The 55,617-nt window shown below is 71.9% G+C and carries 53 protein-coding genes and 1 riboswitch (2 of these 54 running past the window's edge); of the genes, 23 read left to right on the top strand and 30 right to left on the bottom strand.

Features of this window, described 5'->3' with window-relative positions:
- Window positions 1–978: the 3' portion of a DEAD/DEAH box helicase gene (locus R9Z33_RS24145; protein ID WP_318649134.1), read on the top strand. Its footprint begins 741 nt before the window's first position; only the last 978 of its 1,719 coding nucleotides appear in the window; its start codon lies beyond the left edge, outside the window; it ends in the stop codon at window positions 976–978.
- Window positions 979–1,058: 80 nt separating this feature from the next.
- Complete coding sequence (locus R9Z33_RS24150; RefSeq protein ID WP_318649135.1) at window positions 1,059–2,672, top strand: mechanosensitive ion channel family protein; 1,614 nt, start codon at window positions 1,059–1,061, stop codon at window positions 2,670–2,672.
- A 75-nt stretch (window positions 2,673–2,747) separates the two neighbouring features.
- Here R9Z33_RS24150 and R9Z33_RS24155 read toward each other — a convergent pair whose 3' ends face one another.
- Entirely contained in the window at window positions 2,748–3,539 is a 792-nt protein-coding gene (locus R9Z33_RS24155; RefSeq protein ID WP_318649136.1) for an aldolase, read from the bottom strand.
- A 125-nt stretch (window positions 3,540–3,664) separates the two neighbouring features.
- Between R9Z33_RS24155 and R9Z33_RS24160 the strand changes: the two genes are divergently transcribed.
- Window positions 3,665–4,900 carry a Zn-dependent hydrolase gene (locus R9Z33_RS24160; RefSeq protein WP_318649137.1) on the top strand — a complete coding sequence of 412 codons (1,236 nt, stop codon included), beginning with the start codon at window positions 3,665–3,667 and terminating at the stop codon, window positions 4,898–4,900.
- Between the two features lie 9 nt (window positions 4,901–4,909).
- Here the strand turns inward: R9Z33_RS24160 and R9Z33_RS24165 are convergent, their stop codons facing one another.
- From R9Z33_RS24165 to fsa, 5 genes are all read right to left on the bottom strand, one after another.
- Entirely contained in the window at window positions 4,910–5,437 is a 528-nt protein-coding gene (locus tag R9Z33_RS24165) for a hypothetical protein (RefSeq protein ID WP_318649138.1), read from the bottom strand.
- Window positions 5,434–5,901: a nuclear transport factor 2 family protein gene (locus tag R9Z33_RS24170; protein WP_318649139.1), complete on the bottom strand. Its 468-nt coding sequence runs from the start codon at window positions 5,899–5,901 to the stop codon at window positions 5,434–5,436. Before R9Z33_RS24170 ends, R9Z33_RS24165 begins: the two co-directional genes overlap by 4 nt.
- A gap of 52 nt (window positions 5,902–5,953) precedes the next feature.
- Complete coding sequence (locus R9Z33_RS24175; RefSeq protein ID WP_318649140.1) at window positions 5,954–6,877, bottom strand: tyrosine recombinase XerC; 924 nt, start codon at window positions 6,875–6,877, stop codon at window positions 5,954–5,956.
- Window positions 6,874–7,407, bottom strand: a complete 534-nt coding sequence (locus tag R9Z33_RS24180) for a hypothetical protein (RefSeq protein WP_318649141.1) — start codon at window positions 7,405–7,407, stop codon at window positions 6,874–6,876. Before R9Z33_RS24180 ends, R9Z33_RS24175 begins: the two co-directional genes overlap by 4 nt.
- Before the next feature lie 126 nt (window positions 7,408–7,533).
- Window positions 7,534–8,187, bottom strand: coding sequence for a fructose-6-phosphate aldolase (gene fsa, locus R9Z33_RS24185; RefSeq protein ID WP_318649142.1), 654 nt, complete (start codon window positions 8,185–8,187; stop codon window positions 7,534–7,536).
- Window positions 8,188–8,265: 78 nt separating this feature from the next.
- Between fsa and R9Z33_RS24190 the strand changes: the two genes are divergently transcribed.
- Complete coding sequence (locus R9Z33_RS24190) at window positions 8,266–10,482, top strand: primosomal protein N' (RefSeq protein ID WP_318649143.1); 2,217 nt, start codon at window positions 8,266–8,268, stop codon at window positions 10,480–10,482.
- Between the two features lie 9 nt (window positions 10,483–10,491).
- Here the strand turns inward: R9Z33_RS24190 and R9Z33_RS24195 are convergent, their stop codons facing one another.
- The 5 genes from R9Z33_RS24195 to R9Z33_RS24215 all read right to left on the bottom strand — a co-directional run bounded on the left by R9Z33_RS24195 (window position 10,492) and on the right by R9Z33_RS24215 (window position 16,692).
- A complete protein-coding gene (locus R9Z33_RS24195) occupies window positions 10,492–12,471 on the bottom strand; it encodes a TonB-dependent receptor plug domain-containing protein (protein WP_318649144.1) in 1,980 nt (659 codons plus the stop codon).
- A 122-nt stretch (window positions 12,472–12,593) separates the two neighbouring features.
- Window positions 12,594–12,802: riboswitch (cobalamin riboswitch) on the bottom strand.
- Window positions 12,803–12,811: 9 nt separating this feature from the next.
- Complete coding sequence (locus R9Z33_RS24200) at window positions 12,812–13,450, bottom strand: exopolysaccharide biosynthesis protein (RefSeq protein ID WP_318649145.1); 639 nt, start codon at window positions 13,448–13,450, stop codon at window positions 12,812–12,814.
- Window positions 13,451–13,584: 134 nt separating this feature from the next.
- Complete coding sequence (locus R9Z33_RS24205; RefSeq protein ID WP_318649146.1) at window positions 13,585–14,379, bottom strand: enoyl-CoA hydratase; 795 nt, start codon at window positions 14,377–14,379, stop codon at window positions 13,585–13,587.
- Window positions 14,380–14,384: 5 nt separating this feature from the next.
- Entirely contained in the window at window positions 14,385–15,596 is a 1,212-nt protein-coding gene (locus tag R9Z33_RS24210; protein WP_318649147.1) for a CaiB/BaiF CoA transferase family protein, read from the bottom strand.
- Between the two features lie 22 nt (window positions 15,597–15,618).
- Window positions 15,619–16,692, bottom strand: coding sequence for an AbrB family transcriptional regulator (locus R9Z33_RS24215; RefSeq protein WP_318649148.1), 1,074 nt, complete (start codon window positions 16,690–16,692; stop codon window positions 15,619–15,621).
- A 121-nt stretch (window positions 16,693–16,813) separates the two neighbouring features.
- Between R9Z33_RS24215 and R9Z33_RS24220 the strand changes: the two genes are divergently transcribed.
- Window positions 16,814–17,065 (top strand): hypothetical protein, encoded by a 252-nt coding sequence (locus R9Z33_RS24220; protein WP_318649149.1) that lies wholly within the window; start codon window positions 16,814–16,816, stop codon window positions 17,063–17,065.
- Between the two features lie 7 nt (window positions 17,066–17,072).
- Here the strand turns inward: R9Z33_RS24220 and R9Z33_RS24225 are convergent, their stop codons facing one another.
- The 5 genes from R9Z33_RS24225 to flgE form a co-directional block, all read right to left on the bottom strand.
- Window positions 17,073–17,828 carry a DUF1217 domain-containing protein gene (locus R9Z33_RS24225; protein ID WP_318649150.1) on the bottom strand — a complete coding sequence of 252 codons (756 nt, stop codon included), beginning with the start codon at window positions 17,826–17,828 and terminating at the stop codon, window positions 17,073–17,075.
- Window positions 17,821–18,261 carry a flagellar biosynthesis repressor FlbT gene (locus R9Z33_RS24230; protein WP_318649151.1) on the bottom strand — a complete coding sequence of 147 codons (441 nt, stop codon included), beginning with the start codon at window positions 18,259–18,261 and terminating at the stop codon, window positions 17,821–17,823. The genes R9Z33_RS24225 and R9Z33_RS24230 overlap by 8 nt, the downstream gene beginning before the upstream one ends.
- Before the next feature lie 183 nt (window positions 18,262–18,444).
- Complete coding sequence (locus R9Z33_RS24235) at window positions 18,445–19,521, bottom strand: flagellin (RefSeq protein WP_318649152.1); 1,077 nt, start codon at window positions 19,519–19,521, stop codon at window positions 18,445–18,447.
- 19 nt (window positions 19,522–19,540) lie between these two features.
- Complete coding sequence (locus tag R9Z33_RS24240) at window positions 19,541–21,076, bottom strand: flagellar hook-associated protein FlgK (RefSeq protein WP_318649153.1); 1,536 nt, start codon at window positions 21,074–21,076, stop codon at window positions 19,541–19,543.
- A 77-nt stretch (window positions 21,077–21,153) separates the two neighbouring features.
- Window positions 21,154–22,431, bottom strand: a complete 1,278-nt coding sequence (flgE, locus tag R9Z33_RS24245; RefSeq protein WP_318649154.1) for a flagellar hook protein FlgE — start codon at window positions 22,429–22,431, stop codon at window positions 21,154–21,156.
- A 252-nt stretch (window positions 22,432–22,683) separates the two neighbouring features.
- On the opposite strand from flgE, the gene R9Z33_RS24250 reads away from it, so the two are divergent.
- The 10 genes from R9Z33_RS24250 to R9Z33_RS24295 all read left to right on the top strand — a co-directional run bounded on the left by R9Z33_RS24250 (window position 22,684) and on the right by R9Z33_RS24295 (window position 34,054).
- On the top strand, window positions 22,684–24,288 hold the full coding sequence (locus R9Z33_RS24250) for a flagellar hook-length control protein FliK (RefSeq protein WP_318649155.1): 1,605 nt from the start codon (window positions 22,684–22,686) through the stop codon (window positions 24,286–24,288).
- Between the two features lie 18 nt (window positions 24,289–24,306).
- Entirely contained in the window at window positions 24,307–24,972 is a 666-nt protein-coding gene (locus R9Z33_RS24255) for a flagellar hook assembly protein FlgD (protein WP_318649156.1), read from the top strand.
- A gap of 133 nt (window positions 24,973–25,105) precedes the next feature.
- The gene (gene fliF / locus R9Z33_RS24260) at window positions 25,106–26,782 is read left to right on the top strand and encodes a flagellar basal-body MS-ring/collar protein FliF (RefSeq protein WP_318649157.1); all 1,677 of its coding nucleotides are present in this window, start codon (window positions 25,106–25,108) and stop codon (window positions 26,780–26,782) included.
- Window positions 26,779–27,783: a flagellar motor switch protein FliG gene (fliG, locus tag R9Z33_RS24265; protein WP_318649158.1), complete on the top strand. Its 1,005-nt coding sequence runs from the start codon at window positions 26,779–26,781 to the stop codon at window positions 27,781–27,783. The genes fliF and fliG overlap by 4 nt, the downstream gene beginning before the upstream one ends.
- Before the next feature lie 24 nt (window positions 27,784–27,807).
- Window positions 27,808–28,134, top strand: coding sequence for a flagellar motor switch protein FliN (gene fliN / locus R9Z33_RS24270; RefSeq protein ID WP_318649159.1), 327 nt, complete (start codon window positions 27,808–27,810; stop codon window positions 28,132–28,134).
- Window positions 28,131–29,501: a sigma-54 dependent transcriptional regulator gene (locus tag R9Z33_RS24275; RefSeq protein ID WP_318649160.1), complete on the top strand. Its 1,371-nt coding sequence runs from the start codon at window positions 28,131–28,133 to the stop codon at window positions 29,499–29,501. Before fliN ends, R9Z33_RS24275 begins: the two co-directional genes overlap by 4 nt.
- The gene (flhA, locus tag R9Z33_RS24280; RefSeq protein ID WP_318649161.1) at window positions 29,498–31,558 is read left to right on the top strand and encodes a flagellar biosynthesis protein FlhA; all 2,061 of its coding nucleotides are present in this window, start codon (window positions 29,498–29,500) and stop codon (window positions 31,556–31,558) included. The genes R9Z33_RS24275 and flhA overlap by 4 nt, the downstream gene beginning before the upstream one ends.
- A 3-nt stretch (window positions 31,559–31,561) precedes the next feature.
- A complete protein-coding gene (locus R9Z33_RS24285) occupies window positions 31,562–32,443 on the top strand; it encodes a flagellar biosynthesis protein FlhF (protein ID WP_318649162.1) in 882 nt (293 codons plus the stop codon).
- Entirely contained in the window at window positions 32,440–33,180 is a 741-nt protein-coding gene (locus R9Z33_RS24290) for a nucleotide-binding protein (protein ID WP_318649163.1), read from the top strand. Before R9Z33_RS24285 ends, R9Z33_RS24290 begins: the two co-directional genes overlap by 4 nt.
- A gap of 19 nt (window positions 33,181–33,199) precedes the next feature.
- A complete protein-coding gene (locus R9Z33_RS24295; protein WP_318649164.1) occupies window positions 33,200–34,054 on the top strand; it encodes a methyltransferase domain-containing protein in 855 nt (284 codons plus the stop codon).
- A gap of 49 nt (window positions 34,055–34,103) precedes the next feature.
- Here the strand turns inward: R9Z33_RS24295 and R9Z33_RS24300 are convergent, their stop codons facing one another.
- Together R9Z33_RS24300 and R9Z33_RS24305 are read right to left on the bottom strand one after the other, a co-directional pair.
- Window positions 34,104–34,532 (bottom strand): SufE family protein, encoded by a 429-nt coding sequence (locus tag R9Z33_RS24300; protein ID WP_318649165.1) that lies wholly within the window; start codon window positions 34,530–34,532, stop codon window positions 34,104–34,106.
- Window positions 34,529–35,332 carry a CarD family transcriptional regulator gene (locus R9Z33_RS24305; protein ID WP_318649166.1) on the bottom strand — a complete coding sequence of 268 codons (804 nt, stop codon included), beginning with the start codon at window positions 35,330–35,332 and terminating at the stop codon, window positions 34,529–34,531. The genes R9Z33_RS24300 and R9Z33_RS24305 overlap by 4 nt, the downstream gene beginning before the upstream one ends.
- A gap of 16 nt (window positions 35,333–35,348) precedes the next feature.
- Here R9Z33_RS24305 and R9Z33_RS24310 point away from each other — a divergent pair, with 16 nt between their 5' ends.
- On the top strand, window positions 35,349–35,834 hold the full coding sequence (locus tag R9Z33_RS24310) for a hypothetical protein (RefSeq protein WP_318649167.1): 486 nt from the start codon (window positions 35,349–35,351) through the stop codon (window positions 35,832–35,834).
- A gap of 99 nt (window positions 35,835–35,933) precedes the next feature.
- Here R9Z33_RS24310 and fdxA read toward each other — a convergent pair whose 3' ends face one another.
- The 3 genes from fdxA to R9Z33_RS24325 form a co-directional block, all read right to left on the bottom strand.
- Complete coding sequence (gene fdxA / locus R9Z33_RS24315; RefSeq protein WP_318651698.1) at window positions 35,934–36,266, bottom strand: ferredoxin FdxA; 333 nt, start codon at window positions 36,264–36,266, stop codon at window positions 35,934–35,936.
- A gap of 75 nt (window positions 36,267–36,341) precedes the next feature.
- Window positions 36,342–36,620 carry an RNA-binding S4 domain-containing protein gene (locus R9Z33_RS24320; protein WP_318649168.1) on the bottom strand — a complete coding sequence of 93 codons (279 nt, stop codon included), beginning with the start codon at window positions 36,618–36,620 and terminating at the stop codon, window positions 36,342–36,344.
- 3 nt (window positions 36,621–36,623) lie between these two features.
- The gene (locus tag R9Z33_RS24325; protein ID WP_318649169.1) at window positions 36,624–39,554 is read right to left on the bottom strand and encodes a helicase-related protein; all 2,931 of its coding nucleotides are present in this window, start codon (window positions 39,552–39,554) and stop codon (window positions 36,624–36,626) included.
- Between the two features lie 125 nt (window positions 39,555–39,679).
- Here R9Z33_RS24325 and R9Z33_RS24330 point away from each other — a divergent pair, with 125 nt between their 5' ends.
- A complete protein-coding gene (locus tag R9Z33_RS24330; protein WP_318649170.1) occupies window positions 39,680–40,864 on the top strand; it encodes an MFS transporter in 1,185 nt (394 codons plus the stop codon).
- On the opposite strand, the gene lpxK is transcribed toward R9Z33_RS24330, so the two are convergent.
- The 5 genes from lpxK to R9Z33_RS24355 all read right to left on the bottom strand — a co-directional run bounded on the left by lpxK (window position 40,782) and on the right by R9Z33_RS24355 (window position 45,579).
- The gene (lpxK, locus tag R9Z33_RS24335; RefSeq protein WP_318651699.1) at window positions 40,782–41,771 is read right to left on the bottom strand and encodes a tetraacyldisaccharide 4'-kinase; all 990 of its coding nucleotides are present in this window, start codon (window positions 41,769–41,771) and stop codon (window positions 40,782–40,784) included. The genes R9Z33_RS24330 and lpxK overlap by 83 nt on opposite strands.
- A gap of 21 nt (window positions 41,772–41,792) precedes the next feature.
- Window positions 41,793–43,049, bottom strand: a complete 1,257-nt coding sequence (locus R9Z33_RS24340; RefSeq protein WP_318649171.1) for a 3-deoxy-D-manno-octulosonic acid transferase — start codon at window positions 43,047–43,049, stop codon at window positions 41,793–41,795.
- A complete protein-coding gene (locus R9Z33_RS24345; protein ID WP_318649172.1) occupies window positions 43,046–43,729 on the bottom strand; it encodes a lysophospholipid acyltransferase family protein in 684 nt (227 codons plus the stop codon). Before R9Z33_RS24345 ends, R9Z33_RS24340 begins: the two co-directional genes overlap by 4 nt.
- A 66-nt stretch (window positions 43,730–43,795) precedes the next feature.
- The gene (locus R9Z33_RS24350; protein ID WP_318649173.1) at window positions 43,796–44,788 is read right to left on the bottom strand and encodes a glycosyltransferase family 4 protein; all 993 of its coding nucleotides are present in this window, start codon (window positions 44,786–44,788) and stop codon (window positions 43,796–43,798) included.
- A complete protein-coding gene (locus R9Z33_RS24355) occupies window positions 44,788–45,579 on the bottom strand; it encodes a UDP-2,3-diacylglucosamine diphosphatase (RefSeq protein WP_318649174.1) in 792 nt (263 codons plus the stop codon). The genes R9Z33_RS24350 and R9Z33_RS24355 overlap by 1 nt, the downstream gene beginning before the upstream one ends.
- Before the next feature lie 203 nt (window positions 45,580–45,782).
- Here R9Z33_RS24355 and R9Z33_RS24360 point away from each other — a divergent pair, with 203 nt between their 5' ends.
- A complete protein-coding gene (locus tag R9Z33_RS24360) occupies window positions 45,783–46,457 on the top strand; it encodes an RraA family protein (protein ID WP_318649175.1) in 675 nt (224 codons plus the stop codon).
- Between the two features lie 67 nt (window positions 46,458–46,524).
- Here R9Z33_RS24360 and yddG read toward each other — a convergent pair whose 3' ends face one another.
- The 3 genes from yddG to R9Z33_RS24375 are packed head-to-tail and all read right to left on the bottom strand — an operon-like array spanning window position 46,525 to window position 48,376.
- Window positions 46,525–47,361: an aromatic amino acid exporter YddG gene (gene yddG, locus R9Z33_RS24365; RefSeq protein WP_318649176.1), complete on the bottom strand. Its 837-nt coding sequence runs from the start codon at window positions 47,359–47,361 to the stop codon at window positions 46,525–46,527.
- Entirely contained in the window at window positions 47,358–47,744 is a 387-nt protein-coding gene (locus R9Z33_RS24370) for a carboxymuconolactone decarboxylase family protein (RefSeq protein ID WP_318649177.1), read from the bottom strand. The genes yddG and R9Z33_RS24370 overlap by 4 nt, the downstream gene beginning before the upstream one ends.
- Window positions 47,741–48,376: a YciI family protein gene (locus R9Z33_RS24375; RefSeq protein ID WP_318649178.1), complete on the bottom strand. Its 636-nt coding sequence runs from the start codon at window positions 48,374–48,376 to the stop codon at window positions 47,741–47,743. Before R9Z33_RS24375 ends, R9Z33_RS24370 begins: the two co-directional genes overlap by 4 nt.
- 150 nt (window positions 48,377–48,526) lie before the next feature.
- On the opposite strand from R9Z33_RS24375, the gene R9Z33_RS24380 reads away from it, so the two are divergent.
- Window positions 48,527–48,826, top strand: a complete 300-nt coding sequence (locus R9Z33_RS24380; protein WP_318649179.1) for an AzlD family protein — start codon at window positions 48,527–48,529, stop codon at window positions 48,824–48,826.
- Here R9Z33_RS24380 and R9Z33_RS24385 read toward each other — a convergent pair.
- Complete coding sequence (locus R9Z33_RS24385) at window positions 48,801–51,119, bottom strand: mechanosensitive ion channel domain-containing protein (RefSeq protein ID WP_318649180.1); 2,319 nt, start codon at window positions 51,117–51,119, stop codon at window positions 48,801–48,803. The genes R9Z33_RS24380 and R9Z33_RS24385 overlap by 26 nt on opposite strands.
- Window positions 51,120–51,195: 76 nt before the next feature.
- Between R9Z33_RS24385 and R9Z33_RS24390 the strand changes: the two genes are divergently transcribed.
- From R9Z33_RS24390 to R9Z33_RS24405, 4 genes are all read left to right on the top strand, one after another.
- The gene (locus tag R9Z33_RS24390; RefSeq protein WP_318649181.1) at window positions 51,196–52,401 is read left to right on the top strand and encodes an MFS transporter; all 1,206 of its coding nucleotides are present in this window, start codon (window positions 51,196–51,198) and stop codon (window positions 52,399–52,401) included.
- 7 nt (window positions 52,402–52,408) lie between these two features.
- Entirely contained in the window at window positions 52,409–52,600 is a 192-nt protein-coding gene (locus tag R9Z33_RS24395; RefSeq protein ID WP_318649182.1) for a twin transmembrane helix small protein, read from the top strand.
- Between the two features lie 106 nt (window positions 52,601–52,706).
- A complete protein-coding gene (locus R9Z33_RS24400; protein WP_318649183.1) occupies window positions 52,707–54,272 on the top strand; it encodes an ABC transporter substrate-binding protein in 1,566 nt (521 codons plus the stop codon).
- 5 nt (window positions 54,273–54,277) lie between these two features.
- Window positions 54,278–55,617, top strand: partial view of a GMC family oxidoreductase gene (locus tag R9Z33_RS24405; protein ID WP_318649184.1) — the 5' portion only. The gene runs 235 nt beyond the window's last position; only the first 1,340 of its 1,575 coding nucleotides appear in the window; its start codon is at window positions 54,278–54,280; the stop codon falls past the right edge of the window.

Below are 55,617 nucleotides of genomic sequence, written 5' to 3' on the forward strand. Positions count from 1 at the left end.
CGCTTCCTCGATCCGCGCACCGCCATCGTCTTCTGCACCACGCGCGCCGCGGTCGCCCGGCTGCATGGCAACCTCGTCGAGCGCGGCTTCTCCGCCGTCGCCCTCTCGGGCGAGCTCTCCCAGGCCGAGCGCACCCGCGCCATGCAGGGCCTGCGCGACGGCCGCGCCCGCGTCTGCGTCGCAACCGATGTGGCCGCGCGCGGGCTTGATCTGCCCGACCTGGCGCTGGTCATCCATGCCGACCTGCCCAATGACCCGGAGACGCTGCTGCACCGCTCGGGCCGCACCGGCCGCGCGGGCAAGAAGGGCATTTCCGCGCTGATCGTGCCGCACAACCGCCGCCGCATCGCGGAACGGCTGCTGATGGCGGCCAAGCTCCAGGCCGCCTGGTCCGGCGCGCCGACGGCCGACGAGATCCACGCCAAGGATGGCGAGCGCATCCTCGCCAGCGGCATCGAGATGCTGGAGGCCGAGCCCGACGAGATGGACCTGGAACTCGGCCGCCGCCTGCTGGAGGGCCGCTCGGCCGAGGCGATCGCCGCCGCCCTGGTCAAGCAGCTCCGCGCGCCGCTGCCCGCACCCGAGGAACTCGCCGCCGCCCAGGCCCGCCCCGCGCCCCAGCCCCGCACCATGCCGGCGCCGACCGAGGTGGGCGAGGGCGTGTGGTTCCGCATGAATGTGGGCCGCAGCAACGACGCCGATCCGCGCTGGATCCTGCCCTTCCTCTGTCATCGCGGCCATGTGACGCGCGAGGAGATCGGCCGCATCCGCATCATGGACCGCGAGACGCGCTTCGAGGTGGCGCCCTATGCCGCCGCGCGCTTCGCCCATGCCGCCGCCAAGCCCGGCCGTGATGACGCGCATATCCGCGTGGAGCCGGCCGATGCGCCGATGGAAGGCCCGGCGCGCCGCGGCCCGCCCTATCCCGGCCCGAAGCGCCCCTATGCGGGCAAGCGCCCCGCGCCGCGGCGGGACTGACCACCCTCGACTCCCGCCGGAGAAGGGGGGGAGAATGGAGCCGGGCCCCGCGCCCCACGAAGCCGCCCAGGGAGAAGAACATGCTGCACAGGTGGGTCTTCCTGCTGCTCGCCTGGCTGCTGCCGAGCCTGCCCGCGGGCGCCGCGCTGCTGGCCGAGCTCGACACCTCCAGCCCCCAGGCCACCGTCGCCGCCTTCCGCGGCGAGGTGAAGCGGGTGGAGGCGCTGTTCCTCGCCTATCGCGCGGCCCCCAGCCGGGCCTCGGAAGTCGCGCTCACCACCGCCCTCTCCCGCGCGGGCCGCGAGCTGTTCGACCTGCGCGACGCCCCGCCGGTGACGCGCCTCAAGCACGGCGCCATGTCCTTCGGCCTGCTGGCCGACATCCTGAACCGCCTACCCGAGCTCGACCCCGCCACGCCGCCGGTGGACCCGCAGTCGACGCGCTGGGCGATCCCGGGCACGGAAATCCGGCTGGTCCGGCTCACCGAGGGGTCGAACGCACGGAGCTGGGTCTTCTCAGGCGAGACCATGGGCCGCCTGCCGGAATTCCGTGCCGCCGTCGCCAACCTGCCGCCGCTCCGCCCGGTCGCCATCGACGACTGGGCCGAGGCGCAGCGCAGCTTCGCCGGGCCCCTGCTGGCGGGGCTGCCGATTGCCAGCCTCCCCGGACCCCTGCATTGGGACCTGCTGGGCTCCCCCGCCTGGAAGGTGCTGTTGACCTTCCTGGTGCTGCTGACGGCGGTGCTGCTGGGGCTGCTCTGGCTGCGCGTCGTCCTGCGCGTCACCAAGGGCACCGTGGCGTGGCGGCGGCACCTGGGGATGCTCACGGTCGCCTTCGTCTTCGTGGTGCTGCTCGAGCTCGCCTATCGCTTCATCACCTGGAACATCGTGCTGGTGGGCGGGCTGTCCGACACGGGACTGCTCGTCACCAATTTCGCCATCTACCTCGCGGCGGCGCTGGCGGCCTGGTCGGCCTGCTGGCTGGTGGCGGAGGCGATCATCGCCGCGCCGAGCTTCCCCGCGCGCGTCTATGACGCGAACCTGCTGCGGCTGCTGGCGCGAGTCTGCTCGCTGCTCGCGGCGGCGACGATCATCGTGCTCGGCGCCAATGAGGCGGGCGTGCCCGCGCTCGGCCTGCTGGCCGGCGTCAGCATCGGCGGCCTGGCGCTGGCGCTCGCCGCCCAGGCCACGGTGGAGAACCTGCTGGGCGGCATCTCGATCTTCGCCGACCGCCCCTTCCGCGTGGGCGACACGATCGCCTTCGGCACGGCGCGCGGCGTGGTGGTCTCGATCGGGCCGCGCTCCAGCCAGATCCGTGCGCCGGATGGCTCGCTCACCAGCATCCCCAATGCCGACCTGGCGAAGGTGCATGTGACCAACCTCTCCGCGCGCGACCGCTGGATCTTCCAGCATGCGCTGCCCGTCCCGCGCGAGATGCCGGCCACGCGGATCGCGGCGCTGGTCGAGGAGATCCGGCGCCGCGTGGCGGCCGAACCGCTGGTGGAGCAGGGGCCGGGCTGGCCGCGCGTGCACGTGGCCGAGATCGGCAAGGCGAACATCGCCATCCAGATCTCGGCGCAGATCCTGACGGCGGATGAGGCGCGCTTCCTCGCCACGCAGCAGGCGCTGATCCTCGACGCGCTGCGCGCGGTGGAGGATGCCCAGCGCGATGGCACGCCGGCGCCCGCAGGCTAACTGCGCACCAAAGAGGCCTCCGCACGCGGCGGGGCCAAGCCGCCGGAGGCGGCGCCCAGCGCCTGAGGGCGCAGATCAGTCCGCGAAGTCGGGCTGCTCCTTCATGAGCTGCCGCTTGATGCTCTCCAGGTGCAGGCGCGCGCTTTCGCGATCGCCCTCGCGCATCTGGGCGTAGGTGGCGCGCGCCACCGCCTCGGGCACCGGCTTCAGTACACGGCCCGTCGTCATAGCGAGGCGCTGCACCTCGGCCGCGCGCTCCAGGTAGTAGAGGTCGTCCCAGGCCTCGGCCACGCTCGGGCCCACCACCATGACGCCGTGGTTCTTCATGAAGACGATGTCGGCATCGCCCAGCGCCGCCGCGATGCGGTCGCCCTCGCGCTCATCCAGCGCGAGGCCGTTGTAGTCCTCGTCCACCAGGGTGCGGCCATAGAATTTGAGCGCCGTCTGCCCGGCCCAGACCAGGGGCGGCCCCTCCAGCATGGCGAGCGCGGTCGCATTGGGCATGTGGGTGTGGAAGGCCGCCTTGGCGCGCGGATGCTTCAGGTGCAGGCGCGCGTGGATGTAGAAGGCCGTCGCCTCCGGCACGCCCTGGCCGGCCACCACCCGCCCCTCGAAGTCGCAGATAACGAGGCTGGAGGCCGTGACTTCCGCGAAGGCGTAGCCATAGGGGTTCACCAGCATCAGATCGTCACGCCCGGGCACGACGAGCGAGAAGTGGTTGCAGATGCCCTCCTGCAAGCCGAGCTTCGCCGCCATGCGGAAGCATGCGGCGAGATCGATGCGCGCCTGGCGCACCTCGGGGCGGTCGAGGTCGGAATTGCGCAGCAGCGCGGGCGAGGCGGGGGCGGTGTCGAGTGCATGGGCCATGACCCCATCAGTTGCAGGAGCGCGCGCGCATATCAAGGGTTGGCGGGCGCGCCTCGCGCGTGAAGCTGCCGCCATGTTCCGGGCGGCGGGTTCCAGCGGGTCCGGCGCGCGGATAACCTGTGGGCATGAGCACGAACCAGAAGATCAACGGTCCCCGCCTGTGGGACGCCCTCATGGCCATGGCCGAGATCGGCGCCACGCCGAAGGGCGGCGTGAAGCGCCTCACCCTCACCGAGGTGGACAAGGCCGGCCGCCAGCGCTTCACCCAATGGTGCGAAGAACTTGGCCTGACGATGCGCGTGGACGCCATGGGCAACATGTTCGCCCGCCGCGAGGGGCGCGACCCCCAGCGCCTCCCGGTGCTGCTGGGCAGCCACCTCGACAGCCAGCCGACCGGCGGCAAGTTCGACGGCGCCCTGGGCGTGATCGCCGGGCTCGAGGTCATGCGCTCCCTGCACGACCTCAACATCACCACCGAGGCGCCGATCGAGCTGGTGAACTGGACGGATGAGGAAGGCAGCCGCTTCGGCCATTCACTCATGGGCAGTGGCGTCTGGGCCGGCATATTCGGGCTGGAGGAGGCCTATGGCTTCACCGACCTGGACGGCGTGAATGTCAGCCAGGCGCTGGACTCCATCGGCTACAAGGGCCCGCACCCCGCCGCCCCCTTCCCGGCCGACGCCTATTTCGAGCTGCATATCGAGCAGGGCCCCATCCTGGAGCAGGAGGGCAAGCCCATCGGCATCGTCACCGGCGCGCAGGCGCAGGTCTGGTATGACGCCGTGATCACCGGCCAGGACGCGCATGCCGGCACCACGCCGCCTTCCGCCCGGCGCGATGCGCTGGTGGCCGCGGCGCGCGTGATCGCCCTGGTGGATGAGATGATGCGCGCGCGCGGCGAGGCGGGGCGCGGCACGGTGGGCCAGCTCCAGGTCCTGCCCAACAGCCGCAACGTGGTGCCGGGCGAGGTGCGCTTCAGCGTCGAGTTCCGCCACCCTGATGATGCCGAGCTGGCGCGGCTGATGGCGGAATTCCCGCAGGCGGCGGAAGCCGCCGTGGCCGGCAGCGGCTGCCGGCTGGAGGTGACCAAGCTCTTCGACATGCCGGCCCAGCCCTTCGACCCGGCCTGCGTGGATCTGGTGCGCCAGGCCGCGGCCCGGCTGGGCTATCCGGCACGCGAGATCACCTCGGGCGCGGCGCATGACGCGGTCTATGTCGCGCGCCGCGTGCCGACCGCCATGATCTTCACCCCCTGCAAGGACGGCCTGAGCCACAATGAGGCGGAAAGCATCCTGCCCGAGGAAGCCGAAGCCGGCTGCCAGGTGCTGTTCGAGGCGGTGGTGGCGCGCGCCAACCGCTGAGGCGGAAGGCTAGGCCGCGCGGCTGAGGAAGATCCGCTTGAGCTCGCCCTTGCCCAGGACCTCGCCCAGCACGCGCAGGGCGAAATAGGGGAGCAGGATCACCCAGAGCAGCAACGCGTAGGCGAATTTCTCCCGCAGCGATCCATCGGCCATGTCGCGGATGGCGTCCGCCGCGGCACGGCCATGCAACAGGCCGACCACGGCCTCCTCGATCATGCTGAAGGCGACCAGCAGCGCCATGAAGAGCGAGGCGCGGTAGACCACGTTGATGAAGAGGCGCCGGCCGCGCAGCCGCTCGCCCAGTCGCGCCGCGTGGCCCAGCACCATGAACTTCGCCATCACCAGCGCCTTGAAGAAGGCGAAGCCATAGGCGCCGAAGGCGATCCCCTCCGCCCGCAGCACCGCATCCCGGTAGAAGATGACGGTGGCGAAGGCGACATAGAGATAGGCGAAGATCGTCCCGTATTCCTCCAGCTCATGGAGGAGGCGGGCCTTCAGGCCCTTGGGATGCCCCCCCGGAGGCACGGCGGTGCTCACGCGCCTTCAGGCACGCGCGTCGCCTGGCTGGCGGCGAGCATCCAGGCACCGTCCACCCGGGCCATCACCTGCAGCCAGCGCACCTGCACCACGCGGTTCTCGCTGATGCTGCGGATCGGGCTGCGGCCGGCGATGACCGCCGCATCGGCGTTCAACACGCGGATCGAAAGCTCCTCGACATTCGCCAGCTCGATCACCGGCTCGCCCGCCAGGATGGCGACGAGGCGCGCATCGCGGCCATCCATCTTCCCGGTGGTGTGGGTGTGGGTGAAGGAGGGCGCGAACATGTCGCGCAGCTTCACCACGTTCCGCTCGCGCGCGGCCGCCTGCAGGCCGACGCGGAAGGCCATGACCTGCTGCTCGATATGGCCCGCGCGCTCCGCCGTCAGGTCGTGATGCGGGTGGGCCAGTGCGACGGAGGCCGGGAAAGCCAGGACGAGGGCGAGAAGCGCGCGGCGATGCATGGGGAGGCCTTCGGTGTGCGATGCAAAGTTTGAACGCGACCGGGGGCGCGGGTCAATCGCTGCGCGGATGCGCCATGCGCCAGGTGGCGAGCAGCCCTTCCGCATCCACCGCGACATAGCGCTGCGTGGTGGAGAGGCTGGCATGGCCGAGCAGTTCCTGGATGGCGCGGAGATCGGCGCCGCCGGCCAGCAGGTGGGTGGCGAAGGAATGGCGCAGCGCATGCGGCGTCGCGTGCTCAGGCAGGCCGGCCAGGCGGCGGTAGTCGCGCAGCGTGCGTTGCGCGACCGCGGGGTCGAGCCGCTTGCCGCGCGCACCGAGAAACAGCGGCTCATCGGGCAGCGCGCCGCCGCGATGCGCCATCCATCCGGCCATGGCCTGGCGCACCACTGGCAGCACGGGCACGAGGCGCGTCTTGCCGCCCTTGCCCAGGATGCGCAGCGCGGCATCGCTGCCCGGCAGTGGCGCATCGGCGATATTGAGGCCGAGCGCCTCGCTGATGCGAAGCCCGCAGCCATAGAGCAGCGTGAACAGCGCCACGTCCCGCGCCGCCTGGAACTCCGGCCGCTCGGGGTGGTGCACATCGCCGATCTCGGTGCCGGCGGCGCGCGCATCGGCGCGGTTGAGCGCACGGGGGACGGGCTGCACGCGCTTCGGTCCGCGCATGGCCCCGATGGCGAGCGGCGCGATGCCATGCCGCCGCGCGAGGAAGCGCAGGAAGCTGCGGATGGCGGCCAATTGCCGCGCGCGCGTGGCATTGCCCGCCCCCTCCTTGGCGCGCAGCGCGAGGAAGGCGCGCAGATCCGCGGGGGTGAGGGCGCCGAGCGCGGCGAGGTCGGGTTCCGCGCCATGGTGCTGCGTCAGGAAACCCAGGAATTCGGCAACGTCCCGCCCATAGGCTTCCAGCGTATGCGGGCTGGCGCGGCGCTCGGTGGCGAGCCAGGCGAGAAATTCGGCGCGGGCGGAATCCCCGGTCATCGCGCCAGCGCGGTGGCCAGGGCGCGGGCCAGGAAGGCCAGCGATTCCGGCTCGTTCGGCAGGTCCGCCGGCTCGCGCGCGCCCAGCGCCAGCGTGGCTTCGCCGACGCGCAGCAGCGCCTCGCGCCGGATCAGGGCGGCGGCTTCGCCATGCAGCGCGGCGCTCGCCACCGTCACGTCGCGCAGCACCAAGGCCGGGCCGGGCACGAGGGGGACGAGGCGCGCGGAATCGATCCCGAGCCGGGCGGGCCATTCATGGCGCAGGCAATCCTCGGCATCGGGGTTGGCGAGCAGTGCCAGCACCGCCTCGGCCACCTTTGCCGCGAAGGCGCCGCGCGTGCGGCCCGCTTCCAGCAAGCCCCGCCATTCCTGCCGCCCGGCCTGGATCATCGCCGCCATATGGTCCGCCACCACCTCGCCATGGATACGGCGGGGTGGGGTCAGAATGGCATAGAGCTGCGGCCGCTCGGCGAGGAAATCCGGGTTGGCGAGGAGGAAGGCCTCCACGGCGGCGGGGTCAGGCGGCTTCAAGGCAACACCGAACGCAACGAAGAGAACAAGAGGCACCCTCCGAGAATGCGAGGCGAATAGCCGAGCCGGATCGCTTCAGCGATCCGAAGCCAAGGCGGCGGAGCCGCCGCCCGGCGTCTGAGGGCATCACAAAATAGATTGCCCCGTCTTCGCCCAGTCGGCCAGGAACGCCTCCAGGCCGCGATCGGTCAGCGGATGCTTCATCAGGCCGCGGATCACCGCCGGCGGCATGGTGCCGACATGCGCGCCGAGCTTCGCCGATTGCAGCACATGCACCGGGTGGCGGATCGAGGCGACCAGCACCTCCGTCTTGAAGGCGTAGTTCTTGTAGATCTGCACCACATCGGCGATCAGCCCCATGCCGTCCTGGCCGATATCGTCCAGCCGGCCGACGAAGGGCGAGATGAAGGTCGCCCCCGCCTTGGCCGCCAGCAGCGCCTGGTTGGCGGAGAAGCAGAGCGTGACATTGACCGGCGTGCCCTCCTCCGAGAGCACCTTGCAGGTGCGCAGGCCGGCTTCGGTCAGCGGCACCTTCACGCAGACATTGGACGCGATGCCGCGGAGGTAGCGGCCTTCCTTCAGCATCGTCTCATGGTCCGTCGCCGTCACCTCGGCCGAGACGGGGCCGTCGGTCAGGGCGCAGATCTCGGCGATGACCTCGCTCATCTTGCGGCCGGATTTGGCGATCAGGCTGGGATTGGTGGTGACGCCGTCCAGGAAGCCCGTACCCACAAGGGAACGGATTTCGGCGACATCGGCGGTGTCCACAAAGAACTTCATGCTGGGGGTATCCTGGCTGGCGGCGAATCGGAGGCGGGGGATTGACCATCGGCCGCCCCGTCGCGAAGGGAATAGCCCATGGCGACACCATCCCGAAAGGCCAACACGGGAGAGGAAGGCACGGGGGGCGCAGGCCAGCGCGTCAGCGTCCTGCTGCCGCTGCCGCTGGAGGGCGCCTATGACTACCGCCTGCCGCCGGGGCTGGTGGCGGGGCCAGGCAGCTTCGTCGAGGTGCCGCTGGGCGGCCGTGTGAGCCTTGGCGTCATCTGGGACGCGGCGCCCGACGCGGCGCATGTGGCCGAGCGGCGGCTGCGCGAGGTGATCGCGGTGAAGCCCGCACCGCCCATGCGGCCCGCCCTGCGCCAATTGGTGGAGTGGATCGCCGCCTATACCCTCTCACCCCCTGGGGCCGTGCTCCGCATGGCCATGAGCGCGCCCGCAGCGCTCGAGGCACCGGCCCAGGCCTCCGGCTGGCGACGCGTGAGGGGAGCGGAGGCGCGCATCACGCCCGACCGCGCCCGCGCGCTGGCCGCGCTCGGCGAGGAGACGCTGCCAGGGACGGAGATCGCGCGGCTGGCCGGGGTCTCGCTCGGCGTGGTGCGCGGCCTCGCCTCGGTCGGGCTGATCGAGCCGGCCCTGATGCCCCGCGCGGCCGCCTTCCCACGCCCCCGGCCTGATTTCGCGCCCCCCGTGCTGCGGCCCGAGCAGGAAGAGGCGGCGGCGGCACTGCGGGAGGCGGTGGCCGCCCGCCGCTTCGGCGTGACGCTGCTGCAGGGCGTCACCGGCTCCGGCAAGACGGAGGTCTATCTGGACGCGGTCGCCGAGACGCTGCGCCAGGGCCGCCAGGCGCTGGTCCTGCTGCCCGAGATCGCGCTCTCCACCCAATGGCTCGCGCGGTTCGAGCGACGCTTCGGCGCTCCCCCCGCGCTCTGGCATTCCGAACTCTCCTCGCGCACGCGGCGCGTCACCTGGCGGGCGGTGGCGGAGGGGGACGCGCCGGTGCTGGTCGGCGCGCGCTCGGCGCTGTTCCTGCCCTTCCCCGATCTCGGCCTGATCGTGGTGGATGAGGAGCACGAGACCGCCTTCAAGCAGGAAGAGGGCGTGATCTACCACGCGCGCGACATGGCCGTGGTGCGCGCCCGGCTGGAAGCCGCCACCTGCGTGCTGGTCAGCGCTACGCCGAGCCTGGAGAGCGTGGCCAATGCCGAGGCCGGGCGCTACCGGCGGCTGGGCTTGCCGGTGCGCCATGGCGGCGCGGCCATGGCCGAGGTCAGCGCGGTGGACCTGCGCCAGCACCCGCCCGAACGCGGGCGCTTCCTCTCGCCACCCCTGGTGGCGGCGGTGACGGAGACGCTGGCGCGGGGCGAGCAGGCGATGCTCTTCCTGAACCGGCGCGGCTATGCGCCGCTGACGCTCTGCCGCGCCTGCGGGCACCGCATGCAATGCCCGAACTGCACCGCCTGGCTGGTCGAGCACCGCGCGCAGCGCCGCCTGCTCTGCCACCATTGCGGCCATACGGCGCCGACACCCGCCGCCTGCCCCGAATGCGGCGCGGAACATTCGCTGGTGCCCATCGGCCCCGGCGTGGAGCGCATCCAGGAGGAGGTGGCCGAGCTCTTCCCCGAAGCGCGACGCCTGGTGATGGCGAGCGATACCATCCCCGGCCCCGCCGCCGCCGCCGAGGCCGCGCGGCAGATCGAGGATCGCGAGGTGGACCTCATCATCGGCACGCAGATCGTCGCCAAGGGATGGCACTTCCCACATCTCACGCTGGTCGGCGTGGTGGATGCCGATCTCGGCCTGGGCGGCGGCGACCTGCGTGCGGGCGAGCGCACCATGCAGCTGCTGCACCAGGTGGCGGGGCGTGCCGGGCGCGAGGACAAGCCCGGGCGCGTCATGCTGCAGAGCTTCTCGCCCGAGCATCCGGTGATGCAAGCGCTGATCCGCGATGACTTCCCGGGCTTCCTGAAGGCCGAGGCGGCGCAGCGCGAGCCCGGCCATTGGCCGCCTTATGGGCGGCTCGCCGCACTCATCATCAGCTCGGAGGATGCGCGCGCAGCGGAGCGTGGCGCGCGCGAATTGGGCCTGGCGGCGCCGGTGGGCGATGGCTTGCAGGTGCTGGGCCCCGCACCCGCGCCGCTCGCGCTGTTGCGCGGCCGCTACCGCCACCGCCTGCTGCTGAAGGCGGCGCGCGGCGTGAAGGTGCAGCCGGTGCTGGTGGATTGGCTCGCGCGGGTTCAGCTCCCGCGCGAAGTCCGGGTCCAGGTGGATGTGGACCCGGTTGGGTTTCTTTAGGTCAAACCCTCAAAACACAAACCGCGATCCGATGATCACGCTGCGCCCCGGCGTCTGGAAGCCGTTCACCGGCTCCCACTTGCTGTCCGTCAGGTTGCGGCCCTCCAGATAGACATTCACCTGCGGCAACACCGGATAGGTCGCCGTCAGATTGAACAGCGTGCCGGACTTGTTGTAGCGCATCGCGTTCACGCTCGCCCCGGAGTCCAGGTAGGTGGCGAAGGGCCCCTCGGGCGAGCGGCCGGTGAACAGCACCTGCGGCGTGATGACGAGGCCCGGCAAGGGCTCCACCCGCGCGGAGACGGTGACGATGCTCTCCGGCCGGCGCGGCAGGGGCTGGCCGGTCTGGCCGTCCGTTGCATCGGTGATGGTCCAGGATACGTCGGTGGTCAGCCAGGGGGCCGGGCGCAGTGCCCAGTTCAGCTCCACGCCCTTGATGTTGGCGCTCGCCACGTTCACCAGCGTGTTGAAGCCCGCATTGAAGTTGATCAGGTTCGTCACGCGCTGCTGGAAGAAGGTGAAGCCCACCGTCGAGAAGCGCGCCTGGTTGAACGCCGCGAAATCCATCTCCGCGCCGAATTCGTAGCCGATGCTCGTTTCCGGCTGCAGGTTCGGGTTGCCGCGGAAGGTATTGCCGATGACGCCGAAGCGCTGGTTCAGCGACGGCGCGTTGAAGGCGGTGCCGCCCGAGGCACGGATGCGCACGCTGGTCTCGGGCACCGCCAGCACCGCGCCCACGCGCCAGCTCGTATAGCCCGTGTAGTCGGAGACGTTGTCGTAGCGAACGCCGCCCGTGACATCGAGGGCATTCCAGAAGCGGTACTGCATGGCGACATGCCCGGCCGTGCTGTCCTGCTGCGCATTGGTGACGGAACGGAAGGGCACGTTGCCGGCGAAGCTCGTCACATCCTCATGCGCGTAGTTCACGCCGAAGGTGATGGCGCCATCGGTCGCGGGACCGAAGCCGGGCAGGCGCACGACATTGCCCCAGTCCACGCTCTGCCGCGTGCCGCGATAGTAATCCTGCGTCGTGGCGCTGCTGAGGATGTCCGGCAGGTTGGAGTAGGTGCGCCGGTCCTGCGTGACGGCGAGGCGCAGGCCAGTGGTGAGCCGCCCGTCGAAGAGGTTGGATTCGCCGCGGATCTGGCCCACCCAGCGGCGGTCATCGCCCGTGTAGTTCGGGTCGTCGCGCGGCACGCTGTCGATGCCGCTGCGGTTCTCCCGCCAGCGCAGCTGGCCCTCGACGCGGGTGCCCGGCATGAAGGTGTAGCCCAGCCGCGCCGTGGCATTGGTGCTGTTGAAGCCATCCGTCTCGCCCAGCGTGCGCCAGAAGCGCGAGGCGGTGGCGTTCGACGCCCGGGTGGAGATGTTGTTCAGGCTCGCGAGATAGTCGAACTGGCCCACGGTGCCGGCGATGCCGCCACCGAGCCGCAGCGTGCTGCTCGAGCCATAGGCCACCTCGCCATAGGGCATCACCTGGCGATCCGCCGGGGCGCGGCGGGTGACCAGGTTGATCACGCCGCCCACCGCGGCACTGCCGTAGAGCGAGGAGGCGGGGCCGCGCAGCACCTCGATGCGCTCGATGTCGAAGAGCGTCTCATTGCCGAAGTTGAAGGCGCCATTCGCGTCGGAGGGGTCGTTCACCGGCACGCCGTCCATGAGGACGAGGGTGGAGCGGCTGGAATTGCCGCGGATGAAGACGCTGGCCTGCTGCCCCGGCCCGCCCGACTGCGCGACGCGCAGGCCCGGCACGGTGGCCAGCGCCTCGGCCAGGTTGGCGAAGCCGTTCTCCTCGATCGCCCTGCGGTCGATCACCGTGATGGAGGCGGGCACGCGGGCCAGCGGCGTGGGAACGCCGGTGGCGGTGACGATGGTGTCCGGCACCGCGATCAGATCCTGCTCGGGCGAGGAGCGGGGCGGGGAATTCTGGGCAAGGCCAGGCGTTGCCGACGCCAGGATGGCGGCGGTGGTGAGCAGGATACGGCGCATGGGAATCCCCCGTGTTGCGCGTGACGACATGCCGGACAGGACATGCGCCCCGCCCGACGGCTGGCGTCGAGCTCGCAAACGGAACAGGTCCGTGGCACCGGTGCACCCCGCCCGGCACGCGCGAGAACAACTCTGCGAAGGCCGGTCTCCTGGCTCGCGGGTCACCGCCCTGGTCCGCCTTCTCACCCCCCGGCAGGGAAGCAATGGCATCTGGACCGGGGCTCACCGCCTACAGTTGCGGGGGCAGCCGCGGATTGACCGGCATGGAGACCGGCGCGTCACGCGTTCCCGTTTCAACCCTCATCGGGTCACCTTCACATGGCACGGAGTCTAGACCGCCTCAGACGATCCAGCCAAGGGCCTGGATGCCCACCCAGACCAGGGCGCCGATCACGAAGGTGGCGAAAAGGCAGCCCAGCAGCGTGACCAGCGCGCCGATGCCGATGACGCGATTATCCGCCTCGACCACGCCCAGCGCCATGATGATGGTGCCGAAGGCGGGCGGGCCATTGGTGCCCGGGCCGGGCAGGATGAGCATCACGGCGGAATAGACCGTGAGCCAGCCCACGATCCTGTCGCCGAAGGGGCTGGTGAAGAAGCCGGGGCGCGGCTTCACATATTGCTCGACGCGCTTGATCCAGGAGGAGCTGGAAGCGCCGGAGAGGCGCAGCAGGTCCTCCCGCTTGATGGACTGGCGCGCGATGAAGCGCGGCAGCTTCGGCACGCGCCGGCCCATGCCCATCTGCACGCCCAGGATCAGCATCGGAATGCCGAAGACGGAGGCCATGCCCGGCAGCAGCGAGGGCAGGCAGAGCAGCAGGATCAAGAGGCCGAAGGCGCGGTCGCCGAAGGCCTCGGCCATTTCGCCGAGCGTGATGCGCGCCCCGGGAAACTGGGCCGCGACCTCCGTGACGATCCGCGAAATCGGCGCGAGATGCTCATCATGCTGATCAGGTGCAGGTTGCGCCGTGCCGTCCAAAACGCTGTCCTTGTGACTTTCCCCTCCGCGGGGTCCGCAGATGAACGGGAACTTAACGAGATATTGCGCGGAGACCAGTGAAAATTTCGTGGGCGACCTCATCCCGCTGGACGAAGCCGCCCTTTTTGAGGCGATCAGGCCCCGGTGAAGACCGGCTTGCGCTTCTCCATGAAGGCGCGCCGGCCTTCGCGGTAGTCGGCGCTGTCGAAGCAGGCATCCTGGTTGGCGGCGATGGCGGCCATGTCGCGATCCGCCGGGTCCGCCAGCACGGCGCGCACCGTGCGCTTGTTGGCGCGCAGCGAGAGCGGCGCGTTCACCGCGATGGTGGCGGTGATCTTCGCGACCTCGGCATCCAGCGATTCCGCAGGGTGCAGCTTGTTGATGAGGCCCATGCGCTCGGCCTCGGCCGCATCCAGCCGGCCGCCGGTCATCAGGATGAAATGGGCATGGGCCGGGCCCACCAGGTTGACCAGGTTGGTCACCATGTCGAAGCCATAGGCGATGCCGAGCTTGGCGGCGGGGATGCCGAACTCGCTGCCCGTGCCCGCGATCCGCATGTCGCAGGACATGGCGATGCCAAGGCCGCCGCCCATGCAGAAGCCCTGGATCTTGGCGATCACCGGCTTGTCGAAATTCGCCAGCCGCTCACGCCCATGGCTCGTCTTGGCATTGTACTGCCGCTGCGCATCGGCGTCCGAGCGGTTCTTCTCGAACTGGCTGATATCGGCGCCCGAGACGAAGGCCTTGCCGCCCGCGCCTTCGAGCACGACGCAGCGCACGGCGGCATCGGCCTCGAAGATGTCGAGCGCCTCGGCCATGCCGTCCCACATCGCGATGCTCATCGCGTTGCGCTTCTCGGGCTGGTTGAAGACGATCGTTCCTACGCCGGCCTCGATGCGGGCCAGGATCTTGCCATCAGCGAACTGCATCTCACTCACTCTCCCAAAACCTTCTTCGCGCGCAATGCGGCGATCTCCTCGGTGGTCAGCCCGGCTTCCGCCAGGATCTCGTCGGCATGCTCGCCGAGCGCCGGCACGCCACGGCGGATCCCGGGGGTGTGCCCTTCGATGTTGATCGGCGTGCGCACCACGCCGGCCTTGCCGAGCTTGGCATGCGGCACGTCCCACACCATGCCCAGGTGCTGCACCTGCGGGTCCTCGAAGACCTCGCGGATGTTGTTGATCGGCCCGCAGGGGATGCCGACCTCCTCCAGCAGCTCGATCCAGTAGGCGCTGGGCTTCTGGCGCGTTACCTCGCTGACCGCGGCGTTCAGCGCGGCGCGGTCGGCCGTGCGGCCCTCCGCCGTCTGCCATTCGGGCTTGGCGAGCCAGTCCTCACGCCCCGCCGCCTTGCAGAAGACGGCCCAGAGCTTGGGCGAGGAGGCGGCGATGTTGATCGGCTTGTCGGCGCTCGGGAAGACGCCCATCGGCGTGTTCACCGGGTGGTCATTGCCCGCCTGGCCCGCGATCTCGCCCTTCTGCAGCCAGCGCGTGGCCTGGAAGTCGAGCATGAAGACCTGCGCCTCCAGCAACGAGGTATGGACCCAGCGGCCCTTGCCGGTCTTCTCGCGCTCGTAGAGCGCCATCATCACGCCCATCGCCAGCAGGTTGCCCGCCGTCAGGTCATCGATGGGGATGCCGACGCGCATCGGCCCGCGCCCCGGCTCACCGGTGATGGACATGAGGCCGCCCAAGCCCTGCGCGATCTGGTCCACGCCGCCGCGCGTGGAATAGGGCCCGGTCTGCCCGAAGCCCGAGATGCTCGCGTAGACGAGGCGCGGGTTGATCTTCGACAGCGTCTCGTAGTCGATCTTCAGCCGGTGCTTCACCTGCATGCGCATGTTCTCGACCACGACATCCGCGGTGGCGGCGAGGCGCAGGAAGGCCGCATGGCCCTCGGGGCTCTTGAGGTCGATGGCGAGGCCGCGCTTGTTGCGGTGCAGGTTCACGGAATCGAAGCCGTCCCGCGCGCCGCCGAAACCGTCATTATTGCCCGGCGGCTCGATGCGGATGATGTCGGCGCCCCAATCGGCCAGATGCCGCACGCAGGTGGGCCCGGCACGGGCCAAGGTGAGGTCGAGCACGCGCAGCCCGTTCAGGGGCAGGGTGGTCGCGGCTTTCGCGGCGGCGGCGCTGTCGTCAGGCATGGATGTTTCTCCCGCGGGCAAACTACGCGCTGCCGTGTGGCCTGAACAGGCCAAGGGCGACAAGCCCGCGATAGATCGGGCCCAGCAGGAAATTGCACAGCAGCGTGCGCGTCAGGTGGAAGGCCAGCACCAGCGGCACCGCCACGCCCAGCGCCTTCGCCGTCACGCCCATTTCCGGCATGCCGCCGGGCGCCATGCCGAGCATGACGGCGGAGGGCGGCAGCCCCATCGCCCAGGCCAGCCCCGCGCCGAACACCGTGCAGAACAGGCAGAGCAGCAGCGAGGAGACCAGCGCCGCGCGCATCAGCCGCCGCGCACCGAGCAGGAAGTCCTTCGTCATCTTCTGGCCGAGCCCCGCCCCCATCCCCACCTGCGCCGCATCGATCAGCACGCCAGGCACGGCGGAAGGGAGTTGCCCAAAGGCGGCCGCCGTGATGGCGAGGAAGCACGGCCCGATCATCCAGGGATTGGCGATGCCGGTGCGCCGCAGCAGCAGCGCCGCCACTGAACCCACCGCCAGCATCCCCGCAAGGCCCCAGCCGTCGAAGGCGAGGCGCGGCGCGACGAAGGCGCTGTAGTCGCCATGCGGCGCGATGGCCGAAAGCAGGGGCGGCATGACCAGCACCACCACCAGCACGCGCAGCGTCTGCGCCAGCGTGACGGGGGCAAGCGGCGCGCCCTCGCGCTGGGCCAGCACCGCCATGACGATGACGCCGCCCGGTATCGTCGCGAAATAGGCGGTGCGCGCATCCGTCCCCGCCATCCGCGTGAAGATCGGCATGGTGGCGATGCCGGCGAAGATGGAGAGGAAGCCCGCGATCAGGATGGCCGGCGCTGCGCCCAGCAGCGCGGCCAGCACGGGGCCCGAGAAGGTCTGCCCGAAGGCGAGGCCGATCACGATCAGCGCCGCCGGGCGGGCTGCGGGATGCACGGCCGGCGCCAAGCCTGCGGGCCGGAACCAGGCCACCGCCGCCGTGCCGAACATCGCGCCGATCATCCAGGCCAGCGGCACCTGCAGCAGCGCGAAGACGAAGCCGCCCGCCACGGCGGCCGCCAGCGTCAGGAGATGCGCAGCAAGAGGGGGAGGAAGGGTCACGCGACACGGAGAATCGGCGCTTGGCGCCCGCGCGTCAAACCCAGGGCCGGGCGCCTTCACGCTTGGTTAACCGCCGGCGTGATTTCTGGGACGGAGCGCCAACCTTGCTGAGTCCCCACCCATGAAGCCCATCGGCACCTACCTCCCGAGCGGCCTGCCCGCCGCGCCCCCCGCAAGCCAGAGCCCCGCCGCGCCCGCACCTCCCCCCGCGCCGCCGATCGGCCCGAACCCGCGCCTGCGGCTCGACCCCGCGCTCGGCATCGTGGTGATGGAATTCCTCGACGGGGCCGGCAAAGTGGCCCGCAGCGCGCCCAGTGCGGCGCAGCTCGAAGCCTATCGCAACGCGCAGCGCGGCTTCGGCGTGAAGCCCTGAGGCGGCGTCAGACGGTGAACCCACGCGGCGGGAAGCCGAAGCGGGCCAGGATATCCGCCCCGCTGTTGGCGGCTTCCGTGCGGGCGCGGTTCATCAGGTAGCGCTCCGCCAGGCGCTGCACCTCCTTCGGGTCCTCCAGCTTCGTGATGTCGAGCCGCGCCCGCACCGCGCGCGCCTGCGTCTCAACGGACTGGATGGCGATCTCCTGCGGCAGGCCCAGCGCGCCGGTCACGACCCGGCGGATGATGGGGTCGCCCAGCACGGCGAAGATATTGTTGTCCACCGCCGTCGCGCGTTCGCGGAACAGCACGGCATCCCCCAGGCCCGGCTGCTCCTTCTCCAGGTTCTGGTTCCACTGCGCGCGGCGCAGCCCCTCGGCCAGGCTCGCCTGGAGCTGCGGGTCGCGCAGCGCGGCGATGCCACGGCGCCCGAGATCCAGCGTCTCGGCCGCGGATTTCCAGCGCCGGTCGCCCAGGGTGTTGGCGAGGCTCTTTTCGTCCCGGAGGTCGGAGAGCAGGACGCGCGTGGCGAGCCCGGGCTGGCCGGCGCCCTCGGGAATGCCGAGCGCGGTGGCCAGCACCTGCAGCACGCGCGGGTCACGCAGCGCGGCGCGCACATCCGGCGCGCGGTCCACGGCGCGCTTGAACTGCTCCATGGCCCGCTTCTGCTGCGGTTCGGTGGCGATGCGGCCGAGCGCGCGCTCCTCCTCGCCCGGCTTCAGCACCCGGCGGAAGGCCGCGACGGCAGCCGCCGCGTCAGCCATGGGCGCCCTCGGCCAACTCGCGCCGCGGGGCGGGCAGCGGTGCGAGGCCCAGCACCTCTTCCTCATGGCGCATCACCCGGCGCGCGATCTTCAGCGCCAGGTAGCAGTCGTCCTCCTCGGCGGCTTCCAGCGCACGCGCCAGCATCTCACGCACGAGGACGGAGGTGGTGGCCTCCTTGAACTCCTCGATCAGCGCGCGGGCGGCATCGAGGCCGGGCCCGCGCTCCTCCTCGGTGCCGATATAGGCGGTCTGCAGCGCGAAATAGATGCGGCGCGCGGGCGTATTGGCGCCCTCGGGCGCCATGATCTGCTTGCCGAAGAGGAAGCGCGCCTTGGCTGCCAGCTCGATCCGCGTGCGATTGCGGAACCGGATCGGTGCGCCGTTGACCACCATCAGGTCTCCCTGGCGGAGTTCCAACACGAGCGTGGACATGTTTTTTCCCTTCAAGTCGCTCCGGCCGGAAATCCACGCCGCCCTCCGGTGAGGGAGGGGCGGGCGCGGCCGGCACGGGCCCTCATGGCTCCTTGCCGTTCCGCCGTTGCCAGGGGCCACCCGGCAAGGGCCCACTCTGCGGCGGGCCGGGTTAATGCCGGTTGAAGATGGCCGCATGAAGCGTCAGCGCAGGAAATTCGCGAGAGTGAGTTCGCGCATCGAGCCGAGGGCGCGGTAGCTCGCCTCCAGCGCATTGCGCGTCGCCTGCAGCCGCACCAGCACATCGGCCACGTCCACCTCCTCGATGTCGGACAACTGTCGGGACAGCGCGGTGGAGAGGTCGTCATGCCGGCGCTGCGTCGCCTCCATCCGCGCCTCGACCGTGCCCAGCGCGCCCGCCTCCTCCCCCAGCGCCAGCTCGGCCGAGGACAGGCCATCACGCAGGCTGCCCATGAAGGCGTCGAAGGCGGGGCGGTCGCTCATCTGCTCGGGCGCCAGCGCGGCGAGGCTCATCAGGTTGCGCATCAGGTCGCGCGCCCAGCTGCCGGTCGTCTCGCCGCGGCTGACGGCATCCGCGTTGCGCCCGGCGATGATGCCGTAGCCGATCATCTGCCCATCCGCGGCCGGCACGCCGCGCCGCGCCTCCTGCGCCTCGGGCGGCAGCAGCGCGTCGGCGGCGAGCCGGTCCGAGAAGGGCGTGACGCCGGGCGCGTTGCTCTGCGCGATGGCGCGCGTGGCCGCGATGGTCGCGGCCGTGCCCTGCAGCGGCAGGGCCGCCACCTCGGCCGCGATGTCCTGCGCCATCTGGCCGGTGGCCAACCCCTCGGGGTCCGGGATGGGCGGCTGGGTGAGGTCGCTGCCGCCGAACAGATACTCGCCCGCATGGCGCGTGTTCAGCAGATGCGCCACCTCGACCAGCGCCGCGCGCGCGTCGCTCTGCACCGTCATGAGCGAACCGGGATCGCCCGCGGTGATGCGCGTGGCCGCCTTGGTGCGGAAGTCGCGGGCGATCTCGGTCAGGCGATCCAGGCTGTCCTGCATCACCGCCGTGCGGCCGAGCGCCTGCTCCATGACCTGGCCGTAGAGCTCGCGCCGGCCCAGTTCGCCACGCAGCGAGACGGCGCGCGGCACCTCTGGCCCGAGGTCGCCGAGGCGATCCGCCTTGAGCCCGCTGGTGGATTGCCGCGTGAGCGTCTCGACCCGGCCGCGGAGCTGCATCGTCTCGCTCGCCAGGCGGTTGAACAACTCGATGCTGGACATGGCGCCTCAGCCCCCCTTGCTATCGGCCGATGGATTGCAGCTGTTCCCACATCTGCTGCGCCGTGTTCAGCACGCGGGCATTGGCCGCATAGGCATTCTGCAGGCGGATCAGCGCCGCCATCTCGGCATCCGGGTCCACGCCCGATTCCCGCTGGAAGCGCGCATCCATGCCGGCCTTCAGCCCCTCCGCCCGCTCGCGCGCCGCGGTCGCCGCCGCGCGGTCGGCGGCCTGCACGCCGGTGATGGTCGCCGCATAGTCACCGATCCCGCGCGGCGGGATGAAGGGCGAGGCGAGGCCGCCATCCGGCCCGATTCCGCCCGAGGCGATGGGCGGCCAGGGGACACCCGGCCGCACCGTCTCGCCCAGGCTGTGCGTCAGCACGCGGTCGAGCAATGTGGCGAAGCCGGCCGGCCCGTCCGGCGGGTTGGGCGTGAAGCCGCTGGCCCCACCCGACGTATCGGCCACGGCATGCGTGCCGTCGCGCAGCAGCGCGGGATTGCCGGCCACCGCCTCGCCCACACGGACCTGCCGCGCGAAGCCCAGCTGCGCGGCCGCGGGATCGGTGTAGGGCAGGCCGGTGTCCGGCACCTCGCCCGCCGCGCCTGTGAAGAGCCGCAGGCCCTGCTGGTCGAAGCGCGTGGCGAGCGTGGCGGCGGCGAGGTCGAGCTCGGCCTGGTAGCGCGGCAGCGTCGCGTCGCGCAGCGTGATGTATTCGCCGAGCCGCCCGCCGCCCAGTTGCCGCGTGATGTCGGCGCCGCCGAGCAGGATGGGCGGGATGTCCCCGGCCGGGCCATGGAAGGAGCCGGGGCCGAGATCGGCGATGCGGGCGGTGATGGCCTCGCCCTCGGGCTCCAGAGGCAGGGCAAAGCCGCCGCGCGCCAGCAGGACGAGGCCGCCATCGGCCTGGTGCAGCGGCTGCACCGGCAGGCTCTGGGCAAGCCGGCCGATCGCGAGGTCGCGCTGGTCCTCGAGATCGGCGGTGCCGAGCCCGCGCGATCGGTCGCCGCGGATGGCGATGGTGAGCTGGGCGATCTCGCGCAGGCCGGCATTCACCTGCGCCACCTCCCGCACCATGCCGTCATGCGCCTGCTGCCGCGCATCGGCGACGGCGCCCGCGATGTCCTGGAAGCGGGAGGCCACCTCGCGCGCCGCGTTCACCGCCGCGCGCTGCAGGCTCCCCTCCTGCGGGGCGGCGCGCAGACTGGTGAGGCCGGCCTGGAGGGCGGAGATCGCATCGCCCAGAGTCTCGCCGGCGCCAGCCGTGCCCTGCATCGCCTCGATGCCCGAGAGCAGGCCCTCGCGCACCGCCGCCGCCGCAGCCTCGCCGCCACGTGAATCGCGCTCGTTCAGCAGGGCCTGGTCCACCTCGCGCTGCGCGTCCCCGAGCCGCACGCCAAGCGGCATGCCGCCCGCGGTGCGCGATTCCGCGGCGCCCGTCTTGCGGGTGTAGCCCGCGGTCTCGGCGTTGGTGATGTTCTGCGAGACATTGGCGAGCGCGCGCTGCGTGGCCTGCAGGCCGCTGCGCGCGATGCCGATGGCGAGGTCGAGGCTCATGCGGATGCCCGATCAGGAATGCGCGTCAGCGCTTCATGTTGCCCAGGCGCGTCAGCGCTTCATATTGCCCAAGCGCGTCAGCGCTTCATATTGATCGTGTCCTGCAGCATCTCGTCCGCGGCGGTGACGAGCTTCGTGTTCGCCGTGTAGGCGCGCTGCGCCACGATCAGCTTGGTGAACTCCGTGCCGATGTCCACGTTGGACTTCTCCAGCGCGCCGACGACGAGCTTGCCCACGCCATTGCTCGCGACATCGGTCACCTGCGCCTCGCCGCTCTCGACGGTGCGCATGAAGCCCTGCCCGTCCAGGCGCTGCAGCTTGTCGGCATCGCTGAAGGAGACGAGCGGCACGCGCGCCACCGTGCGCGACTGGCCATTGTCGTAGTTCACGACGATGTCGCCATTGTCACGCACCGCAAGGCCGGAATAGCCGCCGGGCGGCACACCGTTCTGCGAGAGGTTGCGGAGCGAGAAGTCCCGGCCCGCATATTGCGTGATTCCCTGCGCCACGCCGAAGCGGCCGAGGTTCAGGGTGATGGGCTGGTTGCCCAGGCCGAAATCCATCTCGAAGGGGAAGTCCACCGCCGTATTGGCGAGGCCGGTGACGCCGTTGAAGCTCTCGATCGTACCATTGGTGCCGAAGATGACGGGCACGTCCACGCCGCCCAGCACGGGATTGGGCGTGATGGTCATGTTCCAGCCGCGCGGCGTGCCATCCGTCATCTGCGCGAAGGTGACCGTGACCGGATTGCGGTTGCCCACCTGGTCGTAGATCTGCACCTGCGTGCTGTAGGTCTTGGCGTCGGCCGGCGTGGCCGGCGGATCAAGCGCGGGCAGGTTGGCCGACATCTCGATGACGGAGGTGGCGATGGGGTTGAACACCTCCTGGCTCACCCGCACGGGTGCAAGCGTCGTGCGGTCCACCACGCCCTCGCCATTCACCGGCCAGCCCTGCAGGAAGTAGTTGGAGCCGTTCACCAGGTAGCCGTCGCGGTCCATGCGGAAATCGCCGGCGCGGGTGTAGAATTGCCGCTCGTCGAACAATGGCAGGCCACCCGCCGTGCCGCGCGACTGCGCCACGCTGAAGAAGCCCTGCCCGCCGATGGCCAGGCCCAGCGGGTTCTCGCTCTGCTCCACCGTGCCCTGCACCGTGTTGGTGAAATCGGGCCGCGCGATGACCGAGCCCGGCGAATGCCCGTTCGAACTGGACTGGGTGACGAGGTCGGTGAAGTTGGAGTCGATCCGCTTGAAGCCGGTGGTCTGGCTGTTCGCCAGATTGTCCGAGATGTGGCCGAGCGAGCGGGACTGCGCGTTGATGCCTGAGATCGCCGTGGTCATCGCACCGAAGAGCGACATGCTGGGGCTCCATTGCCGAGGGGATTGCTCTGGCGCGGGCCTCGCAGGATGCGTGCCAGGGCCGCGGGGCCCGGCATGCGGCAGAATCTGCCCGCCACCGGCAGGAACCGGCCCACCGCACGGCCGAATATGCCGCCAGGACACCGCCGCGCGCTGGCCCAGGCCTTGCTGCCCACCGTCACGGCGCCGTCGGCGTGGCGCGGGAGGTGCGGGCATGGGGCCCGCCTGGCGCGGGATGGAGGAGAGACCGGCATGGAGGGCGCATCCGCCATCGGCCCGGCGCCCGTACTCGCGATGGGCGCGCCGCCCATCCCCGCCGAGCCGGGCATGGAGGCCGGCTTCCAGGAGGTGTTGAACCGCAGCGCGGCGCTGCTCGCACCACCGCCGCCTTCCCTCCCGCTGGTGACACCCACGCCCGTCCCGGCCGCACCGGAGATCGCGGCCGTGCTTCCCATGCCGCAGGCGACACCGGCGCTCCCCGTCGCGATGCCGCAGGCCGCGCTGTTGCCCGGGCCTGCCCCGGCCGCGCCGGAAATTGCCATGCTGCCGACCCCGCCACAGGCCATGGCGGGGCTTCCCGCCCTGCCGGTGACGCCGCAGGCCGGACCGACACCTGAGCCCACATCCACCGAGGCGCCCGACACGGCACCGCCACCCGTGCCGCCCCGCCTCCCGACCATCACGGCGCCGCCGCCGGGACCGGCCGAGGTCGCGCCGCCCCTTGTGGCGCCGGAGCTCCAGGCCCCGCAGATGGCCGAGTTGAGCCTTCCCTCCGAAGCGGCCCCCCCGCCCATTGCCGCGCCGCTCGAGACAGAGGCGGCGCCGGAACCGGCCCCACCGGACGAGCCCCGCGCGGAGGAGCCGAGCCCGTCGGAGGTGGAGGCCCCGGCGCTGCCCGCCCTGGGGCAAGCGCAGCCCCTCCCCGCCATCCCGCCCGTGATCCCGCCCGGCAGCATGCAGGAGACAATGCCGCCCGCCATGGTCGTGGCCCTGGCGCCACGCGCCGGAGCCCCCATGCCCGCGCCGCCACCCGATGCGCAACCGGCCGAGACCGAGGGCCTGGCCGCCGCGGAGCTGGCCCTGCCGGGCGAGGCGAGCGCAGCGCCGAAACCCGGCCCGCGTGCCGCCATGCCAGCCCCTGCCCCGGGTGCGGTTCCGGCCCCAGCCACCACGCCCAGCCCAGGCACGGCGGATGATGCGCCAGAGGCCCTGCCAGCGCCGGGGCCGGCTGGCACCATGGAGGCCGAGGCGCCCCCCACGCCGGCAACGGCCACTCTGGCGCTCAGCACGCCGGCCGGCATCGTCCCGAAGGAGGCGGCTTCGACCACGCCGCAACCCACGCCGCTGCACCTCGCGCCTGAACCCACCCTCCTCACCGGCGAGTTCACGCCGCAGGCGACGCGTGCGGCCGAGGCACCGCCCCCCGCACCACCGCAACCACCGCCGGCCATGCGGCAGGTGGCGCCCATCGCCGTCGCCCTCGCCTTCGCGCCCACCGGCGCGGGCGGCTTCCAGCTCAGCCTGGAGCCTTTCGAATTGGGCCGCGTCGAGATCCGGGTGCACCGCGAAGGCGAGGCGCATGCCGTCCGCATCATCGCCGAACGGCCAGAGACGCTGGCCCTGCTGCTGCGCGACCGGCAGGAGCTGGATCGCGGCCTGGCGGATGCGGGGCTGCGCGTGGAGGCGAAGGGCATCGAGTTCTCGCTCGGCACCTCTTCCGGCGAGCGCGAGCAGCGCCCGCGCGATGAGGCACGCAGCGGCGCGGCGGCGCGCGGCATGGGCCGCATGACGGGCCCGGCCCTCGCCGAAGCCACCCCTGCCCGCATCCAGCGCGGGCTTCTCGACCTCAACATCTGACGTGACGGAGACCAGCGCATGAGCGGCAGCATCGGCAGCACCCAGCCCGCGACCGGAGGGACGGCGGCGCGCACCGCGCCGACCACCGGCATCGGCTCGGACTTCAACACCTTCCTGACGCTGCTGACGACGCAGCTGCAGAACCAGGACCCCACCAATGCGATGGACGCGAACCAGATGACGCAGCAGCTGGTGCAGTTCGCCACCGTCGAGCAGCAGATCAAGGTGAACACGAATCTCGAGCGGCTGCTGAGCGTGGAGCAGGGCAACCAGCTCGTCTCCGCCGCGCCGCTGATGGGCCGCGTGGTGGAAGTGGAGAGCGACCGCCTCTCGCTGCAGGGCGGCCAGGCGCAATTGCGCCTGCCGGCGGCGGGCGAGGCCCGGCGCGCGCTCGTCACGGTGATGGATGCGAGCGGCCGGACGCTGCGCAGCGCCGAGGTGCCGCTGGGCACGACGCCCACGAACTGGAGCTGGGACGGGCGCGATGCCGCCGGCACGCAACTGGCCGACGGCGCCTATCGCTTCGCCATCCGCGGCATCGGCGCCGATGGCGGGACGGTGACGATCAGCGCCGGCGTGCTGGCGCGCGCAACGGCGGTGGACCGCAGCGAAGGCGAGGTGCGGCTCGGCCTCGGCGCGCTCTCGGTGAACTTCGACAAGCTGCGCGGCCTGGCGGCGAATTGAGCGTGATTTCGCTTTGAACGCCGGGCGTTAAGCCTTTCGCAAGAGGGGGTGCGGCAAGTTCTGCCCAGGGCACAGGATGAGCCTCCGGGAGAATTTGCATGTTGGTGTGCAGCGCGCCGCGTCGGATGGTGCCATGCAAAACCTGATCGGCCAGCTGCGCGCCCTGGGCCGGGTCCAGCTGATCGCCCTGGCCGGCGTCGGCCTCGGGGTTCTCGGCCTGATCGGCTTTCTCGTGCTGCGGGCGGGAACGCCGCCGATGGGCCTGCTCTATGGCGACCTCGAGACGCGCGATGCGGGTGCGGTGGTCGCCGCGCTCGAACGCCAGCGCGTGCCCTATCGCCTCGCCGCCGGCGGCACGCAGGTGCTGGTGCCGGCCGAGGATGTGCCGCGGCTGCGCCTCGCCCTGGCGCGCGAGGGCCTGCCTGCCGGCGGCTCCATCGGCAATGAGCTGTTCGACCGCAATGAGAGCCTGACCACCACGCCCTTCCAGCAGGAGATGAACCGCCTGCGCGCAATGGAGGGCGAGCTGGCGCGCAGCATCCGCGCCCTCAGCGGCGTGCGCGCGGCGCGTGTGCATCTCGTGCTGCCCCGCCGCGAGGCCTTCTCGCGCGAGCGGGCCGAGGCGCAGGCGAGCGTGCTGCTCACCATGCAGGGCGCGCAGCGGCTGGACCGCGAGGGCGTGCAGGCGGTGCTCCACCTCGTCGTCGCCGCCGTGCCCGGGCTGCGGCCGCAGAACGTCTCCATCGTGGACAGCCGCGGCGAATTGCTGGCGCGCGGCGGCCAGGCGCTGAGCGGCCCGGCGGGCGCGCAGACGCAGGAGGAACTCCGCCGCGGGCAGGAGGCACGCCTCTCCCGCGCCGTGGAGGAGATGCTGGAGCGCGTGCTGGGCCCGGGCCGCGTCCGCGCTGAAGTCGCGCTCGAAATGGATTTCGATCGCGTCGAGACCCGAGAGGAGCGCTTCGACCCCGAGAACCAGGTGGCGCGCAGCACGCAGTCCAGCAACGAGACGAGCCGCAGCATCGAGGGCGGGCCGGTCGGCGTCGGCAACAACCTGCCCGGCGCGGAACCCGGCGGCGGCGGCAATGGGAATCAGGAAAGCCGCCAGGAAGAGACCACGAATTTCGAGATCGGCCGCACCCTCCGCAACGTGCTGCGCGAGCATCCCGTCACGCGGCGCCTCACCGTCGCCGTGCTGGTGGACGGCGTGACCGAGGCGCAGCCCGACGGCACCACCGCCAAGCGCGAGCGCACGCCCGAGGAGATCGGCCGCATCGCCGGCCTGGTGCGGAACGCGGTCGGCTTCAACGAGCAGCGCGGCGACCGCGTGGAGGTCGTCTCCATGCGCTTCGCGGAGCCGGAGGAGGCGCCGCGCGAGGCGGGCTGGCTCGGCCTCGACATTCCGCAGGCGGTGCTGGCGCGGCTGCTGGAGACGGCGGTGATCGGCGTGCTGATCCTGCTGACGCTGCTGCTGGTGGCGCGGCCGGTGGCGCGGAAGCTCTCGCTCTCGCTGAACCCCACGCCGGCGCTGGCCGGGGCGGGCGGCGGCGTGGCGGGCGCCGCGATCACCGGCGAGGGCGGCGCCGCGCTGCCGGGCCAGCCGGGCGACCCGGCCCTGCCCCCGGGCGAGCGGCCGGCCGGGCTGCTCGGCGCGGAAGGCGGCGCGGGCGAGGAGCAGATGATGAACCTCGCGCATGTCCAGGGCCAGCTTCGCAGCTCCTCCATCGCGCGCATCACCAGCCTGGTGGAGGCCTACCCGGACGAATCCCTGCTGGCGGTCCGCCGCTGGCTCACACCGGAGGATGACACGTGAGCGGACGCAAGCGCATCGCGGGAACCCAGAAGGCCGCCATCCTGATGCTGGCCCTGGGCGAGGAACACGCGACCCGCTTCTTCGAGCGGCTGCACGAGGACGAGATCCGCGATCTCTCCCACGCCATGTCGCAGCTCGGCAGCATCCCGGCCGAGACGGTGGAGGCGATCTGCGAGGAATTCGCGGGCCAGATCGGCCAGGCGGGCAGCCTCGTCGGCTCCTATGAGAGCACCGAGCGCATGCTGCTGCGGACCCTGCCGCCCGAGCGCGTGACGCAGATCATGGAGGAGATCCGCGGCCCGGCCGGCCGCACCATCTTCGACAAGCTCGGCAACGTGAACGAGACGGTGCTGGCGAACTACCTGAAGAACGAATACCCGCAGACCGTCGCCGTGGTGCTCAGCAAGGTGAAGCCCGACCACGCGGCGCGCGTCCTCGCCATCCTGCCCGAAGGCTTCGCGATGGAGGTGGTGATGCGGATGCTGCGCATGGAGAACGTGCAGAAAGAGGCGCTGGACGGCGTGGAGCGCACGCTGAAGATGGAGTTCATGTCCAACCTCGCGCGGACGCAGCGTCGCGACGCGCACGAGATGATGGCCAACATCTTCAACGGCCTCGACCGCCAGGCGGAAGCGCGCCTCATGGCCGCGCTGGAGGAGCGCAACTTCGAGGCGGCGGAGCGCATCCGCTCGCTGATGTTCACCTTCGACGACCTGAAGCGCCTGGACCCCGCCGGGCTTCAGCTGCTGCTTCGCTCGGTCGAGAAGGAGCGCCTGACGCTGGCGCTGAAGGGCGCGGCGGAGGAGATGCGCGACCTCTTCTTCCGCAACATGACCGAGCGCGCGGCCAAGCTGCTGCGCGACGACATCGCCGCCCTCGGCCCCGTGCGCCTCAAGGACGTGGACGAGGCGCAGGCCGCCGTCGTCGCCGCCGCCAAGGACCTCGCGGCGCAGGGGCAGATCCAGCTCTCCGAAGGCAAGGATGACCAGCTTGTTGAATAGGACTGAGAACCGGCAGGAGGCCGCATGAGCGACGCGACGGAAGACTTTATCCCGACCACGCCGGGTGCCCCCGCGGATGGCGAGCGCGCGCCACCCCCGCCGCGCGACCTGGAGGCGGTCTATGACATCCCGGTGCAGGTCAGTGCCGTGCTCGGCCGCGCCACCATGCAGGTGAGCCAGCTGCTCAAGCTCGGCCGCGGCGCCGTGGTCGAGCTGGACCGCAAGCTCGGCGAGGCGGTGGACATCTACGTGAACAACCGCCTCGTCGCGCGCGGCGAGGTGGTGATGGTGGAGGACAACCGCCTCGGCATCACCATGACCGAGATCGTGAAGGCGGACCGCGCCACATGACGCGCCTCCTGATCCTCGGTTCGCTGGGGGGCGAGCTGGGCCATGCGGCCCGCATCGCCGCCGCGCGCGGCGCGCAGCTCACCCAGGTGGAAGGCGTGACCGCGGCGCTGGAGCGGCTGCGCGGCGCGGGGGCGGACCTGATCCTCGCCGATGCGGCGCATGACCTGCCCTGGCTGCTGGAACGCCTGGCCGAGGAGCGCATCGCAACCCCGCTCATCGCCTGCGGCCGCAATGCCGATGCGGATTCCGTGCTGCGCGCCATCCGCGCCGGTGCGCGCGAATTCCTGCCCCTGCCGCCCGAGGCGGAGCTGATCGCCGCCATGCTCCAGGCGGTGACGGCGGAGCACGAGGCGCCCATCGGTCGCGACGCAGTGATGCAGGCGCTGCTCGCCCGTGCGGGGCAGCTCGCCCGCGCCGAGGCTTCGGTGCTCATCACCGGTGAGAGCGGCACCGGCAAGGAGGTGCTGGCGCGCCACATCCATGCCGCCTCGCGCCGGGCGCGCGGCCCCTTCGTCGCGCTCAACTGCGCGGCCCTCCCGGAGGCGCTGCTGGAGAGCGAGCTCTTCGGGCATGAGCGCGGCGCCTTCAGCGGCGCGGTCGCCGCCCGCAAGGGCAAGTTCGAGCAGGCCGACCGCGGCACGCTGCTGCTGGACGAGATCGGCGAGATGGATGTGCGGCTGCAATCCAAGCTGCTGCGCGCCATCCAGGAGCGCGAGGTGGACAAGCTCGGCGGCACCCAGCCGGTGAAGGTGGATGTGCGCATTCTCGCCGCCACCAACCGTGACCTCGAGGCCGAGGTGCGCGCCGGCCGCTTCCGCGAGGATCTCTATTTCCGCCTGAATGTCGTGCAGCTTCGCATCCCGCCGCTGCGCGAGCGCGCGGGCGACATCCTGCCACTCGCCGAGCATTTCGCCGCGCGCTATGCGGCGGCCAACGGCCTGCCCGCGCGCCCCCTCTCGCCCGCCGCGACCGCGCGGCTGATGGCGCATCCCTGGCCCGGCAACGTGCGTGAGCTGGAGAACGCGCTGCACCGCGCCGTGCTGCTCGCCAGCGGCCGGGAGATCGGCGCGGAGGCCATCGAGCTGGGGCATGCGCCGCCCGCCAGCGTGACGACGGGCGTGGCCCCAGTAGCCGCGCCGCCACCCGCCGATCCCATCGCCGCCCTGGTCGGCCGCCGCATGGAGGAGGTGGAGCGCGAGCTCATCCTGGAGACGCTGGGCCGTTGCCTCGGCAACCGCACCCGCGCGGCGGAAATCCTCGGCATCTCGATCCGCACGCTGCGCAACAAGCTGGCCGAGTATCGCGGCCAGGGAGTCGCCGTGCCGCTCGCCCCCGGGCAGCTGCCCGAGAGCTGGCGCGTCGCGTGAACGCCGCCACCCTCCCCGCGTGGCTGCGCAACCTTCGCCTCTCCTCCGAGGTGATGCTGGTGGCCGGCGTCATGCTCGTCATGGTCATCCTGATCGTGCCGCTGCCGGCCGTTCTGCTCGACGCGGCGCTCGCGCTGAACATCGTGGTCTCGGTGCTCATGCTCATGGTCGCGCTGCTGCTCACGCGGCCGCTCGACTTCCAGTCCTTCCCGCAGCTGTTGCTGATCACGACCTTGTTCCGCCTGGGCCTCAACGTCGCCACCACCCGCGCCATCCTGGCCAATGGGCATGAGGGGCCGGAGGCGGCGGGCGGCGTCATCGCCGCCTTCGGCAACTTCCTGATGGCGGGCGACATCCTGGTGGGCATGATCGTCTTCGCCATCCTGCTCATCGTGAACCATGTTGTGGTCTCGAAAGGGGCCGGCCGCATCGCCGAGGTGGCGGCGCGCTTCCACCTGGACGCCATGCCCGGCAAGCAGATGGCGATCGATGCCGACCTCTCCGCCGGCACGATCGACGAGGCGCAGGCCCGCCTGCGCCGCCGCGAACTCCAGGAGGAGAGCAGCTTCCACGGCGCGATGGACGGTGCCTCGAAATTCGTGAAGGGCGACGCCATCGCGGGGCTGATCTCCACCTTCATCAACCTGCTGGGTGGGCTCGCCATCGGCCTTGGCCGGCACGGGATGAGCTTCGGCGACGCGGTCGAGACCTATTCCATCCTGACCGTGGGCGATGGCCTGGTGGGCCAGATCCCGGCCCTTCTGGTCAGCGTCGCCGCCGCCATCGTCGTCACGAAGGCCGCGAAGGACGAGCAGGCCGACCAGCTCATGGCGCGCGAGCTGACCGGCTGGAAGCCGCTCGCCATCGCCTCGGCCTCGGCCGTGGTGCTGGGCGTGATGCCGGGCATGCCGCTGCTGCCCTTCCTCGTCATCGCCGGCGCCACCGGCACCGCCGCCTGGCTCCAGCGCCGGGCGAGCCTGGCCGCACCGCCCACGCCAGAGGAGCCGCCGCCCATCCCGACCGAGCCCGCGGTGGCCGAGGCGCTGCGGATGGACCTGCTGCGGCTGGAGCTGGGCTATGGCCTGCTCTCGCTCGCCTCGGGCGAGGCGCCGCGCCTCACCGAGCAGATCCGCGGCCTGCGCCGCGCCATCGCGCAGGAGATGGGCTTCGTGCTGCCCTCCGTCCGCATCCAGGACAATCTCGACCTGCCGCCTGACACCTACATCCTCCGCGTGAAGGAGATCGAGGCGGTGCGTGGCACGCTGCGCCCGCCGCTCCACCTCGCCATCAACCCCGAGGGCGGCCTGCCCGACCTGCCGGGCGAGAAGACGACCGAGCCCGCCTTCGGCCTGCCGGCCCTCTGGATCGAGGAAACCCTGCGCGAAGAGGCGCTGGCGCGCGGCTGCACCGTGGTGGATTGCGCTGGCGTCCTCGCCACGCACCTGACCGAGGTGGTGCGCGAGAACATGAGCGAGCTGCTCTCCTACAGCGAGACGGTGAAGCTGCTCGACGAACTCCCGCGCGACCAGCAGAAGCTCGTCCAGGATCTCATCCCCTCCCAGGTGAGCATCGGCCTGCTGCAACGCCTGCTCCAGGCCCTGCTGGCCGAGCGCGTCTCCATCCGCGATCTGCCGACCATCCTGGAAGGGTTGCAGGAGGCGGCGGCGGCCGGCATGCGCTCGCTGCCGCAGATGCTGGGCATCGTCCGCATGCGCCTCTCCCGCCAGCTCTCCGAGGCGGCGCGCGGGCCGCAGGGCTACGTGCCCATCGTCATGCTCTCGCCCGAATGGGAAGCGGCCTTCACCGAATCCCTCGCCGGCCCGCCGGAGGACCGGCAATTGGCGATGGAGCCAGCGCGGCTGCAGGCCTTCATGCAGCGCCTGCGCGACGTGCTGGACGCCCAGGCGGCGCAGGGCGAGCACCCGGCGCTGCTCTGCTCCGGCGCGCTGCGCCCGCATTTGCGCGCCATCATCGAGCGCTTCCGGCCCAGCACGCCCGTGCTCTCCCAGGCGGAGATCCATCCGCGCGTCCGCATCCGCAGCCTGGCCAGCGTCTGAGCCATGCGTCTGCGGGTCTTTCACGCACGCAACGCCACCCTTGCCCTCGCCGCCGTGCGCGAGGCGCTGGGCGAGGAGGCCGTCGTGCTCGGCACCCGGCGGGTCGCAGGCGGCGTCGAGGTCACGGCCGCGCTCGACCTGGCCGAGCCCGAGCTGATCGAACCGGAGCCCGAGCCGCCGCCCTCCGAACTCGCGCGGCACAATCTCGGGCCCGGTCTCTCCAGCGTCTTCCCGGGGCCGGACCTCGCGGCGGCGCTGGAGGCGCGCCTCGCCTTCGAGGCGCTGCCCGAGGACCGCCCCCTGCTGCTGGTCGGCCCACCCGGCGCCGGCAAGACGCTGACCTGCGCCAAGCTCGCCGCACGGGCGAAGATGGCGGGGCACACGCCCATCGTCGTCACCGCCGATGGCGCGCGCGCCGGCGCGGTGGAACAGCTCGCCGCCTTCACGCGCCTGCTGCGCCTGACGCTGGCCGTCGCCGCCGTGCCGGAGGCGCTGGCCAAGGCGCTGCAGACGCGCGCGCCGGGGCAGCTCGCCCTGGTGGACGGCTTTGGCTGCGATCCCTTCGACGAAGCCCAGGCCGAGCGCCTCTACCGCCTCATCCGCGCCGCCGAGGCGACGCCCGTCCTGGTGCTGCCCGCCGGCATGGACGCGGAGGAGAGCGCCGAGGTCGCGCGCGCCTTCCACCAGCTCGGCGCGCGGCACCTGCTGCCGACGCGGCTCGACATGGCGCGGCGGCTGGGCGGCGTGCTCGCCGCCGCCTGCACCGGCCTTGCACTGACCGAGGCGGGCATCGGCCCGCAGGTCGCGCATGGGCTGCAACCTCTGTCCCCCGCCTGGCTGGCCGCACGCCTGGCCGGCGGCCCCGACCGGGAGATCCGCGCATGACCACGCCCCGCCTCATCGCCCTCGCCTCTGGCAAGGGCGGCGTCGGCAAGACCTGCCTCGCCATCGGCCTCGCCCAGGCGCTCGCTGAATCGGGCGGCCGCGTGGCGCTGGTGGATGGCGATCTCGGCCTCGCCAATGTGGATGTGCAGCTCGGCCTCGACCCCCGGCATGACCTGGGCGACGTGCTGACGGGGCGATGCACGGCGGAGGCCGCCCTGGTGCATCACCCCGCGGGCTTCGCCGTGCTGCCGGGCCGCTCCGGCTCCACCGCGCTGGCCACGCTCGACGGCGCGGGGACGCGCGAGGTGACGGCCATGCTGCGCGGCCTGCCAATGGATTGGGTGGTGCTGGACCTGGGGGCGGGAATCGGCGCGGCGCAGCGCGGCCTGGCCGCGATGGCCGACCAGCTCGTCGTCGTGGCGACCGAGGAACCCACCTCGCTGACCGATGCCTATGCCGTGCTGAAGCTGCACCGGCGCGATGCGCCGGGAGCGCAGGCCGGGCTGCTGGTGAACATGGCCGCGCAGCCCGCGCGCGTGCATGCGGCGCTGGATGCCGCCTGCCGCGGCTTCCTCGGCCAGGGCCTCGCGCTCTTGGGCTCGGTCCGGCGCGATCCGCGCATCCCCGCCGCGATCCGTGCCCAGGCGCCGCTGCTCACGCGCCACCCGAACACGCCCGCGGCAGAGGATCTGCGCCGCCTCGCCACGCAGCTGCACCGGGCGCGACAAGCCGCGTGACTTCGCGTAAAGCGCGCGCATGTCCTCCGCATCCGAGCGCCAGGCGCGGCGCGTGCAGCGTTATTATCGCTGGCTCGACGGCATCTCCTTCTACCGGGAGCGCCGGGCGGCCGGCGAGGCCGTGCATCCCGTCCACCGTGCCCTGGCCGACCCGGCAGGGGGCGCGCCCTCGCCGCTGGTCATCCACCGGTTGATGCTGGCAGCGGTGACGCTGCCCGCGGAGCCGCGCGTGCTCGACGCCGGCTGCGGCTATGGCGCCACCATGCTCGACCTCGCGCCCCGGCTCGGCGGCGACTGGACCGGCCTGACCCTCTCGCCCGAGCAGGCGGCGCGCGGCAATGCGGCGCTGGCGGCGGCGGGGCTGACGGAGCGCGTGCGGGTCCAGGTGCGATCCTACGACGCGCCGCCCGAGGGGCCCTTCGACCTGATCTACGGCATCGAGAGCCTGATCCACAGCGCCGACCCGGCGGCGACGCTCGCCGGCCTCGCGCGGCAGCTGGCGCCGGGCGGCCACCTGCTGGTGGTGGACGACATGCCAGAGCCCGGCCTGCCACCGGAACCCGCGCAACGCCTCGCGCAGTTCAAGCGCTATTGGCGCTGCCCGGTGGCGCCCGACCGCGCCGGCTGGGTCACGGCGCTGCGGGCCGCCGGGCTGGACCTGGTGGCCGAGCGGGACCTGAACCCTCTGCTCCAGGTGCGCGGGATGGCCGAGGTGGCACCGCGGCTCGCCGCGGTGCGGAACCGGTCCCGGCTGGTGCGTTGGCTCGGCCTCGGCGTGCGGGCGGAGGCCGAGATCGGCGGCCTGCTGCTCGAAAGTCTGCAGACCGAGGGCTGGGTGCATTACCGGCTGCTGGTGGCGCGGCGCCCGGCCTGATCCGCCGAGGCGGAATCGCCGAAGCGGCGGATCAGCCGCTCAGCAAAGCCTAGACCGCTGCCCGGGCGGCCGCCTGGATGCGCGCCAGCACCGCCATCACGCCATTACGGCGCGAGAGGCTGAGATGCTCGCCCAGGCCAAGCCGCGTGAGGAAGCCCGCATCCGTCGCCAGGATCTCCTCCGCGCGCCGGCCATCCAGCACGCGCAGCAGCAGTGCCAGCAGCCCCTGGACGAAGGCGGCGTCGCTCGCGGCGCGCAGATGCACGCGCCCGCCCTCGAGGCGCGGCACCAGCCAGACACGCGACTGGCAGCCCGAGACACGGTTGGCCTCCACCATCTCCTCCGGCGCGAGGGGTGCGAGTTCGCGCCCCATGTCCATCAGGTAGCGGTAGCGGTCCTCCCAATCATCGAAGAGGGCGAAGCCCTCCTCGAGATCGGCGATGACCTCTTCGATGGTGGAACTGTCCTGCGCGCTCACGTGGACTTGGCGAAGGCGACCAGCGCCTCGCTGGCGGCGAGCTTGTCGATCTTCTCGATGGCCGCGTATTCGGCGGCCAGGCGCTCCAGCGCCTGCTCATAGATCTGGCGTTCGCTGAAGGACTGGTCCGGCTGGCCGGCATTGCGCTGCAGGTCGCGCACCACTTCCGCGATCTGGATGGGATCGCCGCTGTTGATCTTCGCCTCGTATTCCTGCGCGCGGCGGGACCACATGGTGCGCTTGATGCGCGCGCGGCCCTTCAGCGTGTCGATCGCTGCCTCGAACTCCTTCTGGGTGAAGAGCTTGCGCAGGCCAGCCGTGGGCACCTTGTTGACCGGGACGCGCAGCGTCATCCGGTTCTCCTCGAAGGTGACGACGATCATGTGGTGGTCCATGCCGGCCACCTCGATCACCTCGATGCCCTGCACCGTGCCGACGCCATGCGTCGGATAGACGACATGGTCACCGGCCTTGAACTCGACCTTGGGGCCGGGCGGGCGCGGCGGCGTGGACTGGCCCTCGGCGAAGCCGGGGCGGCCCGGGCTGCGGACGGCGAAGGAGGGCGGCATGTTGGGCCGCCCCATGGGCGGGCGGGGCGACATGGGATTGGTGGCGTTCCGCACCGGCATGTTGGGCGGCGCCGCGACCACGATGGAGGGGCGCGGGCCGGCGGCGGCGGGCTCGGGGGCGGGCGGCGGCGCCTCGGCGACGGCGGCCGGCTTCTCGGCCTTGGCCGGGGCCGCCTTCTCGGGCGCGGATTTCGGAGTGGACTTGGCCTCGGAGGCCTTGCTCTTGGTCACTGGAGGTAAGGTTGCCTTGCTGGTGGAGACGGCGGGGGTCGCCGATGGGGTGGGCTTGGGCGGCAGGGCCGGGCTGGCCTTGGCCGGAGGGGTGGGCGGCTTGGCCTTGGTAGGCTTGGCCAGGACAGGGACGGGCGCGGGCTTCGCCTTGGCGGCCGGCTTCGGCGCGGATTTGGCGGCGGGCTTCGGCGCTGGCTTCGGGGCCGTCTTGGCAGCGGGCTTCGCCGCCTTGGGCGCGGGCTTGGCCGCCGGCTTCGGGGCGGACTTGGCGGCGGTCTTCGGCGCTGGCTTCGGGGCGGGCTTCTTCACAGGCTTGGCGGCAGCCTTCGCGGAGGGCTTCGGCGCGGGTTTGGCCGCCGGCTTGCTGGCCACGCGGGCGGGCTTGGCTTTCGCCTTGGCGGGCTTTGCTGACGAGGCCATGGGGCGCTTTGCTCCTGCATGCCGAGGAAAGGTTCGGAACGCGCGCCCCTGCCCGGTCGGAAGCAGGTGGAACAAGGGCTAGCGACGTCTCCGGCGCTGAAGCCTAACACAAAAACCGGTCCTGGTCACGCCCGACGGGGCAAGGCGGCGCAGGATGCCCCCCATCCGGCCGCCTCGCGGCTCAGGGCTTGCCGGGCTCGGGGCTCAGCAGGGCCCGCTTGCCGGGCTTGTCCTTCCATTCATCGGCATCGGCCGGCGGCTCGCCCTTGCGGGTGATGTTCGGCCAGGACTGGGCGTAGTTGCGGTTCAGCTCGACCCAGGGCGTGGCCTTGTCGTCGCTGTCCGGCAGGATCGCCTCGGCGGGGCATTCCGGCTCGCAGACGCCGCAATCGATGCACTCGTCGGGATGGATCACGAGCATGTTCTCGCCGACGTAGAAGCAGTCCACGGGACAGACTTCCACACAGTCCATGTACTTGCACTTGATGCAGTTTTCAGTGACGACGTAGGTCACAAACACAGCTCCCGATGGCGACGAGGAGCCTTAGGAATGGCCCTCCCGCGCGGGATTGTCCAGCCATCCGGCCTGTCATTCCGTGATTGAAATCTTCTCGTAGAGGCCGCGCGCCTCCTCGGGCGGGCCGCGGCGCGTGCCCAGTTCCAGCACGCGCCAGACATGCACCTCGCCATGGCGCGGAAAGGTGAGGATATCCCCGACCCGCACGCGCGCATGCGCCTTGGTGACGGGCTGGCGGTTGAGGCGGAAGCCGCCCCCCTCGATCAGCGCGGCGCATTCGGCCTTGGACCGGGCCAGGCGCGCATGCCAGAGCCAGGCGTCGAGACGCAGGAAGGGCGCGCCCCCCTCCATGGGTTATCTGAGCTTGAGCTTCATGAGCGCGGCGAAGGGGCTGTCCTCCACCTTGCTGGCGGGGCGGTCCTCATGGAAGGTTCGCGTCTCCGGACCGCCGGGCCCACGGTCGCGATCGCGGCCCGGGCGGGGACCGTCACGGCGGCCTTCGTCGCGCTTGCGCTCATCCCGGCCGCCATGCCCGCCCTGGGGCGGGCCGTCGCGGCGCGGACCGTCCTTGCGGAACCCTTCCTTGCGCGGGCCATCACGCCGGCCCGGCGGGCGCTCGCCCTCCGGACGCGCGCCCTCGGGACGCGGCGCATCCGCGGGCTGGCCCTCGGCCGGGCGCGGGGCGCCGTGGCGCTGACGGTCGCGGCGCGGGCCATCGCGGCGCGGGGCGCGGACCTCGGCACCTTCGGCCGTGGCGCCTTCCGCCGGCGCCTCGCCCCCGGCGCGCGGCGCTTGCGGGCGCTGGCCTTCGCGGCGCGGGCCTTGCGGGCGGCCCTGGCGGTTGTGGCGCGGCCCCTGGGCGGGGCGCGCCCAGGCCACCATCGTCGGCAGCACGGGGCCTTCCATGCCCTCGGCCAGCGGCTCGGAGGGGATCAGCCGGAAGCCGAGCTCAGCCAGCACCGGGCCCAGCGCATCCCCCTTGATGCCAAATCGGCCCAGGATCTCGGGTGGCAGCGGCGCCGGCGCGCGGCGCGTCAGATAGCCGAGCTCCGCCGCCACGCGCTCCGCCACGTCGAGGCGCAGCAGCACGGGGCCGGCCGGCACCCATCCCATCATGGCGGCGAAGCCCGGCGGCCAGGAGAGCGCCATGACGCCATCGCTCGGGATGGAGACGAGGCCCGGCGCGGGCAGCGTCGGCGTCGGCACATCGTAGCTCAGCGCCCAGATCTGCGCGCGCAGCGCCATGGGGCGCGGCTTCAGCGCCTCGGGCACATAGAGCGCGAAGCGGCCGGCGCGGATGCCGATGCCCTTCAGCTTGGTCCGCAGCTCCTGCCCGATATGGTTGCGCGTGTCCCCGGGCTTCAGGCCCAGCGTCTCGCGCAGCTGGAAGGCCGGGCCGCGCAGCGTGTTGTCTTCCGCCGCCTTGGCCTCGATGGCGGCGATGGCGGCGAGGTCCTTCGCGATCACCCCCTCGATCCAGCCGGCGAGGCGCGCGCGGATGCGCTCGCGCTGCGGGCCGTCGAGGAATTCGCTGTCCTTCACCTCGATCAGCGGCTTGCCCGGCTCGCTGCCCATCTTGAGGCGGGCGATCTCCGCCCCATCCCAGGTGACGCGGTGCTCGGCGGTCAGGCCGAAGCTCTCGGTCTTGGCGATGTCGAGTGCCGCCACCCGGCGCGGGATCTCCTGCACCAGGGCGCGGCGCGCGGCGCGGAGGATGAGCTTCTTCTCCTCCTCGCCGCCCTCGCCCAGCTCGGGCTGGAATTCGAAGCCGACGACGCGGCCGACCTTGTGGCCCTCGACCACCACCTCGCCCTGGCGCGTGACGGCGCTGAGCAGCTCCTCCTCGGTGTTGTCGAGGCTGCGGATCAGGTGGGCGGCGCGGCGGTCCACGAAGCGCGCGGTCAGACGCTCATGCAGCGCGTCGCTCACCGCATCCTCGGCGGCGCGGGCCGCTTCCTGCTGGGTGGCGGCATCGCGCACCCAGTCGGCGCGCGCGGCGACATAGGCCCAGACGCGGATCGAGGCGAGGCGCGCCATCAGCGTGTCCAGGTCGCCCTCGATGCTGGTGCAGGTGGCGATCTGCGAGGCGATCCAGTCGGACGGCAGGTGCCCGTCCTCGCAGAGATGCGTGAAGAGCTTGGCGCAGAGCCGCGTGTGGGTGTCATCCGCCAGCTTGCGGAAATCCGGCACCTGGCAGGTCTCCCACAGCAGCTGCAGCCGCGCGCGGGAGGAGGCCATGCGGCGGATGCCCTCCTCGCGCGCCAGCAGGCTCAGCGTGATGTGGTCCGTTGCGTCATGGCCCTTGGTGAGGCCGGGCTGGGGCGGCGGCGCGCCTAGGCTGTCGAGCAGCGCCTCGATGCCGGAGAAGTCGAGGTCGCTGTTGCGCCAGGCCAGGGCCTGGATGGGCTCGAAATGATGCCCTTCGATCTTCTCGACCATCTCCTCCGGCAAGGGCGGGCACTCGCCCGTCACACCGAAGGTGCCGTCGCGCATGCCGCGGCCCGCGCGGCCGGCGATCTGCGCGGCCTCCTGCGGGGTGAGCTGGCGCGGCGCATGGCCGTCGAACTTGTTGAGGCTGGCGAAGGCCACATGGTCCACATCCATGTTCAGGCCCATGCCGATGGCGTCGGTCGCGACGAGGAAATCCACCTCGCGGTCCTGGTACATCTTCACCTGCGCGTTGCGCGTGCGGGGCGAGAGGCGGCCCATCACCACCGCGCAGCCGCCGCGCCGGCGGCGGATGGCTTCCGCGATCGCATAGACCTCGCCGGCGGAGAAGGCGACGACGGCGCTGCGCGCGGGCAGGCGCGTGAGCTTGGCGGGCCCGGCATATTCCAGCTTGGAGAGGCGCGGCCGCGTCTCGATCTCGACCTGCGGCACCAGGCGCTGCAGCAGCGGGCGGATGGTCTCCGCCCCCATGAACATCGTCTCGACCAGGCCGCGCGCATGCAGCAGCCGGTCTGTGAAGATATGGCCGCGATCGGGGTCGGCGCAGAGCTGGATCTCATCCACCGCCAGGAATTCCACCTTGCGGTCCAGCGGCATGGCCTCGACCGTGCAGGCGAACCACTTGGCCTCGGGCGGGACGATCTTCTCCTCGCCGGTGATGAGGGCGACGTGCTTCTCGCCCTTCTGCGCCACCATCCGATCATAGTTTTCCCGCGCCAGGAGGCGCAGCGGGAAGCCGATGATCCCCGAGGAATGCGCGAGCATGCGCTCCATCGCGAGATGGGTCTTGCCGGTGTTGGTGGGGCCGAGGATGGCCTTGACGCGCGCTTCGAACATGCTGGCTTCCGAGGATGGGCCCGACGGGAATGATCCGACAGGGGCCGCAGGGTTATGAACCATGCGGCGGTGATTGCAACTTGCCCCGTTGCAAAGGTGGGGTTCCCCGGCGGAGATTGGCCGGCGTGACTCCCCCGCAAAGCTTCGCCCTGGTCTTCGGCGCCCAATTCGCGGCTTTCGGCGCCATGATGCCCTTCCTGCCGGCCATCCTGGCCGAGGGCGGGCTCAGCGCCAGCGAGGTCGGCGCCGTGCTGGCCGCGGGCTCGCTGGTGCGGCTGGTGGCGGCGCCGCTGAGCGGGCGGCTCGCGGATGCGGTGCCCGACATGCGCCGCCTCCTGGCCGTGGCGTCCCTGCTGGCCGCCGCCGCTGCCCTGGGCTTCGGGCTGGCCGCCGGCTTCGCGTTGCTGCTGGCGGTGCAGGTGCTGCACAGCACGGCCGCCGCGCCCATCGTGCCGCTCTCGGACGCGCTGGCGGTGGGGGCGGTGCGGCGGGGCGGCTTCGACTATGCGCGGGTTCGTTCCATGGGCTCCATCACCTTCATGCTGGGGGCGCTGGCCGCCGGCCTCGCCGCCGAATGGGTGGGGCCGCGCATCGCCGTCTGGATGCTCGCCCTGGGCCTGCTGCTGACCGCCTGGGCGGCGCTGCGGCTGCCCGCGCCGCCGGGGCGCGAGACCGGGGCCACGCCCTCCACCAGCATCTGGGCGCCGCTGGCCGAGCCCGGCTTCCTCTGGGTGTTGCCGCTGGCGGCCCTCATCCAGGGCAGCCACGCGGTCTATTACGGCTTCTCGACCCTGCATTGGCAGGCGGCGGGTTTGAGCACGGGCTTCATCGGCCTGCTCTGGGCGCTCGGCGTGCTGGCCGAGATCGTGCTGTTCCTGTGGGGGCGGCCGGTGGTGGAACGGCTGGGCGTGCGCGGCCTCGCGCTGCTCGCCGCGGGCGCAGGGGTGCTGCGCTGGGCGGTCACGGCCGTCACCGTGGAGCCAGCGGTGCTGGTGGTGGTGAACCTGCTGCACGGGCTGACCTTCGGCGCCATGCATCTCTCGGCCATGCGCGCCCTGGTCTCGCTGCCGGCCGGGCTCTCGGGGCGGGCGCAGACGCTGCTCGCCTCGGCCGTCTCGGCCAGCACGGGCGGGCTGATGTGGGGCAGCGGCTGGCTCTATGGCGCGGTGGGCGGCCTCGCCTTCCTCGCCATGGCGGGGCTTTGTGGGCTGGCCTTCGCCCTCGCGCTCAGGCGGTTCCCAGCGACCCCTGCTGCAAGGCCCGGTCCAGCAGCGCCTCGATCTGGGACGGATCATCCCAGCGCAGCGTGACGCTCACCACGCGCACCCGGCCCTGGAATTCGGGCGGGATCCGCACCCAGTCCTTGCGGGTGGTGACGGGAATGGCGCCCAGCCGCTCGGCCTGGTCCAGCAGGGCCTTCAGGTCGCCGGCATCGAAAGGGTAGTGGTCGGCGAAGCTCTCGGTGCCGGCTACCACTGCGCCGCCCTGGCGCAGCGTGTTGAAGAATTTCCGCGGACTCGCGATGCCGCAGAAGGCAAACACGTTCTCCCCCGCCAGCCCGGCCATCTCAGGGCCGGAGACGAGGTCGCCGCGCAGCACAGGCAGGGTCGGCGGCAGCAATTCCAGCGCGCCGGTCTCGTCCGGGCCGATCAGCACCGCGGCGTCGCAGCGGGCGGCGGCGGCGGCGACGCTTTCGCGCAGCGGGCCGGCCGGGATCACATGGCCGTTGCCGAAGCCGTAGCCGCCATCGATCGTGAGCAGGGAGAGCGTCTTGGCGAGCGTCGGGTTCTGCAGCCCATCATCCATGACAATGGCGCCCGCCCCCTCGGCCACGGCGAGCTGGGCGCCGGCCGCGCGGTCCGCGCTGACCCAGGTGGGGGCCAGGGCCGCCAGCAGCAGCGCCTCATCACCCACCGCCTCGCTCCCGTGCCGCCCGGGCTCGACCTGGACCGGCCCCTTCACCGAGCCGCCATAGCCGCGCAGCAGGAAATGCGCGGGCGTGCCGCGCGCCTGGATGCGGCTGCCGATATCCATGGCCAGCGTGGTCTTGCCGGCACCGCCCGCCGTGGCGCCGCCGCAGCAGATGACGGGCACGGGGGCCTGCCAGCCGGGGCGCGCCATGCGCCGCGCGGTCGCGGCCGCGTAGATGGCGGCCACGGGCGAGAGCAGCAGGGGCGCAATTCCCCCGCGGCGACCCCAGAAATCGGGCGCTCGAATGCTGATCTTCCCAACCCTTCCTTAAACCCGGCCGGCCTTGCCCAGCAGGGCCAGCAGCGCCTCCGCCATCCGGCCCGGCAGCGCGGCATTGGCGGCAACCCATTCCCCGGCGGCTCGCGCCATGGCGGCCGTCGCTTCCGTCTGGGTTAGCATATCCGCAACGGTCGCCGCCAGCACGGCGGAATCGGGCAGCTGGCGGGCGCCCCCCGCGGCCAGCAGCCCGGCCGTCGCCTCGGTGAAGTTCTGCATGTGCGGGCCGAAGACCAGCGGGCAGCCCAGGCGCGCCGCCTCCAGGGGATTCTGCCCGCCATGCGGCACCAGGCTGCCGCCGATGAAGGCGACATGGGCCACGCGGTAGAGCAGCCCCATCTCGCCGATCGTATCGGCCAGGTAGACCGGCCCGGCATCGGGCAGGGCACCCAGCGCGCGCCGGGGCCAGGGGCCGAGTTCGGCCCCGCGCTCCGGATGGCGAGGGGCAAGGATGGTCAGCAGGTCCGGCCGCTCGCGCCGCAGCACCTCGGCGGCGGCGAGCACCTGCGCCTCCTCGCCTGGATGTGTGCTGGCGGCGAGCAGCACGGGCCGGCCGCCGATGGCGCCCTGGAGGGCCGCCAGCGCCGCCGCATCGGCCGGCAGCGGGGGCGCGGCCAGCTTGAGATCGCCCGGCGGCGCCACCGCACGGGCGCCGAGCGCCAGCAGCCGGGCCGCATCCTCGGCCGAACGGGGCATGATGAGCTGGAAGCGGCCCAGCAGCTCGCGCGCGAAGCCCGGCGCGAAGCGCCCCCAGCGCCGCGCGGTGCGGGCCGAGATGCGGGCGTTCAGCAGTGCCAGCGGAATGCCGCGCGCCTGGGTGGCGGCCAGCGTGTTGGGCCAGAGCTCGCTCTCCACGAAGCCCGCCGCATCCGGCCGCCAACCATCGAGGAAGCGCGCCACCCAGCCGGGCACGTCGAGCGGCGCATAACGATGCGTCACGCGCGCACCGAGCGCCGCCGGCACCCGCTGCGGCAGCACCCGCGCCGAGGTGACCGTGCCGGTGGTAACGAGGATGTGGAGGGCGGCATCCCGCTCGGCCAGCGCCTCGATCAGCGGCAGGATGGAGAGGCTCTCGCCCACGCTTGCCGCATGCAGCCAGATCAGGCGGCCTTCCGGCCGGGCGGCGCCATGGCCCTCGCGCTCCGGCAGGCGCGCCGCCTCCTCCTTGCCGCGCGCCACGCGGCGGCGGAGGTTCCAGCGCAACGCAGGGGCGGCGAGCGTCGCCGCGATGTGCCAGGCGCCGCTCACCGCCGCGGCTTGCCCAGCGCCGCATCAGCGGCATCGCAGGCAGCGTCCAGCCCGGCGGCGATGGCGGGCAGCGCCGCCTCCGGCGCCTCCCGCGCGACGGGAATGGCGGGACCGGCCACGATCACGCCGCGGCCGAAGGGCAGCGGGAACTCCATCCGGTCCCAGGTCTTCAGGCCGATCGCCCAGGCGAAGCGGCCGGCGCAGGGCAGCACGGGCTTGCCGCTGAAGGCCGCGAGCTGCGCCACGCCCGGCGCCGGCTGGCGGCGCGGGCCGCGCGGGCCGTCGGGCGTGATCACCATCATGGCGCCCGTGCGGATCAGCCGCGCCATGGCCAGCATGCCCACCGCGCCCCCCTTGGATGTGGAGGCATGGATCATGTTCAGGTCGAAGCGCTTGACCACATCGCCGATCAGCCGCCCGTCCCGATGGCGCGAGACCAGCACATGCGCCGAGGGGATGCCGGCGCGCGCCTTCCCGGTCCGCCAGAGATGCGGCATGGAGGGAAGGTTCTCGTGCCAGAAGGCGGCGATGACATTGCCATGCTGCGCGAAGGCAGTGTCGATCGCATCGCCGCCGATGAGCGTCCAGCGCGTGGTCCGGTAGACCAGCGCGAGGTAGAGGCCCAGCAGGTTCGCGGCAAAGGCCTGAAAGGCCGGATGGCGCGTCAGCCGGCGCAGCATGCGTCAATCTCGAACATAGGCTGCGCGCCTCGCATGCCGGCGCGCGCGAGGCAAGTCCGGCCCCGGTCAGACCAGGGTGAGGCTCTCGCGGAAGGCGCGGGCGCTGGCGGGCCAGGAGAAGCGCTCGGCCTCGGCGCGGGCCTGGGCGCGCGGCACCTCCAGCGCGGCGAGGCAGGCGCGGTGCAGATCCTCGTCCAGAACGCCGCCCGCGCCCACCACATCCTTCGGGCCCATCACGGGAAAGGCCGCGACCGGCGTGCCGCTCGCCATCGCCTCCAGCAGCACGAGCCCGAAGGTATCGGTGCGGGAGGGGAAGACCATGACATCCGCGCCGCGATAGGCATGGGCCAGCGCCTCACCCTCGCGCCAGCCAGCAAAATGGACGGCGGGGTGGCGCGATTGCAGCGCCGCGCGCTGCGGCCCGTCGCCCACCACCACCTTGCTGCCGGGAAGGTCGAGCTCAAGGAAGGCGGCGATGTTCTTCTCCACCGCGACACGGCCCGCATAGAGGAAGACGGGGCGCGGCAGGCCATGCCAGGCATCCCGTGCGCCGGGCCGGAACAGCTCCAGGTCCACGCCGCGCGTCCAGGGGAGGATGCGGCGGAAGCCCCGCCGGACCAGCTCCTCGCGCAGGCTCGGCGTCGCGGCCAGGGTTCCCGCGCCGGCATTGTGGAAGCGGCGCAGCAGCGCCCAGGTGGCGCGTGGCGGGATTCGCGTGCGCGCGCTGACATATTCGGCGAAGCGGGTGTGGAAGCTCGTCGTGAAGCGCCAGCCGCGCCGGATCGCGATGGCGCGCGCCGCAAGGCCGAGCGGGCCTTCCGTCGCCACATGCAGCGCATCGGGCCGGATCTCGTCCAGCATGCGGGCGAGCCGCGCGCGCGGCAGCAGGGCGAGGCGGATCTCGCCATAGCCGGGCATGGCGAAGTTCCGGAACCGGTCGGGGCCGATCACCTCCACCGTGTCGCCCGTCGCGGTCAGCTCGGCCGTGATCCGCTCCAGCGTGCGCACCACGCCGTTGATCTGCGGCCGCCAGGCATCGGTGACGATGGCGAGGCGCATCAGGCGGGCTGCACCGCCGGCAGGCGCAGGGGCGCGCGCTGCATCGCGGCCCAGTCCAGCAGCTCGAACCGGCCATCGGCATGCTCGACCAGCGCGGTGCAGCTCTCCACCCAGTCGCCGTCATTCATGTACATCACGCCGTTCACCAGGCGCATCTCGGCGTGATGGATATGGCCGCAGATCACGCCATCCAGCCCGCGCCGCCGCGCCTCGCCGGCCAGCGCCACCTCGAAGCGGTCAATCGCCTTCACCGCCTCCTTCACCTGGCGCTTCAGCCATTGGGAAAGCGACCAGTAGGGATATCCGAGCTTGCGCCGCGCGAGGTTGAACCAGCGGTTCAGCACCAGCGCCGTGTCATAGGCCCAGTCCCCCAGATAGGCGAGGAACTTGGCGTAGCGGATCACGCCGTCGAATTCATCGCCATGCAGCACCAGGAAGCGGCGGCCATCCGCGCCCTCATGCACCGCCTCGCGCCGCAGTTTCACGCCGGCGATCTCGAGGCCGAGCCATTCGCGGAACATCTCGTCGTGATTGCCGGGGATGTAGGTGACGGCGGTGCCGCGCTCGGCATGGTCCAGCACGGCGCGCATGACCGCATCGAACTCCGCATGCCAGTACCACGCCTTGCGCAGGCGCCAGCCATCGATCACGTCCCCCACCAGGTAGAGCTGCTCGCATTCGACCCGGGCAAGGAAGTCCAGCAGCATGTCGGACCGCGCGCCCCGGGTGCCGAGATGGATGTCCGAGACGAAGACGCTGCGGACCCGGATGGTCTGATCCCGTGGCGGCATCAGGGATGCTCCGTGCTGTGCATGCGGCCGGAATGGGTGGGAAAGCGGCGGGTTGCACGTGAATCTTCCATGACCCCTGCGCGGCGCGCATGTCTCGGTTCCGACACGCAACCGACCGCGAATCGCCTCGGGACGGATGTTATGGGACGGGCTTCCCCGATCGCGCGCCGCGTGGTGGCATGGCGCGAATCGAGGAGGATTTCATGACCATCGGCTTTCGTATCCGCCCCATCGCCGCGCGCGTGGCGCCTGCCATCATCCAGCGCGCCGCCAAGGTTCCCGCCGCCAATATCGGCGACGTGATGAACCGCCTGCAGTCCCTGAGCGGCACCTTCCATTCCTATGGCGGGCGCAAGCGCATGGTGGGCCCGGCCTTCACCGTGAAGGCGCGCTCGGGCGACAACCTGCTGCTGCACCGCGCGGTGGACATGGCCCAGCCGGGCGACATCATCGTCTGCGACGGCAATGGCGATCTCTCGGTGGCGCTGATGGGCGATCTGATGCTCGGCCACGCGACCAAGCGCGGCGTAGCCGGCGTGGTGCTGGACGGCGCGGTGCGCGACGTCGCTTCGCTCGCCAAGATGGATCTCGGCGTCTGGGCGCGCGGCCACACGCCGGCCGGCCCCTGGAAGGAAGGCCCGGGCGAGATCGGCACGCCGATCTCCTGCGGCGGCCAGGTGGTGATGCCAGGCGACCTGATCTGCTGCGACGAGGATGGCGTGGTGGTGGTGCCGATGGACGAGGCGGAGGCCGTGATCGCGGCGGCCGAGGCGCACCAGGCCAAGGAGATCAAGGCCGAGCAGGACATCCAGGCCGGCACCTGGCCGCGCGACTGGGTGGTGCAGAGCCTGCGCGAGAAGGGCTGCGAGGGGGCTTGAGGCCCCGCGCCTGATCGTCCCTGGCAGCGCGCCAGGGACGCGGATCAGCCGCGCAGCAACGCCCGCTCTACCGCGCCGTGGCGGCCAGCCAGCCGCCACCGGCGACAAGCGCCAGGGCCAGCGCCACATTCCAGGTGAAGGCCCCCGCCCCCGCGGCGATGAGCAGCAACGTGGAAGCGACCGGGACGCCATAGGCCAGCGTGCCGAGCAGGCGCGGATCGCCGCGCTTCATCCCCAGATCCCACAGGAAGAAGGCCGCGCCCACCGGGCCGAGGCCGAGCAGCAGCGCCGCCAGCGCCTGCCGCGCATCGGGCATCACGCTCGGCTCGAAGACCAGGTGCGCGAGTGCCGCCAGCACTGCCGCACCGCCACAGAAGCCGGCCACCGCGCCGGTCGGCACGCGATCGAGCCGCCGCGCCGTGACCGAGTAGAGCGCCCAGACGAAGGCGCAGCCGATGGCGCAGAGAAAGCCGAACCAGGCCTCCGCCGGGAAGCGCGCGCCGCCGCCCAGCAACAACGCGCAACCCGCGAAGCCGAGCACGACGCCCGCCAGCCGGCGCGGCCCAAGCCGCAGCCCCAGGATGGGCGCCGAGAGCAGCACGATCAGCAGCGGCCAGAGATAGTTCAGCAGATTGGCCTCGACCGCCGGGGCATAGGCCAGCGCCGCGAAATACAGCGCGTGATACCCGAACAGCCCGCCCACCCCATGCGCCCAGGCGAGCGGCCCCTGCCTGAGCGCGCCCAGCTCGCCCCGTGCGGCGACGACGCCGAGGCCCGTCAGTGCCGCGACGAAGAAGCTCATCGCCGTCAGCTGCAGGGGCGGCAGCCCCGCCGCCAGCTTGGAGAGCAGCGCGAGGAAGGCCCAGAGCAGCAGCGCACCGATCCCGGCGAGCGTGGCATTCACTGGAATTGCGGGTCCACCGGCACGCGCAGCGCCTCGGCCAGGCGGTTGGTCTCGGCCGCCATGGCGATCACGGCCAGCAATTCGCCATGCATCGCGTCATCCATGCCCTTGGCCCGCGCGGCCGCGGTGTGCGAGGCGACGCAGTAGTTGCAGCCCGCCGTGGCGCTCACCGCGAGGTAGACCATCTCCTTCACCAGCGGATCGAGCGCGCCCGGCGCCATCACCTGCTTCAGATTGTCCCAGGTGCGCGCCAGCGTGGGCGGGTGCACCGCGAGGGCCTTCCAGAAATTGTTGACGTCGGGCACGCCGCGCGTGGCCTTGATGTCGTCGAAGACGGCGCGCACCTCGGGCGGGGCGTCCTCGTATTCGATGAGCCGGCTCATTCCGGCTTCGGCAGCGGCTTGTAGGGCAGCGGCGCGAAGCGCGTCGGGAAGAAGCGCATCCTCTGCCAGACGCCGTTCTGCACATAGGGGTCGTCCGCCCACCAGGCGCGCGCCTCCTCCTCCGTCGCGTGGCGGGTGACGGCGATGGAGCCAACCATCTCGCCCTGCGCGCCCAGCAGCGCGCCGCCGCAGGCCAGCGTGCCATCCTCGGCGAAGCGCATCACGCGCTCCATATGCGGCTGCCGCACGGCGAGGCGCTTCTCCACGCTGTTCTCCGCATCCTCGGCGATCACCACGCAATGCGTCATGCCGGCCGGCGTGGGGCCGGAGGGGAGCGGCTGGTAGTGCATCGGCGCGATCCGATAGGGCCGCATCTGGTAGCTGAGCCAGACGCCATCCCGCGCGAAGGGCTCCTCCAGCAGGTATTCGCGGGCACCCAGCTCATCCTCGTCGTTCAGGATCATGATGGAGCCAGCCGCCGTGCCGTCGGCGCGGAACAGCGGCACGGCCAGATGCAGCCGCCCGGCCGCGACCCAGCGCGTGATGACCTCCAGATGGCGGTCCCGCACGGCGGCGCGCCGCGCCGGGGCCTCCGCATCCTCGCCGTCCCAACCCAGGATCACATAGCCCATGGCCTGATTCCCTTCCCTCGTCCCGTGCCCGATGGTCGCGGCTCGGGCGCGTTCCGGCAATGGGGGGCGCGGGTTCACAACCGCACCGAAGCCGGGCACAAGCGGGGGCCCGATCCAAGCTGGCCGGGGCCGAGTTTCAGGGGCCTGGAAATGTCTCTCCGTTGGGACGTGGTGCTGGCCATCTTGGGCATGGCGCTCGCCACCTACCTGCTGCGCGCGGGCGGCTACGCCCTGCTGCGCGCCTTCCGCCCGCCGCCCTTCGTGACCTCCATGCTGGGGCACATGCCGGGCTGCATCTTCGTGGCCTTCGTCACGCCCGCGCTGGTGACCGGCGGCTGGCCCAGCCTGCTGGCGGCCGCCGCCGTCACCGGCATCATGATCGGCACGCGCAGCTACATGCTGGCGATCCTGGGGGGTGTGGCCGTCATCTGGCTGTCGCGGCTGGCGTAGGCGTCACGGGCTGGGCCGCCGCCTTCACCGCCGCGTAGAGCGGGATGCCCGCCGCGTCGCAATGCTGCTTCACGCGCCGGTTCAGTTCGCGCCCCACCGCCCAGCGGCGGGCGGGCGGCGTCATCACGCGGGCGCGCAGGATCACGCCAGCATCCGTCATCTTGTCCACGCCCAGCACCTCGAGCGGCGCCAGCAATTGCGGCGCCCAGGCCTCATCCTCGCGCATGCTCTCGCCCACCTGGCGCAGCATCATCACCGCCTGGTCCGTATCCGCGCCGTAGTCGAGGGCGAGGTCGAGCACGGCATAGCCGAAGTCGCGCGTCTGGTTCGTCACCGTCGTCACCGCGCTGAAGGGCACGATATGGACCGAGCCATCCACGGCACGCAGCCGGATGGAGCGGATGGAGAGCTCCTCCACCGTGCCGGACAGGCCGCCGACGGTGATGGTGTCGCCCACCGCCACCGCATCCTCCAGCAGCAGGAAGATGCCGGTGATGACGTCGCGCACCAGCGTCTGGCTGCCAAAGCCGATGGCGAGGCCGAGCACGCCGGCACCGGCCAGCAGGGGCGCCACGTTGATGCCGATCTCGGTCAGCAGCGTCAGGCCGACGATGACGAGAAGCAGCGCGCCGAGCGCGGTCCGCAGCATGGGCAGCAGCGTGCGCACCCGGGCCGAGCGCGCGGCCGAGCCATCCTTCGGCAGCCGCGCCAGGTGCCGCTGGATGGCGGCGTTCGCCCCCTCCCAGATGAGCAGCGCCACGACGAGCGTGATGCCGATGCTGGTGGCGCCCGAGATCAGCCGCCCGCCCCAGCGCCCGCTGCCGAACCAGGAGAGGGAGCCAAGCCCCCAGGCCTCCAGCAGCAGCACGACACTGCCGGCGGTGATGACGGCGGAGATCAGCGTGCGCAGCGCGGGCAGGTAGCGGTTCGCGCGCTGCTCCAGCCCGGGATAGCGGATCGAGAGGTCGGCGCTGATGCGGAAGAGCCGGTCCAGCAGCCGGCGCATGCCCTCATCCAGCAGCTTGCCGCCGATGATGATGCCGATGGTGGCGAGCGAGGCCTCGGCCAGACGCTCGAAGCCGCGGTCGATCTCCAGCGCCCAGACCGTCCAGGCGGCCAGCAGCCACATGATGATGGCCACATGCCAGGCCTCGGCCAGGCGCGAGCGCGCGGCGCGCATGAGGGCGCGGCTGCGCGTCGGCACGTCGCCCTCCTTGAGGTCCGGCGCGTCGAGCAGGGTGGCGACGGTGGCGCGGTTCTGCAGCACGATCTGCGCCACCAGCAGCGAGAGCACGAGCAGGCCGAGGCGCCAGATGCTCTCATAGGCGCCCTGCGGCAGGCCGAAGAGCATCGCGACCTCCGCCGTCGCGTAGAAGGTGACGCCGGTCAGCGCGAGGCGGCGGATCCAGAGCGTGGCATAGGCCGCCGTCTCGTCGTCGCAGCGGATCAGCCGGAGGCGCGTGAGGCCGGGCGCGAAGACCAGGCGGCCTGCCGCCATCACGGCGCGGGCGGCCATGTAGGCGAAGGTCACGGCCTCCATCACCAGACGGTTGGAGGGCCAGATGGCGAAGGTGCCGATGATGGCGAGCGCGGTCGCGCCAAAGCCCAGGATGGGCACGAGGTCGAGCCCGAGATGGCCCAGCATGTAGGGCAGCCGGCGCAATCCCTGGAGCGGCCCCTGCACCGCCATGCCGCGGCTCTCCAGCCAACCATTGGGCCGCTTCATGAGCCAGCGCAGCAGGCGCTCCGTCGCCATGCCGGCGAGCAGCACGAGGGCGAGCTTCCAGGCCAGCGCCAAGACCTGGGTCTGCAGCGCCTCATCCGTCACCAGCCGCTCGAACCAGGCGCGGATCAGGCCGAGCTCGGCGGCGGCGGAGAGGGTCGTCCAGGCCTGGACCAGGAACTGGCCGACGCGGCTGGCGATGCCGACGACGATGTCGGCCGGGGCGGAGATCACCTCCTCGGGCGTCGGCGCGTCCGCCTCGGGCGCGGCGGGTGCGCCGGTGGTGGCCTCCAGCGCGCGGATCAGCGCGCCGCGGCGCGCCTCGTCGCGCAGGATCTCGAGCAGGGCGCCGAGCTCGGGCGTGGGCGCGGGGGCGGCGGCAGGCGCGGCGGCCGCTTGCGGCTGGGCCGGGGCTGGTGCCGGCGCTGGTGCCGGCGCTGGGGCCTGCAGTGCCGCGGCGGCCGGGCGCGGCGCCGCGGGTGCCGCCGTCTGGCCTCCCGTCTGGCCTCCCGTCTGGGCCAGCGCGAGGGGCGAGAGCAGCAGCAGCAGGGGAAGGGCGCGGAGCATCATGCTGCCTGCTTTCCGCGCAGATTCCGCCCGGGTCAAGTTGCCTCGCCGCAGCGCAGCATGCACCATATGGAAATTCATGCGCGCTTCGCCCTCCATCTGGCTCATCATGCTGGCCCTTCTGGGCACCCATATGGCGGGAATGGGCGCTTTCCTGACGGTGCCCGTCCTGGCGCCCGCGATCGCGGCCGAGACCGGGCTTTCCGCCAGCCTCGCCGGCATCCACACGGCGCTGGTCTATGCCGGTGCGCTGTTTTCGGGACCGGTCACCCAGGGGCTTCTGCTGCGACATGGCGGCGTGCGCGTCTGCCAGGGCGCGCTGGTCGTGGTGGCGGCGGGGATCGCCCTGGCGGCCATCGGGCATCCCGTTGCGCTGCTGTTCTCCGCGCTATTGGCCGGGCTTGGCCATGGGCCGATCACGCCCGCGGGAAGCCATCTGCTGGCGCCGCGCACGCCGCCGCGCATCCGCAGCCTCGTCTTCGGCCTCAAGCAATGCGGGGTGCCGGCCGGTGCCATGATGGTGGCGGCGGTCGCGCCCATCCTCGCCATCCACCATGGCTGGCGTGCGGCGGTGCTGGCGATGGCGGCCTTCTCCCTCCTGCTGGCGCTGGCCCTGCAACCGCTGCGCGCGGCGCTCGACACCGACCGCGCGGGCCCCGGGGCCGGGGCGCTGCGCCCCTGGCAGGATGCGAAGTCGAGCCTTTCCATCCTGCGCGATGATGCCCGCATCCGCGCGCTGACCTTCGCCGCCTCCAGCTATGGCATCGCGCAGTTCTGCTTCGGCTCCTTCTTCGTGGTCTGGCAGGTGCAGGTGATGGGGGCGGGGCTGGAGCAGGCGGGCCTCATGCTCGCCCTCGCCCAGGGCAGCGGCGTCGCGGGTCGCATCGCCTGGGCGCTGATCGCGGACCGCATCGGCGCGGCCCCGGTGCTGCTGGCGCTCGGCCTCGCCATCGGCGGCGCCTGCGGGCTGCTGGCGCTGGCCGGGCCCGGCTGGCCTTCGCTCATCATCGCCGTGGTCGCGGTTGCCATGGGCGCCTCGGCCGTGGGCTGGAACGGGGTGATGCTGAGCGAGGTGGCGCGCGTCGCCCCCGCCGGCCGCGTCGGCGCGGCGACGGCCGCGCTCGGATTCGTCTTTGCCGGCGTGATGATCGTGGCCCCCACGCTCTTCTCGGCCCTGGTGCTGACCACGGGCGGCTTCGCGCTCGGCTTCGCGCTCTGCGGCCTGGCGGGGCTGGCCGGCGCGGCGGCGCTGGCCCGGTTGCGCTTCGCGCGGCCCGCCCCATGATGGGGTCATGCAGACCTTCCTCACCATTCTCGTCGCCCTCGCCATGCTGGCGACACTCGGCGTCCTGTTCGCCGGGCTGATCGGCATGGCGCGAGGCGTGAGCGGCGCCACCTCGCAGAAGCTGATGCGCTATCGCGTGCTGCTGCAGGGCGCCGCGCTCGTGCTCTTCGCGCTGCTCATGCTCAGCCTGAAGGGCTAGGCCTGGCCCGGGCGCGCGGCGGATGAAGCGAACTTAATCTCGCGGCCCTTGGCGTCGGATGCAGCCGAAACATAGGCTGCCTGCTGCATCGCAGCAGGAGATCCGGATGGCGCGTCGTTCCCTCGGTCGTTGGCTGGCCCTTCTTCTCCTCGGCGGCATCGGCCTCGCGCCCAGCGCGCCGCGCGCCCAGACCCTGACCGCGGTGCTGGAGGCCGAGGTCGTCACGCTCGATCCGCATTTCACCACCGCCTATATCAGCCGCACCTTCGGCTACATGGTCTTCGACACACTCTTCGGCATGGACCGCTCGGGCACCCCGCGGCCGCAGATGGTGGAGAGCTGGACCACCTCGCCCGATGGGCTCACCTGGCGCTTCACCCTGCGCGAGGGGCTGCTCTGGCACGATGGCACGCCCGTCACCGCCGCCGATTGCGTCGCCTCCCTCCGCCGCTGGGCGCCGCGCAGCGCGCTCGGCGCGCGCCTCCTCGCCGCCACCGCCAGCATCGAGGCGAATGACGCCCGCAGCTTCACGTTGACGCTGAAGGAGTCCTACGGCCTGGTGCTCGAGACGCTCGGCACGGCCGCCTCGCCCGGCCCCTTCATGCTGCCCGAGCGCCTGGCCCGCACGCCCGGCACCGAGCGCATCACCGAGATCATCGGCTCCGGCCCCTTCATGTATCGCCGCGAGGATCACCGCCCGGGCGACCGCATGCTGCTGCGCCGCAACCCCCGCTACAATTCGCGGCCCGAGCCCAATGACCTCTTCGCCGGCGGCAAGCCCGTGCGGATCGAGGCGCTGGAGCTGCGCGTGGTGCCGGACGGCCTGACCGCCGCCAACGCCATCCAGGCGGGCGAGGTGGACTACATGCAGTATGCGCCCTTCGACCTGCTGCCACGCCTGGAGCGCGACCGCCGGGTGCGCGTGCTGGGCTTCACCGGCCTCGACACCTTCACTGGCCACTACCGCACCAATGCGGCCACTGGCCCCTTCTCGGACCCCGCCATCCGCCGCGTGCTGCTGCGCCTGGTGGACCAGGCCGAGGTGATGGCGGCCTTCGGCCTCTCCTCCCAATACCAGCGCACCTGCCCCGCCATCTTCGTCTGCGGCGGCCCCTACGAGACCGCCGTCGGCAGCGAGGTGGCGCGCGACCCCTCCATCGAGGCCGCCCGCGCCGCGCTGCGCGCCACCAGCTACAATGGCGAGCCGGTGATCGTGATGGTGGCCAATGATCTGGAGGCCGCGCGCATCTCCTCGGAAGTGCTGGCCAACCGCATGCGGCAGGCCGGCTTCAACGTGGACATGCAGGTGATGGACTGGGCCTCGCTGCTCGCCCGCCGCACCCGGCGCGACGGCTGGCATGTGTTCGGCGTGCACGCCATCGGCATCGACCTGCAATCGCCGATCACCAACCCCTTCGTGGCCTTCACCTGCTCCGGCATTCCGGCCAGCGGCTATCACTGCAACGAGCGGCTGACGGCGCTGTTCGACGCCTTCACCAAGGCGCCCGACCAAGCGGCCCGCATGCGCCTGATCGAGGAGATGCAGCGGCTGATCTACAGCGAGGTCATCACCCTGCCCTGGGGCCAGTTCGCCCAGCCGGCGCTGCATCGCGCCAATCTGCGCAACCTCGTGCCCTCGGCCATCCCGGTCTTCTGGAACGTGGAGAAGTAGCGCCCGTGTATGACGTGATCGTGGTGGGCGCCGGTTCGGCCGGCGCCCCGCTGGCCGCGCGACTCTCCGAGGATGGCCACCGCCGGGTGCTGCTGCTGGAGGCCGGGCGCGACTGGCGCTCGGCCGAGGCGCCGCATGCGCTGCGCAGCGCCAACATCATCCCCTTCATGCATGACCCCGCGCACCAGGCCCAATGGCAATGGCCGGGGCTGATGACGCGCCGCACCGCCGCCCAGGCGCCCAAATTCTATTGGCGCGGCAAGGCGCTGGGCGGCTCCTCCGCCGTGAACGCCCAGATCGCCATCCGTGGCGTTCCCGCCGCCTTCGACGCCTGGGCCGAGGCCGGCTGCGAAGGCTGGGCGGCCAGCGACGTGCTGCCCCTCTTCGACGCCATCGAGGATGACGCCGATACGGGCGTGGCGCCCGGCATCCGCCGGGGCGGCCCGCTGCCGGTCTTCCGCATGCCGGTCCCGGAATGGGGTGCGGTGGATCTCGCCCTGCGCGACGCCGCGCTGGCCGAGGGCTACCCCTGGAAGCCCGACCTCAACGCGCCCGAGGGCGAGGGGATTTCCTGCAACCCGATCAACCTCCGGGGCGGGCTGCGCGTCACCACCAATGATGGCTACCTGGAACCCGCGCGCGGCCGCGCGAACCTCACCATCCGGGGCGGCGCGCTGGTGGACCGCATCCTCTTCGAGGGCAATCGCGCCCGCGCCGTCCGCGTGCGCTTCGGCGATGCCTGGGAGGAGATCGCGGGCCGCGAGATCGTGCTTTGCGCCGGCGCCATCCACAGCCCGACCATCCTGATGCGCTCGGGCCTTGGCCCCGCCGCCGCGCTGAAGGCGCTCGGCATCGCGGTCCAGCAGGACCTGCCACATGTCGGGCGGAACCTGATGGACCACCCCATCCTGCGCGCCAGCCTCGCGCTCAAGCCCGAGCATCGCGCGAGGGGCGCCGATGCGCGCCACACCAATTGCTGCCTGACCTACTCGAGCCGCCTCGCCGGGGGCGGCGAGCGCGACATGATCATGATCGCCTACAACCATCGCGGCCTGGGCGAAGGCGCCGAGCCCGCGCCGGGCGGGGCCGTGGGCGTGGCGCTCTATGACGCCTTCTCGCGCGGGGAGCTGCGCCTCGCCTCGGCCGATCCCGAGGCCCAGCCGGAAGTGGATGAGAACATGCTGGCCGACCCGCGCGACCGGCTGCGCCTGCGCGACGGCGTGCGGCGCCTCGCGCGCCTCACCGCGCGCGACCCGCTGACGCGGCTGGCCGAGGGCATCACCTTCGGCGAAAGCGGCCTCACCATGCCCGAGGCCGCCGCCCTGCCGGATGACGACCTGGACGC

This window comes from Sediminicoccus rosea, from assembly GCF_033547095.1.
GTDB classification, from domain to species: Bacteria; Pseudomonadota; Alphaproteobacteria; order Acetobacterales; family Acetobacteraceae; genus Roseococcus; species Roseococcus rosea.

Coding starts and splice junctions, on each gene's coding strand:
- R9Z33_RS24380 (WP_318649179.1), top strand. CDS start 48,527: ATGTCTCTCCGTTGGGACGTGGTGCTGGCCATCTTGGGCATGGCGCTC.
- R9Z33_RS24160 (WP_318649137.1), top strand. CDS start 3,665: ATGAGCACGAACCAGAAGATCAACGGTCCCCGCCTGTGGGACGCCCTC.
- R9Z33_RS24285 (WP_318649162.1), top strand. CDS start 31,562: ATGCGTCTGCGGGTCTTTCACGCACGCAACGCCACCCTTGCCCTCGCC.
- R9Z33_RS24320 (WP_318649168.1), bottom strand. CDS start 36,620: ATGGAGGGGGGCGCGCCCTTCCTGCGTCTCGACGCCTGGCTCTGGCAT.
- R9Z33_RS24170 (WP_318649139.1), bottom strand. CDS start 5,901: ATGCATCGCCGCGCGCTTCTCGCCCTCGTCCTGGCTTTCCCGGCCTCC.
- R9Z33_RS24225 (WP_318649150.1), bottom strand. CDS start 17,828: ATGGCTGACGCGGCGGCTGCCGTCGCGGCCTTCCGCCGGGTGCTGAAG.
- R9Z33_RS24220 (WP_318649149.1), top strand. CDS start 16,814: ATGAAGCCCATCGGCACCTACCTCCCGAGCGGCCTGCCCGCCGCGCCC.
- R9Z33_RS24255 (WP_318649156.1), top strand. CDS start 24,307: ATGAGCGGCAGCATCGGCAGCACCCAGCCCGCGACCGGAGGGACGGCG.
- R9Z33_RS24360 (WP_318649175.1), top strand. CDS start 45,783: ATGACCATCGGCTTTCGTATCCGCCCCATCGCCGCGCGCGTGGCGCCT.
- R9Z33_RS24350 (WP_318649173.1), bottom strand. CDS start 44,788: ATGCGCCTCGCCATCGTCACCGATGCCTGGCGGCCGCAGATCAACGGC.
- R9Z33_RS24155 (WP_318649136.1), bottom strand. CDS start 3,539: ATGGCCCATGCACTCGACACCGCCCCCGCCTCGCCCGCGCTGCTGCGC.
- R9Z33_RS24345 (WP_318649172.1), bottom strand. CDS start 43,729: ATGCTGCGCCGGCTGACGCGCCATCCGGCCTTTCAGGCCTTTGCCGCG.
- R9Z33_RS24190 (WP_318649143.1), top strand. CDS start 8,266: ATGGCGACACCATCCCGAAAGGCCAACACGGGAGAGGAAGGCACGGGG.
- R9Z33_RS24195 (WP_318649144.1), bottom strand. CDS start 12,471: ATGCGCCGTATCCTGCTCACCACCGCCGCCATCCTGGCGTCGGCAACG.
- fliN (WP_318649159.1), top strand. CDS start 27,808: ATGAGCGACGCGACGGAAGACTTTATCCCGACCACGCCGGGTGCCCCC.
- R9Z33_RS24325 (WP_318649169.1), bottom strand. CDS start 39,554: ATGTTCGAAGCGCGCGTCAAGGCCATCCTCGGCCCCACCAACACCGGC.
- R9Z33_RS24230 (WP_318649151.1), bottom strand. CDS start 18,261: ATGTCCACGCTCGTGTTGGAACTCCGCCAGGGAGACCTGATGGTGGTC.
- R9Z33_RS24385 (WP_318649180.1), bottom strand. CDS start 51,119: ATGATGCTCCGCGCCCTTCCCCTGCTGCTGCTGCTCTCGCCCCTCGCG.
- flgE (WP_318649154.1), bottom strand. CDS start 22,431: ATGTCGCTCTTCGGTGCGATGACCACGGCGATCTCAGGCATCAACGCG.
- R9Z33_RS24210 (WP_318649147.1), bottom strand. CDS start 15,596: ATGCCTGACGACAGCGCCGCCGCCGCGAAAGCCGCGACCACCCTGCCC.
- R9Z33_RS24275 (WP_318649160.1), top strand. CDS start 28,131: ATGACGCGCCTCCTGATCCTCGGTTCGCTGGGGGGCGAGCTGGGCCAT.
- R9Z33_RS24370 (WP_318649177.1), bottom strand. CDS start 47,744: ATGAGCCGGCTCATCGAATACGAGGACGCCCCGCCCGAGGTGCGCGCC.
- R9Z33_RS24395 (WP_318649182.1), top strand. CDS start 52,409: ATGCAGACCTTCCTCACCATTCTCGTCGCCCTCGCCATGCTGGCGACA.
- fsa (WP_318649142.1), bottom strand. CDS start 8,187: ATGAAGTTCTTTGTGGACACCGCCGATGTCGCCGAAATCCGTTCCCTT.
- R9Z33_RS24290 (WP_318649163.1), top strand. CDS start 32,440: ATGACCACGCCCCGCCTCATCGCCCTCGCCTCTGGCAAGGGCGGCGTC.
- R9Z33_RS24175 (WP_318649140.1), bottom strand. CDS start 6,877: ATGACCGGGGATTCCGCCCGCGCCGAATTTCTCGCCTGGCTCGCCACC.
- R9Z33_RS24295 (WP_318649164.1), top strand. CDS start 33,200: ATGTCCTCCGCATCCGAGCGCCAGGCGCGGCGCGTGCAGCGTTATTAT.
- R9Z33_RS24390 (WP_318649181.1), top strand. CDS start 51,196: ATGCGCGCTTCGCCCTCCATCTGGCTCATCATGCTGGCCCTTCTGGGC.
- R9Z33_RS24205 (WP_318649146.1), bottom strand. CDS start 14,379: ATGCAGTTCGCTGATGGCAAGATCCTGGCCCGCATCGAGGCCGGCGTA.
- R9Z33_RS24375 (WP_318649178.1), bottom strand. CDS start 48,376: ATGGGCTATGTGATCCTGGGTTGGGACGGCGAGGATGCGGAGGCCCCG.
- R9Z33_RS24240 (WP_318649153.1), bottom strand. CDS start 21,076: ATGAGCCTCGACCTCGCCATCGGCATCGCGCGCAGCGGCCTGCAGGCC.
- R9Z33_RS24235 (WP_318649152.1), bottom strand. CDS start 19,521: ATGTCCAGCATCGAGTTGTTCAACCGCCTGGCGAGCGAGACGATGCAG.
- R9Z33_RS24150 (WP_318649135.1), top strand. CDS start 1,059: ATGCTGCACAGGTGGGTCTTCCTGCTGCTCGCCTGGCTGCTGCCGAGC.
- R9Z33_RS24355 (WP_318649174.1), bottom strand. CDS start 45,579: ATGCCGCCACGGGATCAGACCATCCGGGTCCGCAGCGTCTTCGTCTCG.
- R9Z33_RS24250 (WP_318649155.1), top strand. CDS start 22,684: ATGGAGGGCGCATCCGCCATCGGCCCGGCGCCCGTACTCGCGATGGGC.
- fliF (WP_318649157.1), top strand. CDS start 25,106: ATGCAAAACCTGATCGGCCAGCTGCGCGCCCTGGGCCGGGTCCAGCTG.
- R9Z33_RS24400 (WP_318649183.1), top strand. CDS start 52,707: ATGGCGCGTCGTTCCCTCGGTCGTTGGCTGGCCCTTCTTCTCCTCGGC.